This window comes from Neobacillus vireti (genome assembly GCF_036962465.1).
Taxonomy (GTDB): domain Bacteria; phylum Bacillota; class Bacilli; order Bacillales; family Cytobacillaceae; genus Neobacillus; species Neobacillus vireti_B.
In genome coordinates this window covers 1-41,043 of the sequence record NZ_JBALNF010000072.1, presented here as the reverse complement: position 1 = coordinate 41,043, position 41,043 = coordinate 1, and the positions used below count along the sequence as shown (strand labels likewise).

Annotated in this window: 40 protein-coding genes and 9 tRNA genes; 42 read left to right on the top strand and 7 right to left on the bottom strand. The window is 39.3% G+C overall.

All coding sequences use genetic code 11. From position 1 onward, the window contains the following. The first annotated feature begins 54 nt into the window (after positions 1-54). The 16 genes from V7077_RS25335 to dacB all read left to right on the top strand — a co-directional run bounded on the left by V7077_RS25335 (position 55) and on the right by dacB (position 11,480). A tRNA-Pro gene (locus V7077_RS25335) sits at positions 55-131 on the top strand. A gap of 20 nt (positions 132-151) precedes the next feature. Continuing rightward, positions 152-227: transfer RNA gene (locus V7077_RS25330), tRNA-Ala, on the top strand. 26 nt (positions 228-253) lie between these two features. Then, positions 254-330 (top strand) — tRNA-Met (locus tag V7077_RS25325). A gap of 25 nt (positions 331-355) precedes the next feature. Continuing rightward, positions 356-448: transfer RNA gene (locus tag V7077_RS25320), tRNA-Ser, on the top strand. 14 nt (positions 449-462) lie between these two features. Next, positions 463-547, top strand: a tRNA-Tyr gene (locus V7077_RS25315). Positions 548-552: 5 nt separating this feature from the next. Further along, positions 553-626: transfer RNA gene (locus tag V7077_RS25310), tRNA-Trp, on the top strand. A 24-nt stretch (positions 627-650) separates the two neighbouring features. Continuing rightward, positions 651-735 (top strand) — tRNA-Leu (locus tag V7077_RS25305). An 18-nt stretch (positions 736-753) separates the two neighbouring features. After that, positions 754-827, top strand: a tRNA-Gly gene (locus tag V7077_RS25300). 5 nt (positions 828-832) lie between these two features. Continuing rightward, positions 833-906: transfer RNA gene (locus tag V7077_RS25295), tRNA-Ile, on the top strand. Positions 907-1,036: 130 nt separating this feature from the next. Next, entirely contained in the window at positions 1,037-1,846 is an 810-nt protein-coding gene (gene mutM / locus V7077_RS25290) for a bifunctional DNA-formamidopyrimidine glycosylase/DNA-(apurinic or apyrimidinic site) lyase (protein ID WP_335507096.1), read from the top strand. A 174-nt stretch (positions 1,847-2,020) separates the two neighbouring features. Continuing rightward, complete coding sequence (locus V7077_RS25285) at positions 2,021-2,689, top strand: helix-turn-helix transcriptional regulator (protein ID WP_335507094.1); 669 nt, start codon at positions 2,021-2,023, stop codon at positions 2,687-2,689. Between the two features lie 19 nt (positions 2,690-2,708). Next, positions 2,709-3,524: a pyruvate, water dikinase regulatory protein gene (locus V7077_RS25280; protein ID WP_335507091.1), complete on the top strand. Its 816-nt coding sequence runs from the start codon at positions 2,709-2,711 to the stop codon at positions 3,522-3,524. 2 nt (positions 3,525-3,526) lie between these two features. After that, positions 3,527-6,196, top strand: coding sequence for a pyruvate, phosphate dikinase (gene ppdK, locus V7077_RS25275; protein ID WP_335507090.1), 2,670 nt, complete (start codon positions 3,527-3,529; stop codon positions 6,194-6,196). 242 nt (positions 6,197-6,438) lie between these two features. Then, entirely contained in the window at positions 6,439-6,630 is a 192-nt protein-coding gene (locus tag V7077_RS25270) for a YbxH family protein (RefSeq protein ID WP_335507088.1), read from the top strand. A 385-nt stretch (positions 6,631-7,015) separates the two neighbouring features. Next, positions 7,016-9,592: a DEAD/DEAH box helicase gene (locus tag V7077_RS25265; protein WP_335507086.1), complete on the top strand. Its 2,577-nt coding sequence runs from the start codon at positions 7,016-7,018 to the stop codon at positions 9,590-9,592. A 379-nt stretch (positions 9,593-9,971) separates the two neighbouring features. Further along, positions 9,972-11,480 (top strand): D-alanyl-D-alanine carboxypeptidase/D-alanyl-D-alanine endopeptidase, encoded by a 1,509-nt coding sequence (gene dacB / locus V7077_RS25260; protein ID WP_335507084.1) that lies wholly within the window; start codon positions 9,972-9,974, stop codon positions 11,478-11,480. A gap of 60 nt (positions 11,481-11,540) precedes the next feature. Here the strand turns inward: dacB and V7077_RS25255 are convergent, their stop codons facing one another. Continuing rightward, positions 11,541-11,900 (bottom strand): response regulator transcription factor, encoded by a 360-nt coding sequence (locus tag V7077_RS25255; RefSeq protein WP_335507082.1) that lies wholly within the window; start codon positions 11,898-11,900, stop codon positions 11,541-11,543. 197 nt (positions 11,901-12,097) lie between these two features. On the opposite strand from V7077_RS25255, the gene V7077_RS25250 reads away from it, so the two are divergent. Beyond that, positions 12,098-12,937, top strand: a complete 840-nt coding sequence (locus V7077_RS25250; protein WP_335507080.1) for a deoxyribonuclease IV — start codon at positions 12,098-12,100, stop codon at positions 12,935-12,937. Between the two features lie 89 nt (positions 12,938-13,026). Continuing rightward, positions 13,027-13,749, top strand: a complete 723-nt coding sequence (locus tag V7077_RS25245; protein WP_335507078.1) for a CBS domain-containing protein — start codon at positions 13,027-13,029, stop codon at positions 13,747-13,749. 111 nt (positions 13,750-13,860) lie between these two features. Here V7077_RS25245 and V7077_RS25240 read toward each other — a convergent pair whose 3' ends face one another. Continuing rightward, positions 13,861-14,577, bottom strand: coding sequence for a hypothetical protein (locus V7077_RS25240; protein ID WP_335507076.1), 717 nt, complete (start codon positions 14,575-14,577; stop codon positions 13,861-13,863). Positions 14,578-15,154: 577 nt separating this feature from the next. Between V7077_RS25240 and V7077_RS25235 the strand changes: the two genes are divergently transcribed. Then, positions 15,155-15,877, top strand: coding sequence for a DsbA family oxidoreductase (locus V7077_RS25235; protein WP_335507074.1), 723 nt, complete (start codon positions 15,155-15,157; stop codon positions 15,875-15,877). 66 nt (positions 15,878-15,943) lie between these two features. Here the strand turns inward: V7077_RS25235 and V7077_RS25230 are convergent, their stop codons facing one another. After that, on the bottom strand, positions 15,944-16,270 hold the full coding sequence (locus V7077_RS25230; RefSeq protein ID WP_335507072.1) for a hypothetical protein: 327 nt from the start codon (positions 16,268-16,270) through the stop codon (positions 15,944-15,946). A 263-nt stretch (positions 16,271-16,533) separates the two neighbouring features. Here V7077_RS25230 and V7077_RS25225 point away from each other — a divergent pair, with 263 nt between their 5' ends. From V7077_RS25225 to V7077_RS25215, 3 genes are all read left to right on the top strand, one after another. Further along, the gene (locus V7077_RS25225) at positions 16,534-17,286 is read left to right on the top strand and encodes a GTP cyclohydrolase II (protein WP_215047685.1); all 753 of its coding nucleotides are present in this window, start codon (positions 16,534-16,536) and stop codon (positions 17,284-17,286) included. 177 nt (positions 17,287-17,463) lie between these two features. Then, on the top strand, positions 17,464-18,414 hold the full coding sequence (locus V7077_RS25220; protein WP_335507070.1) for an alpha/beta hydrolase: 951 nt from the start codon (positions 17,464-17,466) through the stop codon (positions 18,412-18,414). Between the two features lie 111 nt (positions 18,415-18,525). After that, entirely contained in the window at positions 18,526-20,118 is a 1,593-nt protein-coding gene (locus V7077_RS25215; protein ID WP_335507100.1) for a long-chain-fatty-acid--CoA ligase, read from the top strand. Between the two features lie 52 nt (positions 20,119-20,170). On the opposite strand, the gene V7077_RS25210 is transcribed toward V7077_RS25215, so the two are convergent. Further along, positions 20,171-21,148 (bottom strand): ring-cleaving dioxygenase, encoded by a 978-nt coding sequence (locus V7077_RS25210; protein ID WP_335507068.1) that lies wholly within the window; start codon positions 21,146-21,148, stop codon positions 20,171-20,173. A gap of 387 nt (positions 21,149-21,535) precedes the next feature. On the opposite strand from V7077_RS25210, the gene V7077_RS25205 reads away from it, so the two are divergent. From V7077_RS25205 to V7077_RS25180, 6 genes are all read left to right on the top strand, one after another. After that, positions 21,536-22,729, top strand: coding sequence for a glucose-1-phosphate adenylyltransferase (locus V7077_RS25205; RefSeq protein ID WP_335507066.1), 1,194 nt, complete (start codon positions 21,536-21,538; stop codon positions 22,727-22,729). A 124-nt stretch (positions 22,730-22,853) separates the two neighbouring features. Further along, a complete protein-coding gene (locus tag V7077_RS25200; RefSeq protein WP_335507064.1) occupies positions 22,854-23,648 on the top strand; it encodes an HAD family hydrolase in 795 nt (264 codons plus the stop codon). Between the two features lie 393 nt (positions 23,649-24,041). Then, the gene (locus V7077_RS25195; RefSeq protein WP_335507062.1) at positions 24,042-24,920 is read left to right on the top strand and encodes a LysR family transcriptional regulator; all 879 of its coding nucleotides are present in this window, start codon (positions 24,042-24,044) and stop codon (positions 24,918-24,920) included. Positions 24,921-25,055: 135 nt separating this feature from the next. Further along, complete coding sequence (locus tag V7077_RS25190; RefSeq protein WP_335507060.1) at positions 25,056-25,424, top strand: CidA/LrgA family protein; 369 nt, start codon at positions 25,056-25,058, stop codon at positions 25,422-25,424. Continuing rightward, a complete protein-coding gene (locus V7077_RS25185) occupies positions 25,424-26,116 on the top strand; it encodes an LrgB family protein (RefSeq protein ID WP_335507098.1) in 693 nt (230 codons plus the stop codon). Before V7077_RS25190 ends, V7077_RS25185 begins: the two co-directional genes overlap by 1 nt. Before the next feature lie 179 nt (positions 26,117-26,295). Next, entirely contained in the window at positions 26,296-26,463 is a 168-nt protein-coding gene (locus V7077_RS25180) for a hypothetical protein (protein ID WP_335507058.1), read from the top strand. Between the two features lie 105 nt (positions 26,464-26,568). Here the strand turns inward: V7077_RS25180 and V7077_RS25175 are convergent, their stop codons facing one another. Further along, positions 26,569-27,372 (bottom strand): HAD family hydrolase, encoded by an 804-nt coding sequence (locus V7077_RS25175; RefSeq protein WP_335507057.1) that lies wholly within the window; start codon positions 27,370-27,372, stop codon positions 26,569-26,571. Between the two features lie 162 nt (positions 27,373-27,534). Here V7077_RS25175 and V7077_RS25170 point away from each other — a divergent pair, with 162 nt between their 5' ends. Beyond that, positions 27,535-28,626 carry a threonine aldolase family protein gene (locus tag V7077_RS25170; RefSeq protein WP_335507054.1) on the top strand — a complete coding sequence of 364 codons (1,092 nt, stop codon included), beginning with the start codon at positions 27,535-27,537 and terminating at the stop codon, positions 28,624-28,626. Between the two features lie 130 nt (positions 28,627-28,756). On the opposite strand, the gene V7077_RS25165 is transcribed toward V7077_RS25170, so the two are convergent. Then, positions 28,757-29,206 carry a S1 domain-containing RNA-binding protein gene (locus tag V7077_RS25165; RefSeq protein WP_235739918.1) on the bottom strand — a complete coding sequence of 150 codons (450 nt, stop codon included), beginning with the start codon at positions 29,204-29,206 and terminating at the stop codon, positions 28,757-28,759. A gap of 760 nt (positions 29,207-29,966) precedes the next feature. On the opposite strand from V7077_RS25165, the gene V7077_RS25160 reads away from it, so the two are divergent. The 5 genes from V7077_RS25160 to V7077_RS25140 all read left to right on the top strand — a co-directional run bounded on the left by V7077_RS25160 (position 29,967) and on the right by V7077_RS25140 (position 32,536). Further along, the gene (locus V7077_RS25160) at positions 29,967-30,620 is read left to right on the top strand and encodes a carbonate dehydratase (protein ID WP_335507051.1); all 654 of its coding nucleotides are present in this window, start codon (positions 29,967-29,969) and stop codon (positions 30,618-30,620) included. 80 nt (positions 30,621-30,700) lie between these two features. Further along, positions 30,701-30,970, top strand: coding sequence for a hypothetical protein (locus tag V7077_RS25155; RefSeq protein ID WP_335507049.1), 270 nt, complete (start codon positions 30,701-30,703; stop codon positions 30,968-30,970). 109 nt (positions 30,971-31,079) lie between these two features. Further along, positions 31,080-31,220 carry a hypothetical protein gene (locus V7077_RS25150; protein WP_335507048.1) on the top strand — a complete coding sequence of 47 codons (141 nt, stop codon included), beginning with the start codon at positions 31,080-31,082 and terminating at the stop codon, positions 31,218-31,220. Positions 31,221-31,240: 20 nt separating this feature from the next. Continuing rightward, positions 31,241-31,384, top strand: a complete 144-nt coding sequence (locus tag V7077_RS25145) for a hypothetical protein (protein ID WP_335507046.1) — start codon at positions 31,241-31,243, stop codon at positions 31,382-31,384. 150 nt (positions 31,385-31,534) lie between these two features. Continuing rightward, positions 31,535-32,536 (top strand): LLM class flavin-dependent oxidoreductase, encoded by a 1,002-nt coding sequence (locus tag V7077_RS25140; RefSeq protein ID WP_335507044.1) that lies wholly within the window; start codon positions 31,535-31,537, stop codon positions 32,534-32,536. Between the two features lie 48 nt (positions 32,537-32,584). Here V7077_RS25140 and serC read toward each other — a convergent pair whose 3' ends face one another. Next, positions 32,585-33,682: a 3-phosphoserine/phosphohydroxythreonine transaminase gene (serC, locus tag V7077_RS25135; protein ID WP_335507042.1), complete on the bottom strand. Its 1,098-nt coding sequence runs from the start codon at positions 33,680-33,682 to the stop codon at positions 32,585-32,587. A 259-nt stretch (positions 33,683-33,941) separates the two neighbouring features. On the opposite strand from serC, the gene V7077_RS25130 reads away from it, so the two are divergent. From V7077_RS25130 to V7077_RS25095, 8 genes are all read left to right on the top strand, one after another. Continuing rightward, a complete protein-coding gene (locus V7077_RS25130; RefSeq protein ID WP_335507039.1) occupies positions 33,942-34,412 on the top strand; it encodes a redoxin domain-containing protein in 471 nt (156 codons plus the stop codon). A gap of 178 nt (positions 34,413-34,590) precedes the next feature. Further along, entirely contained in the window at positions 34,591-34,746 is a 156-nt protein-coding gene (locus V7077_RS25125; protein ID WP_335507037.1) for a hypothetical protein, read from the top strand. Between the two features lie 73 nt (positions 34,747-34,819). Next, on the top strand, positions 34,820-35,467 hold the full coding sequence (locus tag V7077_RS25120; protein WP_335507035.1) for an SDR family oxidoreductase: 648 nt from the start codon (positions 34,820-34,822) through the stop codon (positions 35,465-35,467). A gap of 288 nt (positions 35,468-35,755) precedes the next feature. Beyond that, on the top strand, positions 35,756-36,856 hold the full coding sequence (locus V7077_RS25115) for an iron-containing alcohol dehydrogenase family protein (RefSeq protein WP_335507034.1): 1,101 nt from the start codon (positions 35,756-35,758) through the stop codon (positions 36,854-36,856). A gap of 35 nt (positions 36,857-36,891) precedes the next feature. Then, on the top strand, positions 36,892-37,881 hold the full coding sequence (locus V7077_RS25110; protein ID WP_335507033.1) for an ABC transporter substrate-binding protein: 990 nt from the start codon (positions 36,892-36,894) through the stop codon (positions 37,879-37,881). Positions 37,882-37,960: 79 nt separating this feature from the next. Continuing rightward, positions 37,961-38,758, top strand: a complete 798-nt coding sequence (locus tag V7077_RS25105; RefSeq protein ID WP_335507030.1) for an ABC transporter permease — start codon at positions 37,961-37,963, stop codon at positions 38,756-38,758. 1 nt (position 38,759) lies between these two features. Next, positions 38,760-39,590 (top strand): ABC transporter ATP-binding protein, encoded by an 831-nt coding sequence (locus V7077_RS25100; protein ID WP_335507028.1) that lies wholly within the window; start codon positions 38,760-38,762, stop codon positions 39,588-39,590. Between the two features lie 82 nt (positions 39,591-39,672). Further along, the gene (locus tag V7077_RS25095) at positions 39,673-40,875 is read left to right on the top strand and encodes a PLP-dependent aminotransferase family protein (RefSeq protein WP_335507026.1); all 1,203 of its coding nucleotides are present in this window, start codon (positions 39,673-39,675) and stop codon (positions 40,873-40,875) included. Positions 40,876-41,043: the final 168 nt, after the last annotated feature.

Sequence of the window (41,043 nt, the reverse complement as noted above, 5' to 3'; positions counted from 1 at the left end):
TTCCGGTCCTCGGCACCATATTTAATTTTTATGATGTATCTTACTTTAATGTTTCGGGAAGTAGCTCAGCTTGGTAGAGCACTTGGTTTGGGACCAAGGGGTCGCAGGTTCGAATCCTGTCTTCCCGACCATGAAATTCATTAAACATAACGGGGTCTTAGCTCAGCTGGGAGAGCGCCTGCTTTGCACGCAGGAGGTCAGGGGTTCGATCCCCCTAGACTCCACCAATTTATTTAAAATAAAAATGTCATATGGCGGTGTAGCTCAGCTGGCTAGAGCGTACGGTTCATACCCGTAAGGTCGGGGGTTCGATCCCCTCCGCCGCTACCATAATTATAAATATGGTTCTTTAAATGGAGGAATACCCAAGTCCGGCTGAAGGGATCGGTCTTGAAAACCGACAGGCGGGTTAAACCGCGCGGGGGTTCGAATCCCTCTTCCTCCGCCATTTTTATATTCTTTGGAGGGGTAGCGAAGTGGCTAAACGCGGCGGACTGTAAATCCGCTCCCTCAGGGTTCGGCGGTTCGAATCCGTCCCCCTCCACCATTTTTAGGGGCATAGTTTAAAGGTAGAACTAAGGTCTCCAAAACCTTCAGTGTGGGTTCGATTCCTACTGCCCCTGCCATATAATTTTTTCAATACTGAACATGCCGATGTGGCGGAATTGGCAGACGCGCACGACTCAAAATCGTGTTCCGCAAGGAGTGTCGGTTCGACCCCGACCATCGGTACCATCTTCCATTATAGTTTTTGCGGGTGTAGTTTACTGGTAAAACCTCAGCCTTCCAAGCTGATGTAGTGGGTTCGATTCCCATCACCCGCTCCAATAACGGGCCTATAGCTCAGCTGGTTAGAGCGCACGCCTGATAAGCGTGAGGTCGATGGTTCGAGTCCATTTAGGCCCATTATAAATGTTGTATCAAACCGAACAGGTTTCTGTTCGGTTTTTTTGTGTCTAAAAGAAGTTTGATAATTTATTTTTTGCATTGTAATGGGGAACGATAGTAAGAAAATGGAATGAGAAAGGAGTCCAACATGCCTGAACTCCCGGAAATGGAGAACTATAAAAACCTGTTAAAAGAAAAAATCGCAAATCACTTGATAACAGATGTCCAAATAAATCGAGAAAAATCCATCAATATCAATCCTGATCTCTTCAAAAAAACCGTTCAGCACCAGAGAATTATCGATATCAAACGTCGAGGAAAACATCTTCTTTTCCAGCTGCAAAATGAGCAAAGGCTATTATTACACTTAATGTTGGGGGGATGGATGTTTTTCGGTACAGAATCAGAAAAACCAAAAAGAACGATTCAGGTTCGACTATCATTTGGACAAAACCATCTTTATTTTATTGGGCTCCGGTTAGGATACTTACATCTATATAGTCAAACTCAAATAGAGAAAAAGCTGTCGGACTTGGGGCCAGAGCCATTTGATCCGGAATTTACCGTAAATGAATTTTTAAAGAGAATCGGTGCTAAACATGGACGTTTAAAAACCACTTTGCTTGACCAATCATTTATTGCTGGTATCGGTAATTGTTACTCTGCAGAGATTTGTTTTCAGGCTGGCATAAAACCGACCAAGGATATTGATGACATAAATGATGGTGATCGAAGCAAACTCTACAACTCAATGAAAAATATTCTTCAAGAAGGAATAAAGAATGGAGGATATATGGATAATCCACTATTTCAGGAAGACATGTTAACTGGTGGGTTTAATAATCGATGCCAGGTCTATGACCGCGAAGGACAGCTATGTAATCGCTGTGGTTCGACCATTGTTACCGAGGTAATCTCCTCTAGAAAAACTTTCTATTGTCCAAACTGCCAGAAATAGAGTACTAATAATACCTTCTTATAAAAAGACACAAGCAATGTTTCAGTATCGTTTGTGTCTTTTTAATTTACATATCATGTTTTTTTGAAAATAACTATTTCACTTTATATTTAAATGTTATATACTAAATAAAAATAAGTATAACACATTTAAAATAGTTACATATATTATAACATGATAATAGGGATAAAGGGGGTGGTAAAGATAAAACTTTCAAAGCGTCAGGATGAAATACTGGAGATTGTGAAGCAAAACGGGCCAATCACAGGAAAAGAGATTGCAGAAAGGTTGTCTTTATCGAGGGCAGCGTTAAGACCTGACCTAGCGATTTTAACCATGTCAGGAAATATCGATGCTAGACCGCGTGTCGGATATTTTTATAATGACAAATTTAAGGTTAAGCGCCAAGCCGACCGAGTCCTGCATCAAAGTGTCAATAATTTTAAAGCGCACCCGATTGTAGTTGGAAAATCAACCTCTGTTTACGATGCCATTGTCCAATTATTTTTAGAGGATGTCGGCACACTTTACGCGGTAGATTCCGAGGGCAGTCTAGCTGGGGTGATTTCTAGGAAGGATTTGCTCAGAGCATCACTTGGTAACCAAAATCTTTCGGAGTTGCCAGTAAGCGTCATTATGACAAGGATGCCTAATATTATCACCATTTACCCAGAAGAAACCTTACTTGAGGCAGCTAAAAAAATGATTCAGAATCACATTGATTCTCTTCCAGTTGTGCGAAAATCTGACGAACAGACGAATACATATTTGCTGGTGGGACGTATTACAAAAACAACCATTACAAGGGCATATTTAGAAGTTATGGATGAAAAATTAGACTAGGGGAGGAGTGGCTGTCATTTTGGCACAAAAAGAAGTGGTCTATGTGGTTTCCGACTCAGTAGGGGAAACAGCTGGGTTTGTTGTGAAGGCAGTGGCTACACAATTTAACGGGGGACAGGTGGACATTCGTCGTAATTCCTATGTGGAAGATTTTGAAGATATTGAGGACGTCATACTATTAGCCGTAAAATCGAATTCGATTATTGCTTATACGATTGTGATACCAACCTTAAAAGAGTATTTAGATCGTCGTGCTGCCGAAGAAGGAATTATGGCAGTTGACCTGTTAAGTCCATTGATGAATGCATTCGAGTCTAAATTTAATAAAGAACCGCATCACCGCCCAGGATTAATGAGAAAGCTCGATGAGGAGTACTTTCGAAAAATAGAAGCGATTGAATTTGCCGTAAAGTACGATGATGGCCGTGACCCAAGAGGGCTATTAAAGGCCGATATTGTCCTTATAGGGGTATCACGTACATCTAAAACACCGCTATCAATGTACTTGGCGCATAAGCGGTTTAAGGTGGCCAATGTTCCGCTCGTTCCGGAAGTGCAGCCGCCTGATGAGTTATTTCAAATTCCAAGAAAGAATTGCATCGGTCTCATAATTTCACCAGATAAGCTAAATGAAATCCGCAAAGAACGGCTAAGGGCGTTAGGATTAGCATCAAGGGCAAATTACGCTAGTTTTGAAAGAATTTTAAAAGAACTGGATCATGCAGAAAAAGTCATGAAGCGGGTAGGATGTCCGATTATTGATGTATCCAACAAAGCCGTGGAAGAAACTGCAGGGTTAATACTAGACGTTTTAAAAAAAGAGAGGAGCTTTTAGAGATGGATAAATTTGTTTACTTATTTCATGAGGGAAACGGTAATATGAGAGACTTACTTGGAGGTAAAGGGGCAAATCTTGCTGAAATGACTAGAATTGGCCTTCCAGTGCCATTTGGTTTTACGATAACAACTCAGGCCTGTAATGCTTACTATGAAGCTAGTAAAACCATTCCAGCACTAGTAGAACATCAAACACTGGAAGCGCTTAGCCGTTTAGAAGAAAAAATGGGAAAAAAATTGGGCGATCCTAAAAACCCATTACTAGTGTCCGTAAGGTCTGGCTCCGTTTTTTCAATGCCAGGGATGATGGATACAATCTTAAACTTAGGATTGAACGATGAAACGGTAGCAGGTTTAGCAGCATTAACAAATAATCCTCGTTTTGCTTATGATTCCTACCGCCGCTTTATTCAGATGTTTAGTAATGTAGTGCTAGAAATTGATACATTTTACTTCGAGCAATTATTAGAAGAAACACGCGAACAGAAAGGCTACAGTTCGGATCCAGAAATGACAGCAGAGGATTGGCAGGAGGTAATCCTAGGCTATAAAGGGATTGTTAAAAAGCATACTAGGAAAAACTTTCCTCAAGATCCAAAGCAACAGCTCTTCCTTGCGATTAACTCTGTCTTTAATTCCTGGAACAATCAGCGCGCCATCGTTTACCGCCGCCTGAATAAAATCCCAGACCACCTTGGAACAGCTGTAAATATTCAAAGTATGGTGTTTGGCAATATGGGCAATGATTCAGGGACTGGTGTTGCCTTTACCCGAAATCCTTCAACAGGCGAGCATGTTCTATACGGTGAATACTTAATAAACGCCCAGGGAGAGGATGTTGTTGCGGGTATTCGGACACCACAGCCAATTGTTACTCTAAAGGATGAAATGCCAGGGGTATATAAGCAATTTACAGATACATGTAAAATTCTTGAACAGCATTATAAGGAAATGCAAGATATCGAATTCACAGTAGAACGAGGCAAGCTCTTCATCCTGCAAACCCGGAATGGGAAACGGACGGCACAAGCGGCGATCCGAATAGCCGTTGAGATGGTTCAAGAAGGAATTATTGATAAAAAGACGGCTTTAATGCGCGTAGATCCTGATCAGTTGAACCAACTGCTTCACCGCAGGATTGATGACAAATTCCCAAAAAATATTTTAGCTAAAGGATTGCCCGCATCACCGGGAGCAGCAACAGGTCAGGTAGTATTTGATGCTGATGAAGCGGAAAGTTTAGGGAATGAGGGAAAGCGAGTCATTCTCGTTAGACCGGAAACAACTCCTGACGATATTCATGGCATCGTCGCCGCGCAAGCGATTTTAACAAGCCGTGGAGGAATGACCAGCCACGCTGCTGTTGTTGCACGTGGGATGGGTAAAGCTTGTATTTGTGGATGTGAGGCGTTAAAAATTGATTTAAGAGCGAGACAATTTACTGTTGGTGAAACAGTGGTGAATTATGGTGAAATTATTACCATCGATGGTTCCACCGGAGAAATTATGCTTGGGGAAATCCCAATGATTGACCCGGAACTTTCCGATGAATTTCAACTTCTTTTAGCTTGGGCTGACCAAGAGCGTAAAATGGGCGTACGTGCGAATGCAGATAATCCGGAAGATGCGAAGAAATCCTTTGAATTTGGTGCTGGCGGCATTGGACTATGCCGTACGGAGCATATGTTCATGGATTTGAAGCGGATTCCAATCGTCCAAAAAATGATTTTGGCAGGTAATTACTCTGAAAGAATGGAAGCCTTAAGCGAGCTGTTACCGATGCAGCAGAGGGATTTTGAAGGGATTTTTGAAGCCATGCAAGGCTTCCCGGTTACCATTCGTTTACTGGATCCGCCGCTCCATGAGTTTTTACCAGATAAAGAGGAACTTTTAGTAGAAGTAACGAAACTTCAAATTACTGATCCACAATCAGCTGAATTAAAGAAGAAAGAGCAATTGCTGAAAAAGGTTCGCCATTTAGATGAATTTAACCCAATGCTGGGGCACCGCGGCTGCAGATTAGGGATGATTTATCCAGAAATTTATGACATGCAGGCAAAAGCCATCTTTTATGCGGCTGCACAACTTGCTGAAAAAGGCTTGGAAGTACAGCCTGAAATCATGATCCCCTTAGTCGGTCATGTGAACGAATTAAAGCAAATGCGCCAATTAGTGATCGAAGCAGCAGAGTTAGTCCAACAAGAAACGGGGAAAAGTTTCCATTATACAATCGGTACAATGATAGAAATTCCTCGTGCCGCCTTAACGGCCGATCAAATTGCCGAGGAAGCTGACTTCTTCTCTTTCGGAACCAATGATTTAACGCAAACCACGTTTGGCTATAGCCGGGATGATGCAGAAGGAAAATTCCTGCAGGCATATATTGAAAATAAAGTCCTGCCGGATAATCCATTTGCTGTACTGGACCAAGACGGGGTTGGCAAATTAGTTGAAACAGGTGTGAAGCTTGGCCGCGGAACAAAGCCGTCGTTAAAGACAGGGATTTGCGGCGAACATGGCGGGGAGAAAAGCTCGATTGATTTCTGTTACAGAATGGGTCTAGACTATGTCAGCTGCTCCCCATATCGTGTACCGCTTGCCCGCTTAGCCGCAGCACAGGCTACTATTCGTCATGAATTAAACAAAGAAGAGGTTTATACAACTGCCTAAATAACATGGGAAAAGGATGTGTGCATCCTTTTCTTTTTTTGTTAAAATGGTTAGTTCTGTAAATATAGCCATAACTGGTCGAAAAATGAGCCAAAACCAGTTGAGAATCGGCCATTAAACTTAGAAAAACAGCCAATCCTCTCAAAGAATGAGCCAATCGCAAAAACAGAACTTTTTTAAAGCATGATAATCTCCACATTTTCCGATTATACTATAATAAAAAATGAAAAAGGGGTCTATTAATGGGGGCAATTGAACGAAGTGGATACCGATTTGTACCTGAATATAGTGTGATCCAGCAAAATGGAGCAATACATGTGTATAATCACGAGAATTTTATTGAAGAAATTCAATTTAAGTTTACCGGAAAATATCCTGAACTGGACAAAATTGAGGAATTAGTTGATGATTACTGTAATAAACATAATATTTAAAGAACACTTGTTCGATATTTTGATTAATGCTATAATGAACATGCAATAGCATGTTTTTCTCAAGGGTGGACGGCACATCTCCTAACAGAAAGGGGGTGATGCTTTTTGACAGTTTTTCAGGCATTGATGTTTAGCTTATCGTTTGCTAGTCTCATTGTCACGGTTCTGTCCTTCCACAAAAAAAAATAATCCACCCTTGAGCCGGCAAGCAGAAGCGGTGGATTATGGTCCGTAACGCCGATCCCCGTATAAGGGAAGCAGCTATTGCATGACCGAGCCGTTTTATCGTCATGCTCGGTCTTTTTTACTATACGATAATCTATACTCACATTATACATAACTTCGAGAAAAAAGGAAAATCAAATTTTCCCTGGAGGGATGAGATTTGAATAAATTAACCGCTATATACCCTCAAGCGATTGAACAGACAAAAGTGAAAATCTATGAAGATATCGATCGGTATTTAGAAACTAAGGAATCATTGCCTTCATTTGAACAATATCTAGCTGATCGTGGACATTATAGTGAGCAAATATGGGTAAATGTTTGGCTGAACAAAGTAACAAACGATGTTCCAAAGAACGAAAAGAAGCAATTTTTAAGTGAACAAGGATTTGAAGTTCAAGGGATTGATCGTAAGCTCATCAATAAACTTTTTCGCGATGAAATGAGAACCTATTTACCTTTTGATGCGATGGAATGGCTTAGAGAACAGTTTGAAGGTCAGAAGGAAAAGTGGACTAGCCGCTTTCATGATGCTAAGGAGAACTTCGTGAAGCGGGAAGAACAGAAAAAACTTGAAGAACAGAAGCGCATGATCCAAACGGAAATAGAGGATGTTGCAGTTGGAATTTTGGAGGATCAATACGAACTATTTTATTTATACGTTCGATACTTCGCAGCCAAACAACTGGATGCAGATATTAAAAATAATGTAAAGTTCCAATCGGTTGATACCTTTGCCCTTGAAGAAAAATTGGTTGATCAAGGTGCATTCAATCCGTCTGCCTATACAACCGTTGCCACCTTTTTTGAAGAACTAACAGGCGATATTCATAAAACCTTGCATTGGGGGAGGAGTTTTTACGAATATCAAACCTATTTCTTCATTTATGAAAGCTTAATTTCTGATTATCTGTCAGATTTAATTCCCCAGAAAGTACTCGAACAGCTGCCGAATGATCTTAAGGAAGATTTTTACGAAACCTTTCATCAAGAAATTTCAGCATCCTTTGTCAAGGGAAGCATCACACAGCCTTTATATGATGTAGAGAGTTATTTTATTGAAGATATCCAGCAAGAATATCTTATTGATTTATTAAAATTATCAGAAGTCCCTTTTGACGAGAATATTCATAGAGAAATTTTTGAAAAGGATTACCAGGAGCGGGAAATAAAGAAAAAAGCAGAAGAGGAGGAACTTGAGCGCAAAAAAGAAGCGGAAGAACGGATGATGAGGGATATCTTTGGGGAAGAGTATGATCCTTCATTAAGGCGAAATGTCCGCTATGTTCTGCATATTGGCGAAACCAACACCGGTAAAACCCATCATGCGCTTGAAAAGATGAAAGAGGCTGCCAGCGGTTTATATTTAGCCCCGCTTCGCTTATTAGCACTTGAGGTTTACGACAAATTAAATGCAGAAGGAATAGCTTGTTCCCTAAAAACAGGAGAAGAAGAAAAAATCGTTGCCGGTGCCGGGCATATCTCGAGTACTGTTGAAATGTTCCACGAAAAATCGTATTACGAGGTTGTGGTTATTGATGAAGCCCAAATGTTAACTGACAAGGACCGAGGTTTTGCTTGGTATAAAGCGATTACCAAAGCCAATGCAGAGGAGGTCCATATCATTGGCAGCCGTAATGCGAGAACCATGGTTTTGCAGTTATTAGGTGATGCTAATATTGAAATTCACGAATATAGCCGCGATACCCCTCTTGAAGTGGAAAAGAAAGAATTTAATATCAAACACGTTAAAAAGGGCGATGCCTTAATCTGTTTTTCAAGGAGACGGGTGTTAGAAACGGCTTCAAGGCTCCAAAATGACGGCCATTCCGTCAGCATGATTTACGGGAGTATGCCTCCGGAAACTAGAAAAAAACAAATTGAGCAATTTAATACCGGAAAGACCAAAGTGATTGTCGCAACCGATGCGATTGGAATGGGGTTAAACTTGCCAATTCGACGTATTGTTTTTCTGGAAAATGACAAATTTGATGGTACCAGAAGAAGGTTGTTAACTTCACAAGAAGTGAAGCAAATAGCCGGTCGTGCTGGTCGGAAAGGAATTTATGATGTCGGCAAAGTCGCTTTCACGAGCGATATTAAGAAAATGCGGAATTTACTGGAGCAGGAGGATAAGCCGGTTCATACCTTTGCCATTGCCCCAACTAACTCGGTCTTTGAACGCTTTCAGCGTTACTATCATGACTTAGGAACATTTTTTGAACTATGGGATAAATTTGAAAGTCCTCTGGGGACAAAAAAAGCTTCGTTATCAGAAGAAAAGTCACTATACCAAATTATTGCGGGGACTGAAGTGGAAGCGCGTCTCTCTTTAATGGACCTATACGGTTTTTTACACCTTCCTTTTTCAAAGAATGAACAGGTGTTAACGCGACAATGGGAAGATACCATGTATGCCCTCATTCAAGGCAGGGAGCTGCCGGAACCGTCTGTAAAGGATCGAAGCCTTGAGGATTTAGAATTAAGTTATAAGGCCATTGGGCTGCATCTTTTATTTTTATACAGGCTAGGTCAGCGAACGGAGGCCATTTATTGGGAGCGTCTTCGCGAAGAGGTAAGTGACAGGGTTCAAGACCGGCTTAAAACAGATATAAGAAAATTTGTTAAGAAGTGTAAAACGTGTGGAAAAAAACTTCCATGGGATCATAGCTTTCCGACTTGTGATGCTTGTCATGCTGCCAAGTATAAACGATATCGATATGGTGAGGACTATTAATATAGAAAGTGTAAAAAAGGCCTAAATCAGGTCTTTTTTTCATTACTTGTTTTTAGTGTTGAAAATGGCACTAAAGAGGAAGTGGATTTGACTAAAGGACCTATATTCCGGGCATCTAAATAATGGTAATATAGTATCTATTTATTTACTATTCTGAGGGCGATGTACCTGGACAAGTCCCTGCAAAGTATTTTGAAGATTTAATTTTCGGTGATCATTATGATCCATATGAATTGGATGAATTTAAGAAGTATGCAGAATTCAATGGTGAAAAAGCTCCAACTGATAGGACGATGCAGAATATTTACAAGGAATTTGACCCATATTCAAAAATCTGGGTCCTTATGGTCCCAGGTTTTTTTATCATAATTTGTAAAGGATGGGAAACACTCATAAAAAAAGGAAGGCTGGAAATAGTTTGATAAAAATAGGTAAAAATATAATCATTATATTCATAACGATGACGATTTCCTTAATGCCCTATACGCAGGTAAGAGCAATGACCGCTAAACAGAGTATGACTCATCAGCTGAACCAAGTCATCATGAAAGAGCCGGCCTTGCAAGGGGCGATTGCCGGAATAAGTGTCAGGTCTGCAGCTGACGGTGCAATCTTATATGATTACCAAGGCGATGTCCGCCTGCGGCCCGCTTCTAACATGAAACTATTGACTGCCGCAGCGGCTCTCAAGGTCTTGGGTGAAAACTATACCTTTTCCACGGAAGTAAAAACGGATGCAAAGAAGATAAAGAAAATCATTCAAGGGAATCTCTATTTAAAAGGAAATGGTGACCCCACCTTACTTGAGGATGATATTGAGAATATGGCGATGGCAATTGAGAGAATCGGTGTAAAAAAAATTAAAGGGAATTTGGTCGCGGATGATTCTCGTTACGATCATGTTCGCTATCCACTCGATATGCCATGGAGTGATGAAGCTGCCTACTACGGTGCCCAAATTTCTGCTCTAACTGTTTCTCCAACAAAAGAATATGATTCAGGTTCGGTTAGGGTAAAGGTGAAACCTGGAACGAAAATCGGTGAGAAGGTAAAAATAACGGTTACACCAAAAAGTAATTATATAAAAATAATTAACCATGCTGTAACAGTTGCTAAAGATGGCAAAAAAAAGATAAAGATTGAACGGGAACACTCCAAAAACACCGTAACGATAGAAGGAACTCTACCGCTTAATGCCAAAGAATCAAAGGAATGGGTTGGTGTCTGGGAGCCAACACGTTTTGCAGCAACTCTTTTTAAACAAGCTTTAACAGAACGTGGGATAACAGTAACAGGAAAAATAAAAACAGGTACAGTCCCTGAACAGGCAAAACTGTTAACTAAACATCAATCAATGCCGTTATCGCAATTGCTTGTCCCATTTATGAAACTTAGCAATAATGTTCATGCGGAAATATTGATCAAGGAAATGGGGAAATTAAAAAAAGGAGAAGGGAGTTGGGATAAAGGATTAACAGTGATGAAATCAGAAGTGGCTAAGTTAGGAGTAAATCCTAATATAATGGTGATAAGGGATGGGTCAGGAATCTCCCATGTGGATAGTGTTCCGGCCAATCAACTTTCTAAGCTATTATTTTCGGTCCAGAAGGAAAAATGGTTTCCTGTCTATTTAAATGCGCTTCCTGTCGCAGGTAATTCTGATAAAATGGTCGGTGGTTCGTTAAGGAAACGCTTAACAGACCCTAGTATGGCAGGAAGGGTAAGAGCCAAGACAGGAACGATTTCAACTGTGACTTCTTTATCTGGATATGTGAACACGAAAAGTGGGCAAATCCTAATTTTCTCTATCTTATTAAATAATATGCTTGATGAAACAAAGGGGAAAAAAATTGAGGACACCCTTGTAACCATATTAGCAAATCAATAATTCAAAGAATAGGGCTGTTTAAATAGCAGCCTAATTTATTCTTTTCTTTTTAGTTCTTTCCTACGTTTCTTGTATTAATATTTCTTTTATTTTTGAAACGACCATACTAGGGCTAAATGGTTTAGCAATAAATTCATTTGCTCCCAAATCCTTTCCTCGTTTTATATCTTCCTCACTACATTTTGCCGAAAGCATAATCACTGGCGTCTTTTTTATCCTTCGAAGCTCTTCGAGTATCTCGTACCCATTTTTTCCAGGCATCAGGACATCTAAAACGATTAAATGATAATCTTTTTTTAAAGCCCATTCCAAACCATCTTGCCCATTATCGACCACATCAACCTGGTACGCTTCACGTTCCAAGTATAATCTTAATAAATTACTGATCCTAATTTCGTCTTCTACAACAAGGATTTTCACTAACCCCACTACCCCCTAAAACCGTTTATATCTTTTTACCTAATTCTACCACAGGAAAAATTTTTATCATATAGATAGTAGAAATGATGTTTATTTTTCTTTCTTTCTTCGGAAGTAAAACCATCTTGCTGTATAGAAATAACGGCAGCTACAAAAAATAACCCCTATCACGCTGGTTGATGAGAAGGGATGATCCCATGATAATCGGTAGTCATGTAAGCATTAGAGATGGATATACAGGGGCAGCAAAAAGAGCAGTACGAAATCACGGAACCGCTTTCCAATATTTTCCTAAAAACCCAAGAAGTTTGTCTATCAAAGAGTTCGATCGGGAAGATGCGAAAAGCTGTAGCGATTTTTGTCTTGAACATCAGCTTTATTCCGTGGCCCACACTCCCTATTCTACCAGCTTAACCCCTGAAATAGACAAACAAGAGCTAACGATTGCCTCTCTTCTTAATGATTTAGAAATTACAGATGCCTGCGGCTCAATCGGGGTAGTTGTTCATTATGGCAGTCAAATTAGTAAAACAGATCCGCTTGCCAGTTATCATTTGATGTTAAAAATACTCAACAGTGTACTGAGTAAGTGGAACGGAAGCTCTCTGATTCTCTTAGAAAATAATGCAGGGACAAAGGGAGCACTCGGCACAACCCTTGAGGAACTCGTTCAAATTCGGAATTTATGTGATTATCCTGAAAAAGTCGGTTTTTGCTTGGACACTTGCCATGCATTTGCAAGTGGTCTTTGGAATGGGGGAAATACGGAGGGGTTTATTGAGAAAGGTGAGAGCTTGGGTTATTGGGAGGAATTAAAGGTAATTCACTTGAATAATTCCAAGTATCCAACAGGTTCCAAAAAGGACCGTCATGCCAATATTTTTAACAGCCTAAATGGTTATATTAATGCGGATCAGTTGAAAGAACTTGTAAGGTCATCAGTATTGGCACGAATCCCGTTAATTTTAGAAACCCCTGATGATGAAGGGGTCAGTCACAAAGAAGAGATTGATATGATTATGCAAAAATGGAATTAGAAGTTTCTTGAAAATTTCGAGTGTTGAATTTACTATAAAATTAACGGGTAAATAAATTAAAGAAGCTTAAGAATATGGGAGAATGGATTATGAATAAAAAGCAGGGGCAACTTTTGTCAGAGCGTTTTGAGGTAGCCTTCAATCAGGTTCATGAGGCCTTAAGGGATATCGTTCAAATAAATGATGAGAGATTCATAGTGTTAGTGAAAATCGGGGCAAAAAAATATCAAATTATCGATACGTTTAAAAAGGACTTAGAGCAATATGCGAGGTTGAGAAATGCCATTGTTCATGAAAAAATGGAGGTTGGCTTTTATATTGCTGAGCCCAATGCCAAGGTTGTACACCACATTGAAAAAATAGCCAATGTTTTAAGCCAGCCTAATTATGCAATGAGTATTGCCACAAAAAGGGTTGTTTACTTTAATCATAACGATAGCATTTTAAAAGTGACAGATGCTATTAAGGAATACGGTTATTCTAAATTTCCAATCTATCATAATAAAAAATGTATTGGTCTTTTGACAGCTGGTACCATCATGAAATGGATGGCACAAAATATGGAAAATGGTATGGTGAATCTATCAAATATTAAGGTATCAGACATCATGGAATTCGAAAAAGAGCATTCTATTGAGATTGTCTCGAAAGATATAAATATTTTTGAGATAGAAAACATTTTTGAAAAGGCCCATAAAAAGAAACGTAAAATCGAAGGCGTAATTATTACTGAAAACGGGAAAATAGATGAAGTTCCTTTAGGAATCATCACTGCCTGGGATCTGATTCAAATTGACTATACAATTGAGTAAACTCAATAAGGTGGTAGTCCATTATTCAGACTCGACCATCCCAGCCCTTCTATATTGTACTTCGATAAAATAAACGCATGGCAACATACCATGCGTTTTAGATTATTTTAATTAAAAGTCAAACTCGCTTAATTGGTCCATGTGGCTGGCAATCATGGCGATTATCGTGGACGCTTCTTCTTTGCTAAAAATAAAGTGGGATTCGTCCTTGATCAATTCATCTTCAGTAGTCCATATCCGGTTAATTCGTTTTAGCACACCATCACCTGTTTCCTGAACAACACCAAACTGATAGGTTACTTCCACTTCGTCTTCGTGCTTGAAAGCCGTTACTTCAGGTGTGGACCATTCAACATCAATTTCCTCAAAAATATCATCTTCATTAACTTGTTCTGCTTGATAATATTCTTCGTCCATGTCGTCTTCAGCGGTCTCGCATTCTTCTTCATCAAATTCTTCCTCTGACTGAAGGTAGACCCCATCATCTGTATAATGGTCATCTCCATTTATGTAGTCATGAAGACTAGCATGTACTTCATCGATAATCTCCTCAATATCTGAAAGGATGATTTTCGCCGTATGCCCACTGTCAACATCGAAGCTATCGACGTAAAACTCTTCATTCTGCGGATCAAAGAAAAGGGTGCAGAAATATTCACGGTCGAGTTCTTCTGTGTCTACATCTGCTGTATCCACAAAGAACTCAATCCTTGGATGTTTGGCAGCTCTTTCAATTGTCATTTGACCAACTTGATCATATTCTTCACAAATAGACTCTAGGTGATCCTGCAATTCAGCACTTACTCTGTCAAACCATTCTAACGACATCAAACATCCCATCCTCTCAAGGTTATCGAGGTTATTATTACCAACTATTCATTATTTATGTCTAATTTGGCATTAATAATAGAGGGCAAGCCTTATGTTTTTTTAATAACAGTTGTTTCTATTTGATTCACACACCCCTAGGTTGTAAATGAAATTTAGGCCGTTTTATCGAAAATCAGACTAACTAACGCTATGAGTATCAAAATTAGAAGAATTATCGCTATTATTAACCTTATAGTATTTTAATGCCCAAAGGACAACAATCAACATAATGGCTGGGATGCTGTATTGGAGACTATCAGTAAGGTATATGTGATGTTCAGTTTCCCTAATGCTAAAGACTGCACTTTCTGGATTGCCGGCCAGTCCAAAGAATAATCCATAGGCAATATTCATTTTTAATTGGCGAAGCACCTCCGAAGCTTAATTGAAAATATTAGTTAATTTTACCTTTTTTATAGGTAAAATCAACCGTTTTCAAGGAATAGGAGCCTGGTGACAAGGATGAGCACTTTGTATTGGATTTTACACTATTTATGATACGATGTACGTAACCAATGAAAATCGAGGTGTAGACATGAAAATTGAAGTTTGGTCAGATTATGTATGTCCGTTTTGTTATATTGGAAAACGCCGTTTAGAACTGGCGTTAGAACAATTTCCATATAAAGATCAGGTAGAAGTAGAATTTAAAGCATTTGAACTTGACCCAAATTCACCTTCGTACAACGGGGAAAGTATTCATGACGTACTTGCCAAAAAGTATCGGATGAGTGTTGAACAGGCAAAACAAGCTAACCAGAATGTTGGTCAACAGGCCGCAACGGTAGGTTTATCGTATCAATTTGATGATATGAAGCCTACTAATACTTTTGATGCCCATCGTCTAGCAAAGTTTGCTGAAACTAAAGGAAAAGCGGCCGAAGTATCTGAAAAATTGTTACAGGCTTACTTTATAGAGGGAAAGGATATCGGGGATTTTGATACATTAGCAGACCTTGCAGAAACCTCAGGGTTGGACCGCCAAGAAGTGTTAAATGTTCTTCAGGATAAATCTGTGTTTGCCAATGAAGTTCGTGCTGATGAGGCAGTAGCCCAGCAATATCAAATTGGCGGGGTACCGTATTTTGTTATTAATTCAAAGTACGCAATATCTGGAGCACAGCCGCTTGAGACGTTTAAGGGTGCCTTACAAAAGGTTTGGGAGGAAGAAGCACCTAAACCGATGTTTCAGGATCTCTCAACTGAGCAGGATGTCAGTTGTGCAGATGGGAACTGTATGATTCCTGAAAAAGAATAAATAGAGTTTTCAGTATAAAAACGGGAAAGGCTCAATATATCCTCTCCCGTTTTTATTCGTTACACCTCATCTAGGTCTTCTTCTCTTTCTGAATTCCCACATGTTTCCATCATCCCAACAGATTTTCGTTTGGGTATTGCCGTTAGCTGAGTTCTGCCATTTTGATTTTCCACAGTTTCTTGGATGTTCTCTAGTCGGAGTCTTCTCGAAACCAGAAGGTGATTCGGAAGAACTGTGATGCCCTGAGCTTGAACTTGAACTTGAACTTGAACTGCTATCACTGGATGAGGATTCATGATGATGAAAGAGGGGCCTAAACATAAAATCACCAAAGCCGCCCCGTCTTAAATCTTCTGACTTATTTTCGCTTTCTTCAGATGAAAAACCACTCATTATATTGCACCTCCTTACAAGCTAGAAAAGAGAGTACGATAATTTAAAATAGAACATTTTCCCACCTGACCCACTCTTCTTTTACCAATTTACGTACCAAAGAATGTCCATGTTTGGGACAAAAGCCTAAACGCGGAAAAAAAGGTGACAATAGTAAAAATGGTGCCTGACACCATTTCTACTATTGTCACCTTCTAGAGAAATCTTCCAAGAATGCCAATGGGGCTGTAGTTAAACACTATGCTAAAAAGGAGTGCTTAAATTTGAAGCAAACACTTGATGCGAAAGTGATTTCGGTTTTGGAAGACAAAATTCAATTAATTAAAACAGATAAAGGGGCTATTTATTTAGTTGGTCCTATCCGACTGCCTGTTAATTTGTATGGTGAAACGGTTGTGTTTAAATGGTATTGCTGGCTAAATTGTGATGAAGTAACAGAAGATTTTCAACGAATTATTGATAAATTATCATCGGTTAATTTAGCGGAATTTCAGCAATCAAGTGTTCTAGCCTATGGGGATTTTGAATATGGAGACGATGCAATTATCCGGTTTCATTCTATTTGCCATACAGGAGATATTTTTGGAAGTAAGCGATGTGATTGTGGTTTCCAATTAAAGCAATCCATGAAAATGATCTCAGACCACGGAACGGGGGCATTATTTTACTTAGCAAACCACGAAGGAAGAGGAATTGGCCTTTTTAGCAAGGCGATGGCTTATATTCTTCAAGAGAATGGCTATGACACAGTTGAGGCTAATGAGGCCCTTGGCTTTGTTGATGATTCTAGAAATTATGGAGATGCTATTCTCGTCCTCAAAGCATTGCGCGCTAAACCAGTTTCATTAATCACGAATAATCCTAAAAAGCTTAAAGCATTAAAGAATGCCGGACTAGAGGTTTCGGGCAGGGAATCGTTATGGGGAGATATTTCAGAATACAACGAGAAATATTTGAAGACCAAAATCAATAAATCTGGTCATTTAAACGAAGAGGGCACGTGTTGTAATGACTAAAGGTCTATCAATAACATGGCTTAGAAAATGACGATGGCAGAGCTAATCTTTGAAAAAGAGATTAGTTCTTTTTTGTAGAAAAATAAAATGAAAGCGATTACTAAATAGAGAAGGATATTTAAACTGAATAGCGAAGTAATAAATGTAAGATTATTCCACGGGAAAGAAGGCGAAAGGATGTCGCTTGATCCACAAACGAAAATGTTACTTGATTACTTAGCTTCTTTAGGTACACCGCCATTAGAAACGTTAACACCTGAGTTGGCTAGGAAAGCATTTCAGCTTCCCCAGGGGGAGCTTGAGCCGGTAGGAAAAGTGGAAGACCGAAAAATCCCAGGTCCAGAGGGGGAAATTCCAGTTCGAGTTTATTATCCACAAGAAGCTCAAACGAATTACCCCGCACTTATTTATTACCACGGTGGTGGATGGGTTGTCGGCAATATTGACACACATGATAATATCTGCAGGGCATTAACCAATCTTGCAAATTGTGTAACGATTTCTGTTGATTATCGATTAGCACCTGAGCATAAATTCCCAGCTGCTGTTTACGATTGCTACGCGGCAGTAGAATATGTGTCTGACCATGCGGATGAATTTCAAGTGGACCCAGACAGAATTGCTGTAGGCGGGGATAGTGCGGGAGGTAATCTTGCAGCTGTTATCTCAAATATGGCTAAGGACAAACAGAAGCCGGCAATTTGTTTCCAACTTCTACTTTATCCTGCAACAAACATTTGGGGTGATCCAACTCCATCTATGGTCGAAAATGCAGAAGGTTATTTTTTAACAAGAGGAACAATGGAATGGTTTCTTGACTGTTATTCGAATGGGGAAGAAGAGGACAAGGGTAATCCACTCTTAACGCCTATATTATATGAAAATTTCAGCGGACTTCCACCAGCTCTTGTCATTACAGCCGAATATGATCCTCTTCGAGACGAAGGAGAACTTTATGCTAAAAAGCTTGAGAATGCTGGTGTAAGGGTAGAGTTAGTGCGTTATGATGGAACGATTCATGGTTTCATGAGCATGGCTTCCGTCATAGGACTTGGAAAGGCTGCTCTTGAAAAATCAGGCTTGGCCTTAAAAGAAGTATTTTATCCAGTCAAGAGCACTATTAAATAAAAGCGTTCCAACTTAAAACATATGCTTTACACGCATATGTTTTTTTGAAATATCTAAAAAAATAAAATGAAAAATTATATGAATATACAAATAATAAGAGGAGTGGATATGATGTTTTCACCACTAACGCCACTTGATTGGAAACGGAGAGCAATCAAGTATTATCCGAAAAAGACAGCAGTTATTGATGGTGAGAAAGAATTTACATACGCAGAATTTGGACAACGAGTCGATCAGCTTTCAACTGCTTTATATCATGCAGGTATACGGGAAGGGGAGCATGTAGCTGTTATGTTGCCTAACACCCATTACATGTTGGAATGTTTTTATGGGATTTGTCAGCTTGGTGCGGTAATGGTCCCTTTAAATTACCGGTTATCAGCAAAAGATTTAGAGTATATTATCAAGCACAGTGATGCGAAGATGTTAATCGTCGATGAGGAGTTTACTAAACCTATTGAGGAGATAATAGAAAAACTAGCTTTGGATCAAATCATTATTGTGCGTGTTCCTGGACAAGAAACAACTTTAAATGGAATTGACTATGAGGATTTTCTTCAACGTGCCGCGAAAAAAGATGATTTTCCTGTGGTTGAAATAGATGAGAATCAGCTGCTTACATTAAACTACACTAGTGGGACCACTTCTCATCCGAAGGGTGTTATGCTTACCCATCGAAGTAATTATTTGAATGCTGCTAATTTCATGTACCACTTGGGTGTAAACTATGATGATGTTTATCTTCATACATTGCCGATGTTCCATGCAAATGGCTGGGGAGGAGTCTGGGCGATAACTGCTGCAGGTGGAACCCATGTTTGCTTGCGCAAGGTAGATCCTCCATTAATCCTAAATCTCTTTGAAACCAGAAAGATTTCATTACTTTGCGGTGCCCCAACCGTAATCAATATGTTAGTAAACGAACCAAAAGTCAAGGATATAAAAGTGAAAACACATCCGCGCATGGCGACAGCCGGTGCACCACCAGCAGCGGCTCTGATTCAAAAGGCACAGGAGATATTAGGACTGAAGATGATTCATGTTTACGGTCTGACAGAAACTTCCCCATTTATCCTTTACTGTGAATGGAAACAAGAGTTTGATATCAAATCTGCTGATGACCAGGCAGCGATTAAAGCAAGACAAGGGATTGAACTTGCCTTTAATGGCGAAACAAAGGTCGTTCGTCAGGACGGAGAAGAAGTAGCCTGGAATGGAAGAGAGTTAGGTGAAATTGTCACCCGCGGCAATGTCGTCATGTCGGGCTATTACAAAGACCCGCAAAATACAGCTGCAGCAATAAGAGACGGCTGGTTTCATACCGGGGATTTGGCAGTCACACATCCAGATGGATACATTGAAATCCAAGACCGTGCGAAGGATTTGATTATTTCTGGCGGAGAGAATATTTCTTCAACAGAAGTAGAAGGTGTTTTGTACAAGCACCCAGCAGTTTTAGAAACGGCAGTAATTGCGATTCCAGATGAAAAGTGGGGAGAAGTACCAAAGGCCATTATTGTTCTAAAACCTGATGCAGCGGTAACAGAAGAGGAAATTATTCAGTTCTGCCGAGGCAACATGGCCCACTTTAAAGCACCTAAAGCAGTAGAATTTGTAGAAGCGTTACCAAAAACAGCAACAGGTAAACTGCAAAAATATCGTCTCCGTGAAATGTACTGGAAAGGCCCTAAGAAAGTAAATTAAGAGGATTCATTAAAAAAGCAGTGATTTAAAAAAAATCACTGCTTTTGTCTATCTATTCCTTAATGAATTCTATCGTGCTTCTTACTGTATTAATAGGGCGGACATAACTTTCAATTTGTTCACGTTTTGGCTCAAGGAATGGTGGTAAAGAAAGCTTTTCTCCTAGAGTTTCATAAGGTTCGTCACCCATAAATCCTGGACCATCGGTGGCAAACTCGAAAAGAATTTGCGGAGCAACACGAACATACAAGGAAGCAAAGAAGAAACGATCGACAAAACCGGAAGTTTGGAACCCAAAACCTTCCATTCTGTTAATCCACTCATCTAATACAGACCGGTCCTTTACACGGAAAGCTGCATGATGAACAGTTCCGAATCCTTGCTGTGCTGGTGGAAGAATCGCATTGTATTCGACCACAACCTGCGCTCCATTTCCGCCTTCATCAACTTCAAACAGATGAAATGAGCCTTCCTGGTCAATTTCTTTGAACAAAAGAACTTTTTCCATCATTTCTTTAAAATAATCAAAGTTAGCTACCCGTACAAAAATAGGCCCAAGTCCTGTAATTGCAAATTCCAATGGGATAGGTCCTTTTTGCCAAGGAGTCCCGGGAGCCACTCCTTCATTCCTTTCATCAGAAATCAATTGATAGTGTTGATCATCGAAATCAACAAATGACAATGTCTTTTTCCCGAATTGTTCTTTAATGCCAGTATGATTGACTTCTAAGCGGTCAAATCGTTTGACCCAATAGTCCAGTGCAGCATCACTTGGTACACGGAAGGATGTTTTGTAAATCTCGTTTGTGCCATGTTTACCTTTTGGAATACCAGGAAAATCAAAAAAGGTCATATCAGTACCAGGGCTTCCCTGATCATCCGCAAAAAATAGGTGATAGGTCTGGATATCATCCTGGTTGACCGTTTTCTTTACAAGGCGCATCCCTAAAATATAAGTGAAAAATTGATAATTTTTTTCGGCACTGCTCGTAATCGCAGTTACATGGTGAATACCTTTTAAATGGTTCATTTATAATCGCTCCTTTTCAATTTATGATTATGATTCACTTCTAGGGATAATCCACTCCATTCTTTATTGAGATTATCCCGATATTTTATCTCAAAACTAGATATCTTTAATTCGAGATAAATATATCATTGAAAAAAGGGTTTGTCAAATAAATCACTTATAAATGACAGACAAATGTTCTTTATTTAAATCTAAAAATCTGACAATACTAGTCAATTTCCTGTGGTACAGCTCTTTTTCTGTCGATAAAAAAGCCTGACTTCTTCACAAAGCTGTAACAGCTACAACGAAAAAATGGAAAAAATCGGAGATAATAAAAGTATAAGTAGAACGAAAATCACCTTACACGAACTAAAATTTGAAAAAATGAAGAGCAGGAGGTAGACAATGAAAAAACAAAAGTGGATTGCATTACTGCTGGCTGGTGGAAAAGGAACAAGACTAAATCTCCTTACCAAAACATTAGTTAAACCGGCCGTGCCTTTTGGTGGGAAGTACCGCATCATTGACTTTGCTTTAAGTAATTGCTGGAATTCCGGGATAGAAACGGTTGGGATTTTGACACAATATAGACCATTCGAATTGCATGCTCATCTTGGCCGTTGTCAGTATGGGAATCATTACAACCCTTATGGAGGTTTGACCATTCTTCCGCCGTATCAGCGAAGTGACTCCGGTGTAGAATGGTATGAGGGAACTGCACATGCTGTCTTTCAAAACATTGAATTTATTGAACAATCTAATCCCGACCATGTTCTCGTTGTGTCTGGCGACCAAATCTACAAAATGGATTATTCACTCATGCTGGACCAGCATTTGGAGACCGACGCAGATTGTACAATTGCGGTAGTTGAGGTTCCTTGGGCGGAAGCAAATCGTTTTGGGCTGATGAAGACGGATCCGTTGACTTATAAAATAACCAGTTTTGAAGAAAAGCCTAATAAACCGACATCTAATCTAGCATCTATGGGCGTCTATATTTTTAAATGGCCGATATTAAAAGATTATTTGCTACGGGAGGAACTAAAGGAATTTAGCAATCGAGATTTTGGCAAGGATATTATTCCTTCAATGCTAAGAGATCACTTACAGCTGTATGCTTATTATTTTCATCATTATTGGAAGGATGTAGGCACAGTTCATAGTTATTGGGAAGCAAACTTAGATTTATTATTAGGTGAAAAGAATATCTTCTTGCAAAACCCTGATTGGAGAATTCAGACTGCCCATTCTGATGAACCGCCTTTATACTTGGATGTGCGTGCTAAGATGCACCAAAGCATCGTAAGCGACGGATGTGAAATATATGGAACCATAGAAAATTCAGTTTTGTTTAGTGGTGTAAAAGTAGGAAAAGGAGCGCTGATCAAAAATGCCGTTATCCTGCCTCAAACCATTATTGGAGAAAATGTCTGGATTGAAAATGCTGTCGTAGGGAGCCAAACACAAATTATGGATGGGGTCATTATCATTTCTAAAAATGCTGATGCCCATTTAATGGTCGTGGGTCATAATGAAATCATTAACCCCACTCTGCAAGATTTTTCCGGCAAAAACAAGGTGATTTCAGTAGTATCTTAGACAAGAAAACGGGAAGTGGAGCCTGAGTCACTTCCCGTTTTCTTTTACGTGAAATTGAAGAAATATTTTGTTTTTAACTGGTAAAATGGTAAACTATAAAAAAATCTACTAGAGGAGTTTCAAAATGATAAAAGCAATATTTTTTGATTTAGATGACACACTTCTTTGGGATCAAAAGAGTGTGAAGGAAGCTTTTGCCGCCACGTGTAGGGAGGCAGAAGAACGTTATGGGATCAATGCGGATCAACTGGAAGAATCTGTTCGTGAAGCAGCTAGAGAACTGTATTCTTCTTACGAGTTTTATCCTTTTACACAAATGATAGGGATCAATCCGTTTGAAGGATTATGGGGCAATTTTTCAGATGAAAATCTCGAGGATTTTAAAAAAATGAAGGTAACCGTTCCTAGCTATAGAAAGGATGCTTGGACAGTTGGCTTAAAGAAAATGGGTATTGATGACCCCGATTTTGGATCTGTGTTAGCAGAGCGTTTCCCTGAGGAACGGAGAAAGAGCCCGTTTGTGTACGAAGAAACGTTTGAAATTCTCGATTCTTTAAAAGGTAACTACCAGCTTCTACTTTTAACAAACGGATCACCGGAGCTGCAAAATACGAAATTAGAAATTACACCTGAACTTGTTCCTTATTTTGACCAGATTGTCATTTCAGGTGATTTTGGACGAGGAAAGCCTGATCCATCGATATTTGAGCATGCTCTATCCCTTATGGAATTACAAAAAGATGAAGTTCTTATGGTAGGGGATAATCTGATGACCGACGTATTAGGTGCAAATCGTGCCGGTATTAAAACAGTTTGGATTAACCGACATGACAAAGAGCGGAATGAAGTAATTCCAACTTACGAAATTAAGCATTTGGAAGAACTTTACCCAATCTTAGCTGAACTTAAGGAAAAATAAACGAATCTTAAAGTAACAACAAAAACGTATAAATTATAACCTTTTTAAATTTAGACTAAGTAAAAGAACCCTATAGGTTGGAGCGGAAGGCGGCGAAGACTCCTCGAAAATGCAATCGCATTTCCTTCGTGCGACTGCAGATTCGAGGATGCAAATTCAAAGTCCTGCGGGAGTACGGGACAGGGGTGACCCCGCAGGCGCTATAGCGCCGAAGAGGCATCCCGGCACGCCCGCGAACCGCTTGCCGACTCGAGCGGAAATCAACAGCCAAATTCCATTTAAGGGACTTTTTCAGTGCCCTCCACTTAGGTGGGGGTTTTTTTTGTGTGAAATGAATCATTTATTTATGATTATAATAATAGTTATGAATTCACTTATATGAGGTGTAGCTTTTTGGAATTAAGACAACTTAAATTATTTTCTGAAGTGGCGAAGCATAAAAGTATAACAAAAGCCGCGGAGGCCATGCATTTGTCGCAGCCAGCTTTAAGTAAGTCGATTATGGCATTGGAAGAAGAGCTCGGCATGACGTTAATCATTCGAACTAATAAAACGAGTGACGTAACCGATGCAGGCAGGGTGGTGCTCGACTATGCCCAAAAGATGAATGGTCTGCTCGATGAAATGAAAACCACCCTTAATGATATGACCAATTTAACAAGAGGACAGATAAATATCGGCCTGCCTCCATTTATTGGCAGCTTATTTTTTCCGAGAGTGATGGCAAAATTTCATCATACCTACCCTAATATTGAACTCAATATTACGGAGTATGGCGGTGCAAGGGTTGTAAAAAGTGTAGAAGAAGGGGAGTTCGAACTTGGTGTAGCCGTTCTGCCAATTGATGAGCAGCTGTTTGATATTTACCCCATCGTCGAAGAGGAAATGAAGCTGGTAGTATACAAAGACCACCGTTTTGCGAGGCGAAAAGTGGTCGATATAGGGGAATTGAAGGATGAAGAGTTTATCTTTTATCACGAAGAGTTTGCGCTCAATCAAATTATGAGGAACCAGTGTATTGCTGCTGGATTTGAACCAAAAATTTTGTTTAAAAGCTCTCAATGGGACCTCATGACAGAGATGGTAGCGGCTAATCTAGGTATTACGATCCTTCCGCATTCCATCTGTAATCGTGTCTTTACTAGTGATATTGAGGTTATTGACCTTAAACAAAAAATTCTGTGGCGCTTGGCAGTGCTTACAAAAAAAGATCGATATATCTCGAATGCAGGCAGAACCTTTATTGACTTTATCTTAAAAGATCCATTATAACTTTTAGTTATAAAAATGATTCGTAATATGTATTTTACGAATGGCAATTATGAGCGTAGGATTACTCTATAGTTAATTTCGTGAAGCAAAAAGAAGAATGTTACTTCTTTTTTGTATATAGAAAGGGTCATGAAGATGAAACTTGGAGTAATCGTGTTACAAGTACTATGTTTGCATGTGTTTTTATTTTTAGGTACTGCCCTTAAGGAAGTGATTCCACTTCCGATTCCGGCTTCGATGTTTGGCCTGTTTCTTTTATTTCTTGCACTTTGCTTTAAAATCATTAAGCTGGAGTGGGTAGAAAAAGGGGCCAACTGGTTATTAGCAGAACTATTGCTATTTTTTATCCCGTCAGCAGTTGGGATTGTAAATTATGATGAAATCATAAGCTTACAAGGCGCTGAAATTGTTGGTTTAATTGGAATTAGTACAATTATTGTAATGGGTATGACGGCCTTAACGGCGGAAAAAATGAGTGGTCGAAAAAGGAGTGAGCAGCATTGATGATGATTGTATTTACAATCGCAACGTATCTTATTTATCGTTTGTCAAAAAAGGCATATGGAAAATGGAGCATGCCATTTTTTCACCCATTGCTGCTTTCACCTATAATGCTAATTGTGCTGATTTCCGTTACACATGTATCTGCCAATCAATACCTTCATGCTTCAAAATGGCTGACTCATTTACTTGGCCCTGCGACCGTTGCGTTCGCGGTGCCAATTTATAAAAACTTAGCGGTGATAAAAAAGTATATTGGTACCATTCTTATTAGTATTACGTGTGGTTCGCTGGTGGCGATTTTTTCAACCTTTGCGCTTTCAAAATTGTTTCATCTGAAAGCTGATTTTATGATCTCTATTTTGCCAAGGTCGATTACGACGCCGATTGCGATCGAGGTTTCAAAGGAAATTGGCGGTCTTCCAACGTTAACAACGGTGTTTGTCATTATTACGGGAATTGTAGGAGGTATTGTTGGACCTTCGGTGATTAAAGGGTTGTCGATTAAAACACCTATTGCTAGAGGGCTTGCTTTAGGCATGGGAGCCCACGGTGTTGGAACGAATAAAGCAATGGAATACGGAAAACAAGAAGCTACTTTTTCATCGTTAGCCATGATTTTTGCAGCCTTGATTACCTTAGTTTGGGGAGCATTATTGATCCCTTCTTTAATGAATTTCCATCATCTATTATAAAAAAGCAGATGGCCGCCATTTTTGTGAAATGGCGGCCATATTTTTTAATGTTTGTCGTTATAATTAACTGGAGAAATGGTAGTTTTGAAGGGCTAAATGAATAGGTATACACATAGAATGAAGGGGTTGTTCCGAATTTAATTGAATTGTAAAGGAATTCTGGCAGGGGAGGAAAATAAATGCTCCGAAATGTGGTTGTTGTCAGGGATAATGAGGAAAGTATCAAAAATGCCATTAAGGAGATCTTACGCTCTAAGCATAAAGGCCATGAAGTAGCCCTTGATTTGACGAGGATCTCGGATAAAGAGAGAAAAAGAGAGATTATGAAACAACTGACCAGATATTAACACGAAGGCAGACAGTACTTTTTTAGCTGAATTTGTTTGATCAGCCACCCGCTGGTAGCATAAAAATTGGGGGAAGGCTAAATTCCGTTCCCCCTAAAGCAGTATTTAGTCTAATAACCCTAGCTGATGGCGGACTGCATAAGCAAATCCATCCTCATCATTGGTCTTCGTAATCATATCTGCCGCTTGTTGAACTTCCATAGGGGCATTTCCCATGGCTACTGCGGTTGTCGCTACTTCAAATTGAGCGATATCATTACCGCCATCGCCAAAGGCAAAAATCTCTTCAAAATTAAGGTTCATCATGTCTTGGTAGCGCAATAATGCCTTCCCCTTATGAGCTTCATTTGAAGTGATTTCCAGATTATTTGGATGAGAAGACGCCATTGAGATTGGAAATTTCCCAGCTAATGCTTGTTTAACTTCGTCAATCTTTGCTAGTTGATCTGGGTGAACAAGTGCTATTAGTTTGTAAATTTTTAAATCATTAAGTTCAAGAACCTGACTATAATCAAATTCATTAAAAATCTGGTCAAGCTCTTGTTTACTTTTATCGTGCAATGGGGGGAGCGTTGAAGGAAGGCCGCCGTGATTTGTGTAAACGAGGATTCCTACACCCATCTCATTTAAAATAGAAAAAATGTCCTTATAGACATCGATAGATAGGGTTGCTTCAAAGAGAATCTCTCTGTCTGCTGAGAATAATACTGAACCGTTCACACAAAAAATAGGCATTTTTATCTTTTGAACAGCCTCTAATTTTATGACATCCGCATAAGCCCGTCCTGTGTTTAAAATCAAGCAGTGACCTAGTGCTTGCAGTTCGTTTAAGGCTTTCACATTCTCTTCGGTAATTTCATGCTTAGAATTTAATAACGTACCGTCTAAATCAATTGAAATACATTTCATGGGTGTCCTATAATTCCTTTCCATTATACATATAGCTACTATATCAGATATAGAATCAGGCTGCCAAACGGAAATAATATTAATTTCGGTAAGCTAATAGGCTTCTAAGAAAATTCTATTAATAGTATGATAAGTGAGAAAATTAGTGAAGGAGAGCTAACTGTGACCGAGAAAATTAGTTTATTAGAAGCTTTTAAACAAACAGACCTTCGACTAGGCGGGCATGGCCCGAGGGATCTACATATGCTAAAAAAAGCAGTGATGAACCTAGATGACCATATCGAGAGTGATATGTATGGGAAAGGGGACGTCATTGAAAAGTTTGAAGAAAAAATGGCACGCTATCTTGGGAAAGAGTCAGCCGTGTTTTTTCCGAGTGGAACAATGGCTCAGCAAATCGCTCTGCGTATATGGTGTGATCGAAAAGGAATCAAAAAAGTAGCCTATCATCCATTATCCCATTTAGAAATTCATGAAGAAGATGGGTTAAAAGAATTGCACTCGATTGAACCTATTTTACTTGCTGATAAAGACCGTATTATTCAGCTCGAAGATGTGGTTGAATTGAAGGAAGATATCGCCTGTTTATTACTGGAGTTACCACAAAGGGAAATTGGCGGACAGCTGCCGGAGTATCAAACCCTTGAAGCAATTTCAGCTTATTGCCGCAAAAAGGGGATAAAACTGCATTTAGATGGTGCACGTCTGTTTGAGATACTGCCCTATTATCAAAAATCGGCCTCCGAAATTTCCGCCTTGTTTGATAGTGTTTATGTTTCTGTTTATAAAGGGTTAGGTGGTATTGCTGGCGCAATTCTTGCAGGGGATAGGGATTTTACAGAAAAATCTAAAGTGTGGAAACGTCGTCACGGCGGAGATTTAATCAGCCTTTATCCATATATCCTAAGTGCGGATTATTATTTTGAGCAGCGAGTTGGAAAAATGGAAAAGTATTATAAAGAAGCACAAGAACTAGCAATCTTCTTTAATCAATGTCAGTCTGTTTCTACATTGCCTAAGGAACCGGTTTCGAATATGTTCCACGTTCATATCGGTGTACCAAAAGAAACACTGGAACCTATCCTTATCAAAATCACCCAAGAGAAAGGTATCGGCTTTACCAGCTACCTAAAAGAATTAAACACCGGAGTAAGTTACTTTGAATTAGGAATTGGCGATATGTATGAGCAAATCCCAAAAGACAAACTACAGGCAGCTTTTACGTTACTAAATGAAGAACTACTCCGATTATAAATGGTGACAGGCACCATTTCTAATCTAACGAAGTGAAAAATCTATAGCCAACTAAGATAAATAGAAAGGCAAGCCTTGGTATAGGCTTGCCTTTTGATCTATATAGAGATTTATTAGCAGGTAGGGCTTTTTAACCGCGTCTGCCGCCTCGGCCACCGCGTTTTGTTTCGGTGTTGCGTTTGAGGCTTGATAAATTCTCTTCACTCGACTTTAAGAACTTTGCCATTTTATCTTCAAAACTTTCCTTAGGTTTAAAGTTCCCTTTAGAACGGAAGTCTTTAGAACGGCTATCCCCTCTACCCTGACGCTGTGGGCGCTGTGAATGAGAAGATGTTTGTCCTTCAGGTCGATCAATTGCTTTTTTAATGGATAGGGCAGTTTTTCCGTCTTTCTCGCTAATTACCTTTACTTCGACTACATCGCCAATTTTGAGATGATCGTTAACATCCTTTACATAGCTATCTGCAACCTCACTAATATGCACTAGGCCGGTTGTGCCGCCTGGCAACTCTACAAATGCTCCAAAATTAGTGATTCCGGTTACTTTACCTTGTACTTTACTGCCTACTTCAACTGACATAAAAATATGTTTCCCCCTCATAAATGTTAAAGACACTTTATTATAACAAAAACTTTAGAAAAATAACATAAAGTCTATTTCATCTATTTTGCCAATTCATACCTAGTCCCAAAACAGCTTTTACTAATAGACTGAAAGCTCAATCACAATTGATCCTCCCAGCCTGAAGAGTCTTCTAAAAGGTTCACAGGAATGTAACATCTATAGTGAAATACTTGGAGAGGCGAGGAAATAATTTTAATGTAATGAAATGCAATGAACCGAACGAATTCCGGTTGGAGAATACATCTGCATAGGAGGTGGATCTGGGTCACTAAGAAAATGAGGATTATTTTGCCGGTAGAAAGGAGGAACCATTTTCTATAGGAAAACTGGCGCTAAGGCCAAAGCGAATCGGAATTTGCTTGGAAAGACCTGATTGTTTTGCATTTCATTCTTATTATGGCGGGGGTTTGGTATATTGTTGTATAAATAAGCTTTCGTCATAATCGCAAAACTTTATGTCTTAAGGTAGTCACGTTGCTTGCCATGGTAACATTATCGAGTAAATAATTTGCGGTCAAGTCAATCCAATCAATTGCCTCTTCTAACACAACATTTGCTGATACAGAAACTGGGGGATTGCTAATGAAATGATTATTATGCAGGCGAGTCAGCCCAAATGCTGACTCGCTTTTTATATTAGTATGGTTATGATTTTAGCTGGTGCTCCATATAAGTAATATGAAACGAAATGACCTTTTTTGAAAGGGGAATGAAGATGACAAACCAATCTGGACCCTATAATATATATAGCTACTTTATTGGAGCCAATCCCTCAACCTCCTTCAATCCGAATCCAATCTTTCCAAAAATTAAAAGAACGGCTTTTCTAAGTCCGTTCACCTCTGTTATAGGGGATGTAACCATCCGCGATCATACTTACGTTGCTCCTTTCGTAAGTATCCGTGCGGATGAAGGCAGTCCATTTTATATAGACAGAGATTGTAACCTCCAGGACGGCGTCATCCTTCATGGCCTAAAGAATAAGCATGTAGAAGTTAATGGAAAAAAATATTCAATCTACATAGGACCAAGAGTTTCTTGCGCCCATGGTTCACTTATTCACGGTCCCTGTGAGATTCAGCAAGAGGTTTTTGTGGGTTTTAAGGCAATCGTTTATAATGCACAGATAGGAGCAGGATCCTTTATTTCGACAGATGCCGTTGTGACAGGCGGTGTCACCCTAAAACCACACAGCTTTGTGCCGCCTGGCGCACATATAGATTCACAAGCAAAAGCAAATAGTTTATCTACTGTGCCAAAAAGCGAAGTAGAATTCGCAAAAGAGGTACAAAGAGTAAACAATGAGTTCTCCTTCTCCTATTCTCTCCTATTCGGGAAAACCAAGTGTTCTTGTGGCTTGGCGTATTGATTCTAATAAAAAGGAATAAGAAGGCTTTTCAGCGGTGAAACTACCTTTTGTTGACTATTTGATGAAATGGGGATTGGAAAATGAAGGAAGTTTTACAGCAAGTAAAAGAAGAATTAGAAAAAGCATATGACCATCCGCAATCTTCTGACTTAGATCGTTGTATTACTCAGCTGCAGCAAGCCCTAGAACAAAATGGCGATAAAGGCACAATGATTGAGGATTGTATCCGCGCATTAACCCAAGCCAGGAATGCCGTAGGGGCCTTAGAAAATGCGGGAGATGTATCGTCTGCTGCGGCCTTTGGAGAAGCCTACAATGCGCTAGATCAGGCTATCGAGTCTTATAGCTGAATGCTGTTAAACCTCTAGACTTAGCTAGGGGTTTTTTTATGCAAATGGATATAACAGAATGAACAAGTGGATTCAGTCCATAATAAATAACGTAAAGGAGGTATGAGCGATGGATGGAAAATATAATACAAATGATGACGCAAATGTTGAATTAAAGAATGCTCTTCAAAACAGTCCACCTAAAAAAAATCCAAACATGAGTGAAGCAGAGTATAAATTAAAGATTCTAGGATTAGGGAAGAAAAGCTAAAGAAAAAAGCAGGTGATAAAATGCCAAAAAATAATCCGATTGAGTATACAGGAAGAGTATTGGACCAAAGAAATGATCTTACAGGACCAAATGACGGGAAGGCCACTTATCCGGAACGGCCTAAAGATGTGCCAATCCAGGATTCCAAAAAGCAAGGTAAATAACTTCATGAAGGCTGCCTAGTGGCAGTCTTTTATTTTTAACTCCAAGCGGGTGTTAGGATGCTTTTTAGTACAATCTAAGCATATAAGTTTGTTTCGGTTATCTCAATTGTTACTATAGTAGTAAATCTGAAAATGAAAGGACATTTTACTATGGGAACCATTCATATACCTGTTTCAGTGCTGAATCTAGCCCCAATCCGCGAGGGACAGAATTCAAAACAAGCGATAGAGGCAATGGTCGACCTTGCCCAAGCCGTCGAAAACATGGGCTATCAACGCTATTGGATTGCGGAGCATCATAACACTTCAACACTAGTTAGTTCAGCGACATCTATCTTAATACAACATACATTAGAACATACTAACAAAATACGAGTGGGGTCTGGTGGAATCATGCTTCCAAACCATGCACCGCTTGTAGTGGCCGAACAATTCGGCACAATGGCGACGATGTTCCCGAACCGCGTCGATTTAGGCCTTGGCCGTGCGCCTGGAACGGATATGATGACAGCAAGTGCTTTAAGACGCTCAAAAAATGATTCAGTTTACACTTTTCCAGAGGACGTTCAAGCATTGCTTACTTATTTCGGACCAATTGAGCAGCAAAGTTATGTTAAAGCGTATCCTGGGGTAGGTACAAACATTCCTATTTATATTTTAGGATCCTCAACGGATTCAGCTTATCTGGCAGCAAGTTTGGGCCTGCCATATGTTTTTGCCTCACATTTTGCGCCAAGATATATGGAAGAAGCCATTTCGATTTATCGGGAGCGATTCCAGCCCTCCGACTATCTCGATAAACCCTATATGATGGTGTGCTTAAATGTGATTGCAGCTGAAACAGATGAAGAGGCCAAATGGCTGTCAACAACTAAAGATCAATTTTTCCTAAATGTTGTCCGTGGTACACAAAATCCTTTACGTCCTCCTGTTGAAAATTTAGATGAATTATGGAGTCCGATGGAAAAAGAAATGGCCGCGTCCATGTCCAGTGTCACGCTGCTGGGTAGCAAGGAAACCATCCGTCAACAATTAACGAATTTCCTAGATAGATATCAAGTCGATGAAATTATGGCTGTATCTTATATCTTTGATGAAGAAAAACAAAAACGTTCCTATGAGATTTTTAAAGAAATCACGGACGGCAAATAAGCATTGTTAAAAAAATCACCCTCTAAAAATGAAAGAGGGTGATTTTTTTTAGTTATTTTCTTTTTGAAATTTGGTCATAAATTCACTGAAAGCTTGGCAAGCTTCAACCGGAACGGCATTGTATGCTGAAACGCGGCATCCGCCAATAGAACGATGTCCATTAACACCAACAAAACCTTCTTGTTTTGCAAGCTCCAAGAATTTCTTTTCCAATTCAGGAGTTTTTAAGTTGAAAGTTAGGTTCATTAGGGAACGGCTGTCTTGATCCGCATGGCCAATGTAAAAACCGTTACTATTGTCAATAACTGAGTAGATATAGTTTGCTTTTTCTTCATTTCGCTTAGCAATTTCCTCCAAACCACCTAAATCACGGGCCCAGTTAAGAACTTCTCCAAGCATATAAATGCCAAAAGTAGGTGGTGTATTGTATAAGGAATTATTTTTCGCATGTGTGCTGTACTTTAACAATGTCGGGATGTTTGTATTAGCGCGCTCAAGGAAATCTTTGCGAATAATAACAACAGTTACACCTGATGGACCGAGATTCTTTTGCGCACCCGCATAAATCAGTGCAAACTTGCTGACATCAATCGGCTTAGAAAGAATATCGCTTGACATGTCGGCAATTAGTGGTATATCTCCGGTATCAGGAAAGTCCTTCCACTGTGTACCATAAATTGTATTATTGGAGGTAATGTGTACATAAACATCTTCTTTGTCGTACTGTAATTCATTCAGTTTTGGGATGCTACGGTATTTTCCTTCTTTTGTTGTAGCTGCCTGGTAAACTTCACCAAATAATTTAGCTTCGGAAAAAGCCTTCTCTGACCAAGAACCTGTCATAACATAGCTTGCTTTTTTCCCAGGCTGTAAAAAGTTCATCGGAATCATTGAAAATTGAAGGCTGGCTCCCCCTTGAAGAAATAGAACTTCATGGGTATCGGGAATCGCCAAAAGGTCGCGTAGGCTGCTAATCGCTTGATTGTGTACTTCTTCATACGGGCGGCTCCGGTGGCTGAGTTCCATTACTGACATTCCTGTCCCACGGAAATCGATTAATTCTGCTTGAGCTTTTTCAAGAACTGAAAGGGGTAAAGCGGAAGGGCCGGCATTAAAATTGTAGGCACGCTGAACTTGTAATTTCACTTTTCTCACTCCATCTTTTTGGTTTATTTGACTATAACATAGATTCAATTTTCGGAAAATAAGTTTTATTCCACGGAGGAAAGATATTTTGAAAAAATTTATTTTAGGATAAATGGAAGCGTTTAATATGAATGGTTATGTAAATATTGGAAAAGGCTAGATGCAATTTTCGATATACCTAGTCTAAATCCAGCTATTATGGAAAGTATACATAAGGAGTTAATGATAATTCAGTTAACCTTAGAAAGGAGAATTTTGCATGCAAGAATCTTTAAATGTTGGAGATATAGCCCCGGACTTTTCGCTGCCGGCTACAACGAAGGAGCGTATATCCTTATCAGACTACCGCGGTCAGAAGAATATTGTTGTTGCCTTTTATGGAATGGATTTTACTCCAGGCTGAATTAAAGAAATAGCCTCTTGGAAAGAGGATTATAAACGATTTGAACAAACAAATGCTGAGGTTTTACCAATAAGTGTCGATCATATTCATTCGCACCGGGTCTTTTCGGCAAGCATGGGCACGCTTCCATATCCACTGCTTTCAGATTGGCATAAACAAACCGTAAAAGACTACCAAGTGTTTAACGAGAAAGGGGAGACGGCAATCCGTTCTGTATTTGTTGTAAATAAAGCTGGAGTCATAACATATTTAAACACTTCATTTAAAGCAGATAAAAGAGAGGACTATGAAGCCGTTTTTAATGAACTTGAAAGGTTAAATTCGTAAAGTATAAAAAATAATAGGTAAATACGTTAGTAAAGACCAATAAAGGGGAAATAACAAAAAGCCTTTTTATTTTTGAAGGTATGAATTTAGCCATAGGTATCGGCGAATTTTTAGCTAATTGGATATACAACAATTTATCTGGTAAGCAGTCATATTTATTTATGGAAGGAGTCAATTCATGGAACAAAATGAAAAATTGGAACAATTACTTCGTGATTACGGTTACCCTGAACAGTCCATCCCACGACTAATGGAGGAAATTAGCTCAATGAGCTTTGACAAGGTAAAAAAATTGATTCTCCCATATAACGATATTACGGCAGAAAAATCGTAATAAGGAAATAAAGGCAACATGTGATATGGAATAGTTTTGATATGGATAAAATAATCATGAAGGGTTAAAACAAATGAAGATTTTTGTAGTTGGTGCCAATGGGAAAATCGGAAAACACCTCGTTCAATTATTATCAGATTCGAATAAATATACAGTTAAAGCAATGGTTCGAAAAGAGGAGCAAGCGCGTGTATTGCAAGCTTTAGGAGTAGAAACAGCAATCGCTAATTTGGAAGATAGTGTCGACGAAATTGCAAATCGGGCTATTGGGTGTGATGCGATTGTCTTTACGGCAGGTTCTGGCGGTCATACCGGTGCAGATAAGACGCTTTTAGTCGACTTAGATGGTGCAGTAAAAACGATTGAAGCTGCAGAAAAAGCAAAAATTAAACGATTTATCATGGTCAGTGCTCTTCAAGCTCATCGAAGAGAAAACTGGAATCAAGCGATCAAGCCGTATTATGCAGCAAAGTATTATGCGGACAAAATGCTTGAACAAAGTAATTTAACCTATACAATCATCCGCCCAGGCGGTCTATTGGATACTGCAGGTTCAGGAACTATATCAGTTGCAGAAAATATTAGCAACGGGACCATTTCTCGCGAGGATGTAGCGAAAACTATTCTTGCCTCTCTAGAAGAAGGAAATACCTTTTATAAAGCGTTTGATCTGGTTTCGGGTGAGATTCCGATAGTCGAGGCGTTGAAATTAATCAATTAGTGCAAAAGAACAGATTCGCTTTTGGTGGGTCTGTTCTTTATATTTATTAGTTTAACAATGAATATTACCAACCTAGCAAAAGTAATTTGTATAATAAATTACTGGAATTAACATTATGTCTGGATTACTTTAACTGACTAATGAATGAAAGATTTTGAATAAATATCAATGAAAATTCATAAAAATAAGATTTAGAATATTTTTATAATATATTGACATAAATTAGACATGGATTTATATTAATAGAATATTACTAATAAATATACAAACGTTTAGAGGGTGATCGATGTGGTTATTACGGTGGGTCCCGGACAATATCACAGAAATGCAGGTTTATTATCAGATGCTGGTTTATACATAAAAAGGTATGGAACTACAGCTGTTCTAATCGGAGGAAATATAAGCCGCCAGGTCATCGACGGGCCGCTCCGGCATAGCTTATCCAAGTATGGGGTGACATTGAAACATTCTTTATGGTTTGGTGGAGAATCTTCACAAACCAATATTGATAGATTGGTAGAACAATTAGAGAATGAGACCTTTGATGTAATCATTGCTGCTGGTGGAGGAAAGGCAATGGATACCGCTAAAGCCGCAGCCTTTCAACTAAACAAGCCGTTAGTGGCTATCCCTACAATTGCCGCTACCTGTGCGGCTGCAACACCAATTTGTATTCTCTATAGTGACGAAGGAGAATTTTTAGAAATTGGCAGGAATTCAAAAGTGCCAGAACTAGTCTTGGTCGATACAAATATCATTTTAGCAGCACCGGTCCGGTATTTAATTGCAGGGATTGGGGATACATTAGCAAAATGGTTTGAAACCAAGTGCTCCATTAAAAAAGCAGTGCCTAACGCAATTAATCAAACAGCGATCGCAATAGCTGGCCAGTTATATGAAAGTTTAATCCAGAAAGGTGAAAAAGCCGTCAGTTCCATGAAAGCACAAAAAGCAACTGTTGAACTTAATGACATAATTGATGCCATTATATTAGTCAGCGGAAGTGTAAGCGGCTATGGAGGAGATGATTGCCGGACAGCCGCGGCTCATGCGATTTACTCGGGATTAACGATCTTCCCGGAAATTCACCATACCTATCATGGTGAGATTGTCGCTTTTGGGATTTTAGCGCAGTTATGTATGGAAGGTACGGATGAGGAAGAGATTAAAACATTAATTCACTATTACCAACAAATTGGTTTGCCTTTCACCTTGCAGCAAATGGATATCAAAGGATTAACAGATGACCAATGGAAGGTGTTAGGTGAAATTACAGTGACGATTGAAGACATGGCAAATATGCCATTTGAGGTGACACCTGATATGGTCATAACGGCTGTCCGTCAGGCCGATAGAATCGGAACAGAAATGTTAGTAGTTTCAAACTAATATACAGAATTAATAGTTAATAGGGGGAAAATCAGATGAAAAAGTGGTTAGGGCTAATTTGTACACTAATGTTGTTATTTGCGTTAGCAGCTTGCGGGAAAGACGCAGCATCCAGCAGTGCCGATGGGAAAAAATCAACCGAACCTTTAAAAGTAACACTGCCGACTTGGACGGGGTATGGTCCGTTATTTTTGGCAAAAGAAAAGGGCTTCTTTAAGAAAAATGGGATTGATGTAGACCTTTCAATCGTAGAGGGGTTAGCAGAGCGTAAACAAGCTTTAGCAAGTGGGAAAATTGATGGAATGGCAACAGCATTAGATGTTCAGGTTACACTGGCTGCATCAAAGATACCTGTTCAAGTTGTGTGGGTATTAGATGATTCCCACGGCGGTGACGGAATTCTTGTCAAGAATAGCATCAATAGTGTGAAAGATTTAAAAGGAAAGAAAGTAGCATTTGAAGTTGGGTCAACAAGCCACATGCTTGCACTTACCGCATTAAAGCAGGGCGGTTTAACTGAAAAAGACGTCGAAGTTGTTCAAATGTCTGCAGGTGACGCTGGAGCAGCGTTTGCTGCAGGTAAAGTAGATGCAGCGGTCACATGGGAGCCGTGGTTATCTAAAGGGTCACAAGCGAACGGTAAGGTATTATTATCGACAAAAGATCTTCCAGGAATCATCGTTGACACAGTAAGCTTTAAAGAAGACGTGATTAAAAACCGTCCAGATGATGTAAAGGCGTTTGTAAAAGCAATGGGTGAAGCCATGACTTATTGGAAAGAACATAAAGATGAAGCAGATGAAATTATGGCTAAGGGTCTAAAAATTGATACAAAAGAATTTGTTGGAACGGAATCTGGCCTGCAGTTCTTTACAAAAGAGGATAACAAAGCCCTGTTTGGAACGGAAAGCAGCAAAGGCTCCATTTATAAATCAACCGAAAATGCAATTCAGTTTTATAAAGAGCAAGGAATTATCAAAACTGAACCGAAAGCAGAAGAGGTTATTAACCCAAGCTTTCAGTAATAAGTAATGAACCGAGGCCTAATATATGAGATTCTCATATGTTAGGCTTTTTAACAGATTGATAGAATGGGTGATTAAAATGTTGGCAAAATTGTTTACGCCTAATAGGGAGATTCCAAAAGGTTTTTATTCAACCGCAGGGTTTGTTACATTTATTGTATTTTTAGCCGTTTGGTGTGTCCTAACGTATGGAGGAGTTGTCAATCCGCTGTTTTTGCCGACACCAACGGCAGTACTTACCACCGGTATTGATTTATTTGTGAATGGAGATCTCCTTTCTGATATTGGAATCAGTTTTACAAGGGTACTAGTAGGATTTCTTGCTGCCGCGATTATTGGTATACCTCTTGGGATATTGATGGGTTCGTTAAAAATCATGGAAGGCGCCTTTGAACCTATTATTGGATTTATCCGTTACATGCCGGCGTCTGCCTTTATTCCATTATTAATTTTATGGATTGGCCTTGGAGAGCCGGAAAAAATGAGCGTTATTTTCCTAGGAACCTTTTTTCAATTAACGCTGATGATTATGGATGTGACAAAAAATGTTCAGAATGACTTAATTGAAGTTTCCTATACCTTAGGGGCAAAAAAAGGTCAGGTGTTTACCAAGGTCATTTTACCTGCAGCACTTCCAGGGATTGTCGATACCCTTAGAATTACATTTGGATGGGCATGGACATATTTAGTCGTAGCGGAAATCGTCGGGGCCTCTAGCGGATTAGGCTATATGATCATGCAGGCTTCACGTTTCCTTCAGCCAGATAAAATTATAGTGGGTATTTTAATTGTTGGTATACTCGGGCTGTTAACCGATATGGTCTTTAAAGCCATTTATCGCGCTTCATTTTCATGGATGAGAAAGGATGGTTTGTAAGATGGTCACAACAGCTGCAAAAAATGTAGAATTTGATAATTCTCAACCAAAACTGGCAACGCCAAAGTTAGAAATTAAAGAAGTTGGTAAAGTATTTAAAACAAAAAACGGTGAAACGACGGCATTAGAAAAAACATCCTTTACCATAAGTGAAGGAGAATTTGTTACGATCTTAGGCCCATCAGGCTGTGGCAAATCAACGGTTTTACGAATCGTTGCTGGCTTGGAAGAAGCTACATCCGGAGAGGTATTACTAGATGGACAGGAAATAATTGGTCCCGGACCTGACCGTGGGATGGTGTTTCAGTCTTATACCTTATATCCATGGCTATCAGTAAAGGAAAACATTACATTTGGCTTAAAATTACAAGGCATATCTCAAAAAGAACGAGACGACGTTGCTCGTCATTATCTACAATTAATTGGGTTAGAAGGATTCGAGAAACATTATCCTATTCAATTGTCTGGTGGTATGAAACAGCGGGTGGCGATTGCGCGTGCCTTGGCGAATGACCCTAAAATCCTTTTAATGGATGAACCGTTTGGTGCTTTAGATGCGCAAACGAGAAATATCATGCAGGAAGTCCTTTTAAAAGCGTGGGAGGAGTCAAAGAAAACGATTTTGTTTATCACCCATGATGTTGAAGAATCGATTTTTCTGGCTGATTCGGTTTATGTCATGACGGCAAGACCTGGGCGTCTAAAGAAAAAGGTTCCAATCGCATTGGCAAGACCAAGGGATTTTAGTATAAAAGGGTCAGTGGAATTTGCAGGATATAAGGAAGAATTGTTGGCGTTGATTAGAGAAGAAAGCTTGAAGGCAATCAATTAAATAGAGTTCAATTCTGCAAAGAGAGACTATTCTAAAAAATGGAGTATTTTATAATTTCCTTTAGTGAAAGGTGTTTAGTAAGGTGAAAATAGAGTCCTTTATTTCTGATAACGTAAAAGCAGCTCTTAAGAACGACCCGCCGGGTGAATGGATGCCTATGCTTCCGAAGGAGTGTATCCGTTTAAGCTCGGGCTATCCGGATCCATGTCTTGTTCCTTCCCGACAAATAAAGGAAGCTGTAGCAAACCTTATCGAAGAAGAACAGGATTTGCCGCTGCATTATCTTGGGAGTCCCAGGATTGACGTCCTTAAGAAACAAATCCAAAAGAGATTAGCGGAGCGTGGAATCAAGGTTGAAGAAGAGGAACTGTTAATCACTTCAGGCGCTTGTCAAGCGCTTGATTTAATTGCGCGTGTTCTAGTTGACGAAAAATCGGTTGTCGCAGTGGAAGCTCCAACTTATATGGAAGCACTAGAGATTTTCCGGAACTATACGACAAAGATTATTAATATCCCTATAGATGAGAATGGACTTCAAACAAATGTATTAGAAAAAGAACTAAGGGAAAGAAAACAAAAAAATCTTCCCCTTCCTCGAATTTTATATACCATTCCTACTGCTCAAAATCCAACAGGGACAACACTTGTACCGGAACGCCGGCATCATTTATTAAAATTAGCCGGGGAGTATGACTTTCTCATTTTAGAAGATGATGCCTATGGAGAACTTTCATTTGAAGATAGTCCACTTCCTTTAAAATCAATGGATACTGAGGGAAGAGTTTTACATGTCGGCTCACTATCTAAGGTGGTAGCACCGGGAATGCGAGTAGGGTGGATAGCTGGTAAACAAGCGTTTATTTCAGCTTTTGCTTGGTTTAAGAAAGATTTAGATCATCCATTTTCACAGGCATCAATGGCTTCGTTTCTAGAAGGCATTGATTTACAAGATCGGCTTAAGACGCTAAAAGAAGTATATCGGGAGAAAAGTGAAACTTTAATTAAGTCGTTGGAGAAATATTTCCCTGAATGCGTTACTTGGTATATGCCAAGCGGAGGCTACTTTGTATGGGTTCATATTCCTGGAATGGATACCTCCGAATTATTAGACCTGTCCTTGGATAAGGGTGTGTCATTTATTCCAGGAAAATACTTCTTTTTAAACCCGCAGGATGGAACAGAGTTTCTCCGCCTTTCATTTTGTTTTGAAGGTCAATCAAAAATAGTTGAAGGAATTCAAAGGCTTGGAAAGTTGATTTCAGAATACTTAAATCTTCATTATTAAAATAAACAAAAGGGATATTCCTTATAATAAGGAATGTTCCTTTTTAGTTTTTAATATAGTTACACTAGTTTTATATTTGGAAAAAATTGCTGATTGTTTACACTTTGTATGGGTGGTATTATATAAAGGTCGCCTCTGATGAGAGCGAACAATTAAATAGTCTGGCAA

Bases quoted from the DNA above. Each gene is read 5' to 3' on its own strand.
- mutM (WP_335507096.1), top strand. From the start codon at position 1,037: ATGCCTGAACTCCCGGAAATGGAGAACTATAAAAACCTGTTAAAAGAA.
- V7077_RS25285 (WP_335507094.1), top strand. From the start codon at position 2,021: ATGATAATAGGGATAAAGGGGGTGGTAAAGATAAAACTTTCAAAGCGT.
- ppdK (WP_335507090.1), top strand. From the start codon at position 3,527: ATGGATAAATTTGTTTACTTATTTCATGAGGGAAACGGTAATATGAGA.
- V7077_RS25270 (WP_335507088.1), top strand. From the start codon at position 6,439: ATGGGGGCAATTGAACGAAGTGGATACCGATTTGTACCTGAATATAGT.
- dacB (WP_335507084.1), top strand. From the start codon at position 9,972: ATGGGAAACACTCATAAAAAAAGGAAGGCTGGAAATAGTTTGATAAAA.
- V7077_RS25250 (WP_335507080.1), top strand. From the start codon at position 12,098: ATGATAATCGGTAGTCATGTAAGCATTAGAGATGGATATACAGGGGCA.
- V7077_RS25245 (WP_335507078.1), top strand. From the start codon at position 13,027: ATGAATAAAAAGCAGGGGCAACTTTTGTCAGAGCGTTTTGAGGTAGCC.
- V7077_RS25240 (WP_335507076.1), bottom strand. From the start codon at position 14,577: ATGTCGTTAGAATGGTTTGACAGAGTAAGTGCTGAATTGCAGGATCAC.
- V7077_RS25235 (WP_335507074.1), top strand. From the start codon at position 15,155: ATGAAAATTGAAGTTTGGTCAGATTATGTATGTCCGTTTTGTTATATT.
- V7077_RS25230 (WP_335507072.1), bottom strand. From the start codon at position 16,270: ATGAGTGGTTTTTCATCTGAAGAAAGCGAAAATAAGTCAGAAGATTTA.
- V7077_RS25220 (WP_335507070.1), top strand. From the start codon at position 17,464: ATGTCGCTTGATCCACAAACGAAAATGTTACTTGATTACTTAGCTTCT.
- V7077_RS25215 (WP_335507100.1), top strand. From the start codon at position 18,526: ATGTTTTCACCACTAACGCCACTTGATTGGAAACGGAGAGCAATCAAG.
- V7077_RS25210 (WP_335507068.1), bottom strand. From the start codon at position 21,148: ATGAACCATTTAAAAGGTATTCACCATGTAACTGCGATTACGAGCAGT.
- V7077_RS25205 (WP_335507066.1), top strand. From the start codon at position 21,536: ATGAAAAAACAAAAGTGGATTGCATTACTGCTGGCTGGTGGAAAAGGA.
- V7077_RS25200 (WP_335507064.1), top strand. From the start codon at position 22,854: ATGATAAAAGCAATATTTTTTGATTTAGATGACACACTTCTTTGGGAT.
- V7077_RS25190 (WP_335507060.1), top strand. From the start codon at position 25,056: ATGAAACTTGGAGTAATCGTGTTACAAGTACTATGTTTGCATGTGTTT.
- V7077_RS25185 (WP_335507098.1), top strand. From the start codon at position 25,424: ATGATGATTGTATTTACAATCGCAACGTATCTTATTTATCGTTTGTCA.
- V7077_RS25180 (WP_335507058.1), top strand. From the start codon at position 26,296: ATGCTCCGAAATGTGGTTGTTGTCAGGGATAATGAGGAAAGTATCAAA.
- V7077_RS25175 (WP_335507057.1), bottom strand. From the start codon at position 27,372: ATGAAATGTATTTCAATTGATTTAGACGGTACGTTATTAAATTCTAAG.
- V7077_RS25165 (WP_235739918.1), bottom strand. From the start codon at position 29,206: ATGTCAGTTGAAGTAGGCAGTAAAGTACAAGGTAAAGTAACCGGAATC.
- V7077_RS25160 (WP_335507051.1), top strand. From the start codon at position 29,967: ATGACAAACCAATCTGGACCCTATAATATATATAGCTACTTTATTGGA.
- V7077_RS25155 (WP_335507049.1), top strand. From the start codon at position 30,701: ATGAAGGAAGTTTTACAGCAAGTAAAAGAAGAATTAGAAAAAGCATAT.
- V7077_RS25150 (WP_335507048.1), top strand. From the start codon at position 31,080: ATGGATGGAAAATATAATACAAATGATGACGCAAATGTTGAATTAAAG.
- V7077_RS25145 (WP_335507046.1), top strand. From the start codon at position 31,241: ATGCCAAAAAATAATCCGATTGAGTATACAGGAAGAGTATTGGACCAA.
- V7077_RS25140 (WP_335507044.1), top strand. From the start codon at position 31,535: ATGGGAACCATTCATATACCTGTTTCAGTGCTGAATCTAGCCCCAATC.
- V7077_RS25125 (WP_335507037.1), top strand. From the start codon at position 34,591: ATGGAACAAAATGAAAAATTGGAACAATTACTTCGTGATTACGGTTAC.
- V7077_RS25120 (WP_335507035.1), top strand. From the start codon at position 34,820: ATGAAGATTTTTGTAGTTGGTGCCAATGGGAAAATCGGAAAACACCTC.
- V7077_RS25110 (WP_335507033.1), top strand. From the start codon at position 36,892: ATGAAAAAGTGGTTAGGGCTAATTTGTACACTAATGTTGTTATTTGCG.
- V7077_RS25105 (WP_335507030.1), top strand. From the start codon at position 37,961: ATGTTGGCAAAATTGTTTACGCCTAATAGGGAGATTCCAAAAGGTTTT.
- V7077_RS25100 (WP_335507028.1), top strand. From the start codon at position 38,760: ATGGTCACAACAGCTGCAAAAAATGTAGAATTTGATAATTCTCAACCA.